This is a genomic window from Desulfobotulus sapovorans DSM 2055, assembly GCF_059569355.1.
Window position 1 is genome coordinate 1 of record NZ_JCANVJ010000016.1, and the last position, 57,671, is coordinate 57,671.

49 protein-coding genes (1 of these 49 running past the window's edge) are annotated in these 57,671 nt (G+C 56.9%); 15 read left to right on the forward strand and 34 right to left on the reverse strand.

The genetic code is table 11. The features are described from left to right. Window positions 1-189: 189 nt before the first annotated feature. From BR04_RS11330 to BR04_RS11350, 5 genes are all read left to right on the forward strand, one after another. Window positions 190-729 (forward strand): putative Se/S carrier protein, encoded by a 540-nt coding sequence (locus tag BR04_RS11330; RefSeq protein ID WP_496356127.1) that lies wholly within the window; start codon window positions 190-192, stop codon window positions 727-729. After that, window positions 720-1,571, forward strand: a complete 852-nt coding sequence (locus BR04_RS11335; RefSeq protein WP_496356128.1) for an NAD(P)H-hydrate dehydratase — start codon at window positions 720-722, stop codon at window positions 1,569-1,571. The genes BR04_RS11330 and BR04_RS11335 overlap by 10 nt, the downstream gene beginning before the upstream one ends. Before the next feature lie 249 nt (window positions 1,572-1,820). Beyond that, a complete protein-coding gene (locus BR04_RS11340) occupies window positions 1,821-2,138 on the forward strand; it encodes a cupin domain-containing protein (RefSeq protein ID WP_496356129.1) in 318 nt (105 codons plus the stop codon). An 83-nt stretch (window positions 2,139-2,221) separates the two neighbouring features. Continuing rightward, on the forward strand, window positions 2,222-5,131 hold the full coding sequence (gene glnE / locus BR04_RS11345) for a bifunctional [glutamate--ammonia ligase]-adenylyl-L-tyrosine phosphorylase/[glutamate--ammonia-ligase] adenylyltransferase (RefSeq protein WP_496356130.1): 2,910 nt from the start codon (window positions 2,222-2,224) through the stop codon (window positions 5,129-5,131). A gap of 39 nt (window positions 5,132-5,170) precedes the next feature. After that, the gene (locus BR04_RS11350; protein WP_496356131.1) at window positions 5,171-6,721 is read left to right on the forward strand and encodes an NAD(P)/FAD-dependent oxidoreductase; all 1,551 of its coding nucleotides are present in this window, start codon (window positions 5,171-5,173) and stop codon (window positions 6,719-6,721) included. Window positions 6,722-6,743: 22 nt separating this feature from the next. Here the strand turns inward: BR04_RS11350 and BR04_RS11355 are convergent, their stop codons facing one another. The 6 genes from BR04_RS11355 to BR04_RS11380 form a co-directional block, all read right to left on the reverse strand. Continuing rightward, window positions 6,744-7,373: an SGNH/GDSL hydrolase family protein gene (locus BR04_RS11355; RefSeq protein WP_496356132.1), complete on the reverse strand. Its 630-nt coding sequence runs from the start codon at window positions 7,371-7,373 to the stop codon at window positions 6,744-6,746. A 100-nt stretch (window positions 7,374-7,473) separates the two neighbouring features. After that, the gene (locus tag BR04_RS11360; protein ID WP_496356133.1) at window positions 7,474-8,715 is read right to left on the reverse strand and encodes a hypothetical protein; all 1,242 of its coding nucleotides are present in this window, start codon (window positions 8,713-8,715) and stop codon (window positions 7,474-7,476) included. A gap of 241 nt (window positions 8,716-8,956) precedes the next feature. After that, window positions 8,957-9,292 (reverse strand): ferredoxin-thioredoxin reductase catalytic domain-containing protein, encoded by a 336-nt coding sequence (locus tag BR04_RS11365; protein ID WP_496356134.1) that lies wholly within the window; start codon window positions 9,290-9,292, stop codon window positions 8,957-8,959. Continuing rightward, entirely contained in the window at window positions 9,289-9,561 is a 273-nt protein-coding gene (locus BR04_RS11370) for a glutaredoxin family protein (protein ID WP_496356135.1), read from the reverse strand. The genes BR04_RS11365 and BR04_RS11370 overlap by 4 nt, the downstream gene beginning before the upstream one ends. Window positions 9,562-9,778: 217 nt before the next feature. After that, window positions 9,779-11,143, reverse strand: a complete 1,365-nt coding sequence (locus BR04_RS11375; protein ID WP_496356136.1) for a sigma-54 interaction domain-containing protein — start codon at window positions 11,141-11,143, stop codon at window positions 9,779-9,781. A gap of 111 nt (window positions 11,144-11,254) precedes the next feature. After that, window positions 11,255-12,874: a glutamate mutase L gene (locus BR04_RS11380; protein WP_496356137.1), complete on the reverse strand. Its 1,620-nt coding sequence runs from the start codon at window positions 12,872-12,874 to the stop codon at window positions 11,255-11,257. 222 nt (window positions 12,875-13,096) lie between these two features. Here BR04_RS11380 and BR04_RS11385 point away from each other — a divergent pair, with 222 nt between their 5' ends. The 5 genes from BR04_RS11385 to BR04_RS11405 all read left to right on the forward strand — a co-directional run bounded on the left by BR04_RS11385 (window position 13,097) and on the right by BR04_RS11405 (window position 22,869). After that, window positions 13,097-13,690 carry a hypothetical protein gene (locus tag BR04_RS11385; RefSeq protein WP_496356138.1) on the forward strand — a complete coding sequence of 198 codons (594 nt, stop codon included), beginning with the start codon at window positions 13,097-13,099 and terminating at the stop codon, window positions 13,688-13,690. A gap of 18 nt (window positions 13,691-13,708) precedes the next feature. Further along, the gene (locus BR04_RS11390; protein WP_496356139.1) at window positions 13,709-17,821 is read left to right on the forward strand and encodes a hypothetical protein; all 4,113 of its coding nucleotides are present in this window, start codon (window positions 13,709-13,711) and stop codon (window positions 17,819-17,821) included. 144 nt (window positions 17,822-17,965) lie between these two features. After that, window positions 17,966-19,483, forward strand: a complete 1,518-nt coding sequence (locus BR04_RS11395; protein WP_496356140.1) for a methyl-accepting chemotaxis protein — start codon at window positions 17,966-17,968, stop codon at window positions 19,481-19,483. A 220-nt stretch (window positions 19,484-19,703) separates the two neighbouring features. Then, entirely contained in the window at window positions 19,704-21,527 is a 1,824-nt protein-coding gene (locus tag BR04_RS11400; RefSeq protein WP_496356141.1) for an ATP-binding protein, read from the forward strand. Beyond that, the gene (locus BR04_RS11405) at window positions 21,499-22,869 is read left to right on the forward strand and encodes a sigma-54-dependent transcriptional regulator (protein ID WP_496356142.1); all 1,371 of its coding nucleotides are present in this window, start codon (window positions 21,499-21,501) and stop codon (window positions 22,867-22,869) included. Before BR04_RS11400 ends, BR04_RS11405 begins: the two co-directional genes overlap by 29 nt. On the opposite strand, the gene BR04_RS11410 is transcribed toward BR04_RS11405, so the two are convergent. The 9 genes from BR04_RS11410 to BR04_RS11450 all read right to left on the reverse strand — a co-directional run bounded on the left by BR04_RS11410 (window position 22,866) and on the right by BR04_RS11450 (window position 31,735). Then, window positions 22,866-23,444, reverse strand: coding sequence for a manganese efflux pump MntP (locus BR04_RS11410; protein WP_496356143.1), 579 nt, complete (start codon window positions 23,442-23,444; stop codon window positions 22,866-22,868). The genes BR04_RS11405 and BR04_RS11410 overlap by 4 nt on opposite strands. Window positions 23,445-23,453: 9 nt before the next feature. Then, window positions 23,454-24,017 (reverse strand): manganese efflux pump MntP, encoded by a 564-nt coding sequence (locus BR04_RS11415; RefSeq protein WP_496356144.1) that lies wholly within the window; start codon window positions 24,015-24,017, stop codon window positions 23,454-23,456. Between the two features lie 138 nt (window positions 24,018-24,155). After that, on the reverse strand, window positions 24,156-25,235 hold the full coding sequence (locus tag BR04_RS11420; RefSeq protein WP_496356145.1) for an ABC transporter ATP-binding protein: 1,080 nt from the start codon (window positions 25,233-25,235) through the stop codon (window positions 24,156-24,158). Beyond that, window positions 25,232-26,893: an ABC transporter permease gene (locus BR04_RS11425; protein WP_496356146.1), complete on the reverse strand. Its 1,662-nt coding sequence runs from the start codon at window positions 26,891-26,893 to the stop codon at window positions 25,232-25,234. Before BR04_RS11425 ends, BR04_RS11420 begins: the two co-directional genes overlap by 4 nt. After that, on the reverse strand, window positions 26,890-27,936 hold the full coding sequence (locus BR04_RS11430) for a thiamine ABC transporter substrate-binding protein (RefSeq protein ID WP_496356147.1): 1,047 nt from the start codon (window positions 27,934-27,936) through the stop codon (window positions 26,890-26,892). Before BR04_RS11430 ends, BR04_RS11425 begins: the two co-directional genes overlap by 4 nt. 14 nt (window positions 27,937-27,950) lie before the next feature. Beyond that, window positions 27,951-29,138: a pyridoxal phosphate-dependent aminotransferase gene (locus BR04_RS11435; protein WP_496356148.1), complete on the reverse strand. Its 1,188-nt coding sequence runs from the start codon at window positions 29,136-29,138 to the stop codon at window positions 27,951-27,953. 78 nt (window positions 29,139-29,216) lie between these two features. After that, the gene (tgt, locus tag BR04_RS11440; protein WP_496356186.1) at window positions 29,217-30,341 is read right to left on the reverse strand and encodes a tRNA guanosine(34) transglycosylase Tgt; all 1,125 of its coding nucleotides are present in this window, start codon (window positions 30,339-30,341) and stop codon (window positions 29,217-29,219) included. Window positions 30,342-30,488: 147 nt separating this feature from the next. Continuing rightward, window positions 30,489-31,547 carry a tRNA preQ1(34) S-adenosylmethionine ribosyltransferase-isomerase QueA gene (gene queA, locus BR04_RS11445; protein WP_496356149.1) on the reverse strand — a complete coding sequence of 353 codons (1,059 nt, stop codon included), beginning with the start codon at window positions 31,545-31,547 and terminating at the stop codon, window positions 30,489-30,491. Beyond that, window positions 31,547-31,735, reverse strand: a complete 189-nt coding sequence (locus BR04_RS11450; RefSeq protein WP_496356150.1) for a DUF2065 domain-containing protein — start codon at window positions 31,733-31,735, stop codon at window positions 31,547-31,549. The genes queA and BR04_RS11450 overlap by 1 nt, the downstream gene beginning before the upstream one ends. A 229-nt stretch (window positions 31,736-31,964) precedes the next feature. On the opposite strand from BR04_RS11450, the gene gatB reads away from it, so the two are divergent. Continuing rightward, entirely contained in the window at window positions 31,965-33,401 is a 1,437-nt protein-coding gene (gatB, locus tag BR04_RS11455; protein ID WP_496356151.1) for an Asp-tRNA(Asn)/Glu-tRNA(Gln) amidotransferase subunit GatB, read from the forward strand. A 236-nt stretch (window positions 33,402-33,637) separates the two neighbouring features. Here gatB and BR04_RS11460 read toward each other — a convergent pair whose 3' ends face one another. Beyond that, the gene (locus BR04_RS11460; RefSeq protein ID WP_496356152.1) at window positions 33,638-34,867 is read right to left on the reverse strand and encodes an alginate export family protein; all 1,230 of its coding nucleotides are present in this window, start codon (window positions 34,865-34,867) and stop codon (window positions 33,638-33,640) included. A 313-nt stretch (window positions 34,868-35,180) separates the two neighbouring features. Between BR04_RS11460 and BR04_RS11465 the strand changes: the two genes are divergently transcribed. From BR04_RS11465 to BR04_RS11475, 3 genes are all read left to right on the forward strand, one after another. After that, window positions 35,181-36,614, forward strand: a complete 1,434-nt coding sequence (locus tag BR04_RS11465; RefSeq protein WP_496356153.1) for a hypothetical protein — start codon at window positions 35,181-35,183, stop codon at window positions 36,612-36,614. 307 nt (window positions 36,615-36,921) lie between these two features. After that, window positions 36,922-38,289 (forward strand): OmpP1/FadL family transporter, encoded by a 1,368-nt coding sequence (locus BR04_RS11470; RefSeq protein WP_496356154.1) that lies wholly within the window; start codon window positions 36,922-36,924, stop codon window positions 38,287-38,289. Window positions 38,290-38,806: 517 nt separating this feature from the next. Continuing rightward, complete coding sequence (locus BR04_RS11475) at window positions 38,807-39,400, forward strand: hypothetical protein (RefSeq protein WP_496356155.1); 594 nt, start codon at window positions 38,807-38,809, stop codon at window positions 39,398-39,400. Window positions 39,401-39,521: 121 nt separating this feature from the next. Here the strand turns inward: BR04_RS11475 and BR04_RS11480 are convergent, their stop codons facing one another. The 4 genes from BR04_RS11480 to hisI form a co-directional block, all read right to left on the reverse strand. Further along, window positions 39,522-39,815 (reverse strand): HNH endonuclease, encoded by a 294-nt coding sequence (locus BR04_RS11480; protein WP_496356156.1) that lies wholly within the window; start codon window positions 39,813-39,815, stop codon window positions 39,522-39,524. Between the two features lie 19 nt (window positions 39,816-39,834). Beyond that, complete coding sequence (gene era / locus BR04_RS11485; RefSeq protein ID WP_496356157.1) at window positions 39,835-40,734, reverse strand: GTPase Era; 900 nt, start codon at window positions 40,732-40,734, stop codon at window positions 39,835-39,837. Window positions 40,735-40,788: 54 nt separating this feature from the next. Then, entirely contained in the window at window positions 40,789-41,442 is a 654-nt protein-coding gene (gene yihA, locus BR04_RS11490) for a ribosome biogenesis GTP-binding protein YihA/YsxC (RefSeq protein WP_496356158.1), read from the reverse strand. 72 nt (window positions 41,443-41,514) lie between these two features. Further along, a complete protein-coding gene (gene hisI, locus BR04_RS11495; protein ID WP_496356159.1) occupies window positions 41,515-41,889 on the reverse strand; it encodes a phosphoribosyl-AMP cyclohydrolase in 375 nt (124 codons plus the stop codon). Window positions 41,890-42,150: 261 nt separating this feature from the next. Here hisI and BR04_RS11500 point away from each other — a divergent pair, with 261 nt between their 5' ends. Further along, window positions 42,151-44,547 (forward strand): penicillin-binding protein 1A, encoded by a 2,397-nt coding sequence (locus tag BR04_RS11500; protein ID WP_496356160.1) that lies wholly within the window; start codon window positions 42,151-42,153, stop codon window positions 44,545-44,547. On the opposite strand, the gene BR04_RS11505 is transcribed toward BR04_RS11500, so the two are convergent. The 14 genes from BR04_RS11505 to BR04_RS11570 all read right to left on the reverse strand — a co-directional run. Further along, a complete protein-coding gene (locus BR04_RS11505; protein ID WP_496356161.1) occupies window positions 44,542-45,576 on the reverse strand; it encodes a radical SAM protein in 1,035 nt (344 codons plus the stop codon). The two genes, BR04_RS11500 and BR04_RS11505, sit on opposite strands and share 6 nt — an antisense overlap. Continuing rightward, entirely contained in the window at window positions 45,573-46,292 is a 720-nt protein-coding gene (gene rnc / locus BR04_RS11510) for a ribonuclease III (RefSeq protein ID WP_496356162.1), read from the reverse strand. The genes BR04_RS11505 and rnc overlap by 4 nt, the downstream gene beginning before the upstream one ends. A gap of 162 nt (window positions 46,293-46,454) precedes the next feature. Next, on the reverse strand, window positions 46,455-47,339 hold the full coding sequence (locus BR04_RS11515; protein ID WP_496356163.1) for a PHP domain-containing protein: 885 nt from the start codon (window positions 47,337-47,339) through the stop codon (window positions 46,455-46,457). Beyond that, window positions 47,329-47,691 (reverse strand): RNA polymerase-binding protein DksA, encoded by a 363-nt coding sequence (dksA, locus tag BR04_RS11520; RefSeq protein ID WP_496356164.1) that lies wholly within the window; start codon window positions 47,689-47,691, stop codon window positions 47,329-47,331. Before dksA ends, BR04_RS11515 begins: the two co-directional genes overlap by 11 nt. 287 nt (window positions 47,692-47,978) lie before the next feature. Then, window positions 47,979-49,403, reverse strand: coding sequence for a glutamyl-tRNA reductase (hemA, locus tag BR04_RS11525; RefSeq protein WP_496356165.1), 1,425 nt, complete (start codon window positions 49,401-49,403; stop codon window positions 47,979-47,981). 54 nt (window positions 49,404-49,457) lie between these two features. After that, window positions 49,458-50,273, reverse strand: coding sequence for a cytochrome c biogenesis protein CcsA (ccsA, locus tag BR04_RS11530; protein ID WP_496356166.1), 816 nt, complete (start codon window positions 50,271-50,273; stop codon window positions 49,458-49,460). Continuing rightward, window positions 50,264-50,983 (reverse strand): precorrin-2 dehydrogenase/sirohydrochlorin ferrochelatase family protein, encoded by a 720-nt coding sequence (locus BR04_RS11535; protein WP_496356167.1) that lies wholly within the window; start codon window positions 50,981-50,983, stop codon window positions 50,264-50,266. Before BR04_RS11535 ends, ccsA begins: the two co-directional genes overlap by 10 nt. Before the next feature lie 10 nt (window positions 50,984-50,993). Then, window positions 50,994-51,752 (reverse strand): MBL fold metallo-hydrolase, encoded by a 759-nt coding sequence (locus BR04_RS11540; RefSeq protein WP_496356168.1) that lies wholly within the window; start codon window positions 51,750-51,752, stop codon window positions 50,994-50,996. Further along, the gene (locus BR04_RS11545; protein WP_496356169.1) at window positions 51,743-52,762 is read right to left on the reverse strand and encodes a DHH family phosphoesterase; all 1,020 of its coding nucleotides are present in this window, start codon (window positions 52,760-52,762) and stop codon (window positions 51,743-51,745) included. The genes BR04_RS11540 and BR04_RS11545 overlap by 10 nt, the downstream gene beginning before the upstream one ends. Window positions 52,763-52,976: 214 nt before the next feature. Next, entirely contained in the window at window positions 52,977-54,683 is a 1,707-nt protein-coding gene (locus BR04_RS11550) for an acyl-CoA dehydrogenase family protein (protein WP_496356170.1), read from the reverse strand. A 247-nt stretch (window positions 54,684-54,930) separates the two neighbouring features. Then, on the reverse strand, window positions 54,931-55,359 hold the full coding sequence (locus BR04_RS11555; protein WP_496356171.1) for a MarR family winged helix-turn-helix transcriptional regulator: 429 nt from the start codon (window positions 55,357-55,359) through the stop codon (window positions 54,931-54,933). Between the two features lie 97 nt (window positions 55,360-55,456). Beyond that, on the reverse strand, window positions 55,457-56,221 hold the full coding sequence (locus tag BR04_RS11560) for an enoyl-CoA hydratase/isomerase family protein (protein WP_496356172.1): 765 nt from the start codon (window positions 56,219-56,221) through the stop codon (window positions 55,457-55,459). A gap of 143 nt (window positions 56,222-56,364) precedes the next feature. Then, window positions 56,365-57,582: a DUF3322 domain-containing protein gene (locus tag BR04_RS11565; RefSeq protein WP_496356173.1), complete on the reverse strand. Its 1,218-nt coding sequence runs from the start codon at window positions 57,580-57,582 to the stop codon at window positions 56,365-56,367. Between the two features lie 25 nt (window positions 57,583-57,607). Next, window positions 57,608-57,671 carry the end of an ATP-binding protein gene (locus tag BR04_RS11570; protein ID WP_496356174.1) on the reverse strand. The gene runs 3,305 nt beyond the window's last position, so only the last 64 of its 3,369 coding nucleotides appear in the window; its start codon lies off the right edge, out of view; its stop codon occupies window positions 57,608-57,610.

The following is a 57,671-nucleotide window of genomic DNA, read 5'->3' on the forward strand; positions in this document are numbered from 1 at the left end:
CAGAGAAAAATCACTCATATAAAATAAGTAGTGACCATGATTTGTGCTAAACCCTTGCCAGGCGGGTGTTTTTCAAAAAAAATGACAAAGTTGGGCTAAAGATGCAGGCATCTTCATGACAGCACCTCCCCATCGGAGATTTCCCCAGACCTGTCCCTGAACCGGATTTCTTTTCCCCGGAGTTGCACGATGTTTTTTAAAAAATTATTTACCCGAAAAAAAACAAAGCCCCGGCGGGTGGATCGGGGGATGCTTCTCTTTGACCACACCTCCGACGTGATCCGTGCGGAGACCCTTCTCAAAGCCGGAGGCTGGGCCATCAGGGTCATGGGGCCGCCGCCGGAAATCCAGAGGGGCTGCGATCTTGTGGTGGAATTTCCCCTCATGGAGCAGATGCGCATCCTCGAAACCCTGAAAGCGGACAAGGTCTTCCCTCTGGAAGTGGTACCTGTGGCAGGCCCCCTTCTCTCCCCTGTGGATCTTTTCCACACCAAGGATTTCGGGGACTATCTCATGGTGCGGGCTGCCAATATGAAAATCACCATTGAAAAAAAAACCCGCACCATCGTGAACATCTCCGGAGGCGGCTGTCCGGATGTGCCCTTTCTTGCGGATCAGCTTACGGGAAAAACCCTGGAAGAAGCCCCGAAGCCGAGGGAGATCGGCCACACCCTCTGCGGGTACGCCCTCCAGCTTGCCTATGAGGAGGTAGAACGCCAATGCTCCTGATCGCAGGAACCGTACCGGATCTGACCTTTCCCCTGGTCTGCGGCCCGGCCCTTCTGGAAGGCGGGAGCCTGAAGGTGGGGAGCCACCGCATTCCCGTGCTCCGGGGAACCCCGGCCCTTGTGGCTGCGGCCATTCAGGCATCCCGCTTTACAGGGAGCGAAACGCCCCATGCCCTGCTGGCCGGGGACACGGGACGGGGCGGTGGCAGCCGTCTTGTGTACCAGTATCTTGTGGAAAATGCGGAGCGTCTTGGGGCGGACACCCTCACCTTCCACTATCTTCAGCCCGATGTGGACTGGCACAACCGCATCCTCATGGCCCTGGACGGCCTTTCCCGGCCCCCCGTCCGCATTGCGGATGCAGGTTTCATGTATGCGGCCAAGATGAGCGGCTATGCCAGCGCCTATGATCTCTTCACCCCGGATGTGGGAGAGCTGGCCTTTCTTGCCGATGAAAAGGCTCCCCACCCCTTTTACACCCGGGGCTTCATCCTGCATCAGGACGAAAATGCACCGGAGCTGATCGAAAGGGCCTATCTCCACGACAACGCCGCACAGCATCTGCTGGTAAAGGGGGCTTCCGATCTCTTCGCCTCAAGGGAAAAAATTCACTGGCGGGTGGATGCCCCCTCCTGTGAGGCCATGGAAGCCATGGGCGGCACGGGCGATACCCTCACGGGCATGGCCTCGGCCCTCATTGCGGGTGGCATGGATATGGAAAGGGCCTGCCATCTGGCGGCACGGGCCAACCGCCAGGCAGGGGTACTGGCAAAGCCCACGCCCGCAAGCCAGGTGGCGGCCATTGTGGCGGTGCTCCCCGAGGCCCTGGGCAGGTTCGGATAAAGAAAAGGCTCCTCAAGGCATGGGGAAAAAGGCCGGAGCCAAAAGACGGCCTCCCCATGCGCCGTGCCAGACCATCAGGAGCCTCCCCAGGGGCTTCGGAAAAAACGTCGCCCTTCTTTCCATGAAAAAAATAGCGCATCCCCCCTCCATCTGATAAAAACCCTCCCAGGTGCTGTTCCTCATGCCAGCCCTGTTCGGAAGCCTTTTACCTGCGCCCCGGTAACCATCCTTTCTGAAAGAGACCTACCCATGAAAGCCTCCCTCTTCCGGAACATTCCCGCCAACCCGGAACACGAAATTTTTGAAACCCTTCTTGAAGAAAAGGGCGTGACCATTGAGCGCATCATCTCCCGCGCCCATTCCTCCCCCGAAGGTTTCTGGTACGATCAGGAAAGAAACGAATTTGTCCTGCTGGTGCAGGGACGTGCCGGCATACGGTTCAAAGATCCGGAAAGCATTGTGATTCTTGATCCCGGAGACTATCTTCACATTCCCGCCCATGCAAAACACCGGGTAGACTGGACCGATCCGGATACGGAAACCCTCTGGCTGGCAGTGCATTACTGAGACATGAATCCGGTGGGAAGCACAGAATCCAGGCCCCGGAACGGGGGATCGGGAGGATCCTGCCACAAGAAACGGAAAACCCCATGCCTGAAAAGACCCTAACCCCACAGCCCCTGGTGCCGGAAGATCTGCTGGCCCTTCTGGCAGACCGGCATCCGGAAACCCTCGCCTGTCTGGAAGCATCCCGGCCCCTTGTATCCGACACCCTGTTTACGGATCTGCGCAAAGTCGCCGCCATGAGCGACTTTTTCGCCTCAGGTCTGAAGCGGGAAGCGGATCTGCTGGACCGGCTCAGGAATGACAACCTCCTCATTTCACCACCGTCCTCCGTCCGGGAGGCCATCGCACAGGCCCTGGAAAATGTGGATTCCGAAAGCAGCCTGTCCCTGGTTTTACGGAAAATCCGCCACCTCCGCATGATGGCCATCTGTTTCCGGGATCTCTCGGGCAGAGCCTCCCTTGCTGAAACCCTGACATCCCTTTCGGATCTTGCCGAGGCTGTGGTGGATGCCGCAGCCTGCTGGCTGCACGGAAAAATGACGGCCCTCCACGGAGAGCCCATGGGGGAGGAGTCCGGCAGACCCCAGCGCCTGGTCGTCCTGGCCATGGGCAAGCTGGGAGCCGGGGAGCTGAACTTTTCTTCGGACATCGACCTCATCTACACCTACCCCGAACCCGGAGAAACCGCAGGCCCGGATGTGATCGCAAACGAGACCTTCTTCACCCGCCTTGCCCGCAGGCTCACCGCCGTGTTCAGCGGCAACACGGGCGGCCCCCTGTTCCGGGTGGATCTCAGGCTGAGACCCTTCGGGGATAACGGGCCCATGGTCATCCACTTTGACGCCATGGAATTTTACTACCAGACCCAGGGACGGGAATGGGAACGTTACGCCCTCATCAAATGCCGCCCCATCTCCGGCGATGCTGAGGATGGCAGAGAACTGCTTCAGCGCCTGAAACCCTTTGTTTTCCGAAGGTATCTGGATTTCGGTGTCTTTGACAGTCTGCGGGAAATGAAGCAGTCCATCATGGTGGAGATCCGGAAAAAAGGCATGGCGGACAACATCAAGACCGGTTCCGGCGGCATCCGGGAAATCGAGTTCTTCGGTCAGGCCTTTCAGCTGCTCCGGGGCGGGGTGATACCGGGACTTCAGGAACGGGAACTCCTGAAAATTCTCGATACCCTGACCCGCTTCCGCCTCATTCCTGCCCAGGTTCGGGAGGAACTCCGAACCGCCTATTTTTTCCTTCGCCACACGGAACACCGCATTCAGGCCTGGGAAGACCGGCAGACCCACCTGCTGCCCCAGGAAGAAAGGCCCCGAAAGGCCCTTGCCGCAGCCATGGGCTTTGAAAACTGGGCCTGTTTCCTTAACGCTCTGGAAGCCCATCGCATCCGGGTGCATACCCATTTTCAGGGTCTTCTTTCCGTGGAGGAAGAAGGCAGGGAAGCCGTACGGCCCATGGCAGCGCTCTGGAAAAACCGGCACATGGACAGGGACAGCGTTGCAGGGCTTCTCGCCCAGGCCGGATACAGGGAACCGGAAACCGCTTTCCGGATGCTGGACTATTTCCGGGAAAGCCTTCTCAATCAGGCCATGAGCAGTGAAGGAAAAAAACGGCTGGACACCCTCATGCCCCTTCTCCTCGAATCCTGCGCAAAGGGAGAAAATCCGGAACAGGCCCTGGACCGTATTCTGAACCTGCTGCGTGCCGTCCAGCGCCGCAGCACCTATTTCTCCCTTTTTCTGGAACACCCTTCCGCCCTGAACCATCTGGTCCGCCTTGCCAATGCCAGCCCCTGGATCATGGACTTTCTCTCCCGTCATCCCGTGCTGCTGGATGAACTGCTCGACCCCAGAACCCTGTATCAGCCCCCGGATCGTGAGGAACTCCAGGAAGCTCTCCGCCGTCGTCTGGAAGGGCTTGACCTCCAGGATCTGGAAACCTGGCTGGAAACCCTGTGCGTGTTCAAACAGTCCGGCCTGTTACGGGTGGCCGCCGCCGATGTCACCGGTGAATTTCCCCTGATGAAGGTCAGTGACCGGCTTACGGAAATTGCGGAGAGCGTGGTGAGTGAGATTGTGGATTTTTCCCACAAAGAACTGGTAGGCCGTCATGGCAGACCCCTGGATACCCGGGGAGAACCCATCGAAGGCTGGGGCTTTGCCGTTATTGCCTATGGCAAGCTGGGAGGGCTGGAGCTGGGGTATGGTTCGGATCTGGATCTCGTCTTTCTCCATGAGGATACGGAAGGCTTCACGGAAGGGGAGGAAAAACCCCTTTCTTCGGGCCAGTTTTTTTCCCGGCTGGGACAGCGGGTCATTCACTGCCTGAAAACCCACACCCGGGCAGGCAGCCTTTACGAAACGGATCTGAGGCTGAGACCGGACGGCAATTCCGGCATTCTCGTGGTACCCGTTTCCGCCTTTGGGGAATACCAGCGCCGTCAGGCCTGGACCTGGGAACACCAGGCCATGGTGCGGGCCAGGGCCATCTGCGGAAACCATCGCCTGGCCGAACGCTTTGAATCCATCCGCCATGAAATTCTCTGCCTGAAACGGGAACCGCAGACACTGCGGGCTGAAATCCGGGAAATGCGGGAAAAACTGAAAAAGGCCCACACCCGGCCCGACCCCGGTTTCTTTGATCTCAAACAGGATACGGGGGGAATCGTGGATATCGAATTTCTGGTGCAGTACATGGTGCTGGCCCATGCCCACAGCACACCGGCCCTGACCCGCTGGACGGACAATATCCGCATTCTGGAAACCCTGTCTGAAACCGGTGTCATGCGCCCCGAAGAAGCCACCTTTCTGCGCAGTGCCTATCTTCTGTTCCGGGTCGCCGTACACCGGAAAAATCTTCAGAACGAAGCCTCTCAGGTTCCGGAAAAGCACTTTAAAAAACTGCGGGAAGGCGTACGGGAAATCTGGCGGCGCTACATGGAAGACACTGAAACAGGGGAAAAAACCGGAGCGGAAACCTTATGACGGCAGGCTGCAAGGGGCTTGAAGAAAGAGAAACGATGCATGAAATCCTTTGAACTCCGGATCTCTCCGGAAGAGATGGCGGATACGGAAAAGCTCCGCCACAGAATCCTCGGTGAAGCCAGACCCTCAGATCCTCACCACTTTGACTGGCGCATCCGGAAAAAATCCCTGGATGCCAGGGGCAGAAAGCCCCGCTTTGTCCTTCTGATCGAATGCTGGGAAGGCGAAGGCCCTCCCCCTGACCGCATCCGCGGCTTTGAGCCACGGCCCCTTTCCGGCAAAAGAGCTGTGGTTGTGGGCGCAGGGCCTGCGGGGTATTTTGCGGCCTTAGGGCTGCTGGAACAGGGAATCCGGCCCATTGTGCTGGAACGGGGAAAGGATGTGCGCTCCCGCCGGTTTGACATCAAGGCCCTGTACAAAGGGCAGGTGCATCCCCATTCCAACTACTGTTTTGGCGAAGGCGGGGCGGGCACCTATTCCGACGGAAAGCTCCATACCCGTTCCACCAAAAGGGGAGATATCCGCAGGGTGCTGGATCTTTTCTGCAGCTTCGGAGCCGGGGAGGCTATCCGGACAGAAGCCCATCCCCACATCGGTTCCAACCGGCTTCCCGGCATTGTCAGGGCCATGCGGGAGGCCATCTGCGCCGCAGGCGGGGAAGTGCATTTCAACCGCTTTGTGCAGGATCTCATCCTGGAAGACGGTGCCTTCAGCGCCGTGGTGCTGGAGGGCGGAGAACGGGTGGACGGCCATGGGCTGATCCTCGCCACAGGCCACTCCGCACGGGAGGTGTATGCCCTGCTCCATGAAAAAGGTATCCGGGTGGAAGCCAAACCCTTTGCCATGGGCGTACGCATCGAGCATCCCCAGGAAGCGGTGGATGCCATTTTTTACGGTGCGTCCCCACGGCACAACGCCCTTCCCCCTGCGGAGTACCGTCTCACCTGTCAGGCTGGGGGAAGGGGGGTCTTTTCCTTCTGCATGTGTCCGGGAGGCTACATTGTACCCGCATCCACGGCCCCCGGAGAGCTGGTGCTGAATGGCATGAGCTTTGCTGAACGCGGAGGCGCCTTTGCCAATGCGGGGCTGGTCACGGAAATCCGGCTTTCGGATCTGGGGCAGGATCCCATGGAAAATCCCTTCTGCGCCCTGGATTTCCAGCGAAAGGTGGAACAGACCCTCTTCCTTGGCGGCAACGGCAGCCTGGAAGCTCCGGCCCAGCGGGCGACCGACTTTGTTTCCGGGAAAACGTCAGCAACCCTCCCCAGAAGCAGCTACCTTCCGGGAATCCATGCAGCTCCCCTCCATGCATGGCTGCCCCCCCTGGTTGCCACAGCCCTTGCGGAAGGTCTGAAGATTCTGGGAAAACGGCATCAGGGCTTTCTTACGGAAGAAGCCCTGCTTCTGGCCGTGGAATCCCGTACCAGCGCCCCTCTCCGCATTCCAAGACAGGCGGATACCCGTATGCATCCCCAGGTGCAGGGACTTTTTCCCTGTGGGGAAGGGGCCGGCTATGCGGGGGGCATTGCCTCCGCCGCCATGGACGGTCTGGCCTCGGCGGAGGCCTGTGCCGCCTTTCTTGCAGGATGAAAAGAATCCGACCCCAAAAAGCTCACAGCATCTGACCCCCCGTTTCCCGCAGCCAGGCCACACAGCTTTTTGCAATACAGGCCTGACCTGCGGCATTGGGATGCAGATCCATGGCCAGATTGTCGTAAAAACGACCGCCCATGGCATCCCAGGAGGGGTCTCCGAGCATGTCCTCCAGAAAAAAACGGGAGCCCTGAAGCAGCTCTCCGCAAAGATTTCCCACCCTCCGGGAAAGGGCAAGGGGTCTTTCCTGATGCCTGCCGCAGGCTTCAAGGGCGGGAAATCCCAGCCATACGGAGACAGCGCCTTCCTTTTTCAGCAGGGAAAAAAGCTGAAAAAAAAGCTCCAGAAAATCCTCCTCCGTCATGCCATAGGGCCAGGCCAGCCTGCCGTCTCCGTCAAAATGATTGGCACCTGCGGAAACAAAAACCAGATCCGGCCGGTACCGCTCTATCAGTCCCGGTGTCCGTGCCAGCAGATCCCCCAGGGTGGCTCCCGGCTGGGCCATGGGGTTGGTTCCCCCCTGCTGAATGACGGCAAGCCCCGTCTCTTTCTGAAACACCCGCCAGCATGCGGCCTCCGGTGCAACCCCCCATCCATGGAGAATGGAATCTCCCACAAAAGCCACTTTACCCGTCTTTCTTTTCTCCATCCGGACTCCTGACAACATTCCCTGGATTTCCACAAAAAAGGGGCAGGCTCCACAAGAAACCTGCCCGCCGCTTCTCGCTGTATCCTCCCCGGACATCAGGCTACCAGGTGAGGGTAAAGTCCACCACATAGGACTGATCCGTCACATCCTCCAGCTCAAAGGATTCTTTGTATCCCAGGGAAAAACTGAACCAGGAAAGGGGCCGGATGGTGGCCATACCAAAGACCACGGTCTGGTTCTCGTATCCTGAAGGCACATCGTCCTGCACCTGATGAACCCGGAAAACCTCTCCCCTCAAGGTCAGAAAACCGTCCATGAAATTCATGATCCCCCCAACGGAAGGAATAATGCTGTGCTCCCAGGGAAGGGCATTGAGGGCATTGGAAATCCAGCGGACTTCCTCAGGCACAAGATCGTTGGGAATTTCTTTTTTCAGGGCCTGGTACATCAGTCCCGCATTGACAATGGCATTGGAGGAAAGTGCATGGGAATAGCGGATGCCTGTTCCGCCCCCATACTCCATATAACCGCCACCATCGGTAAAAACCTTGGATTTCAGATACGTTACACCCAGAGTGCCGTTGACCATCCACTCCACCACACCGTTGGGCTGATACCAGCGTTTTTTGAAAAAGGGCATAAAGGCGGCATGTTTGTATTCCGTATCCAGATTGTCTTCCAGATCCAGCTGACGGTAAGGAATGGAAATTCCCGCAGAATGGGTGCGCGATGCTCCAAAACGCCACTCATAGGCCATAATGCCGCTGGAACCCGTGGCCTTGTCCGCCCCGATCTTCATGCTGTCATGCTGACCGGAAATCACAATGTCCTTATTGGAAACCGGAACAAAGGAAAAGGTTTCCGCCTCGCTGACACCCGTTGTCCCCGGCCCCGCCGTACCCGTTGTACCGGGCAGGGCATTGGGAGCCATGTACACGGAAGAGATGAAAGCGGACTGGGCCAGAGACTGGGTTGTGGTCATACCACTGGCGCTCCGCTCCGGAGAATCCCCGAAAATTGCCCGGAACAGCTGGGTTTTATTGGCCTCCGCCCAGTCCACCAGTTCCTGCTTGGTTTTTCTGTCACTGGCAGATCCAAAGGACAGCGACACCCCGTTTCCCTGGATATCAAGAAAAATCAGGTCATTGTCCCCAAAGTCTCCCAGCTTGCCATTGCCGTCCCGGATGGTGAAAGTCGCATTGGCACCATAGAGTTTTCCCTCCTGGGCCGTTTCCTCCACGATCCTGCTGTCCTTGGGGATGTTCTGAAAAATACTCTGCCAGACCTCATCGTCCCCTGCTGCTGCGGGCAGCACCAGGGTCAGCCCCAACAGCGTCCCCATACACAAACCCCGCCATAGATTCCGCATACCCACCTCCCGCATCAGAATGTCCGGTTCCTGAAAAAAAGGCCTTTCTGCCTGTGCAGCACTGCAACATTTTCCAATAAAACCACCTTAAGCATCTTCCCTTCCTGCTGCAAGGCAAAAAAAACCACTCCTTCCCACAGGTGAAAAGGGCGGCTTTCTTAGGAGCTGACCTGCCGGGCCTGACAGCACGGCAGGGAATGAACGGAAAAAATACTCAGAACATCTTTTCCACAGGTCTGCGCTCCGGAACATAGACCTCCGGGATCTTTCCTTCGTTCCAGTCCTGCGAGACGTAAAGATTGCAGTAACAGCTTCCGAATTCCGCCACATCCGGCTCCCGGTACACACAGGGGCAGAGGATGTCCTTATCCTTTTCGCGGTCTCCGGAGGCCAGACGGCAGGGACAGGCCATGTACCCGTAGCGTTCCCTGTTCTCCAGCAGGGCTGCCAGAAGCTCCCTCACCCGCTCCTGATCTCTGGAAAAAAAATAGCCCCTGGCTTCCTGGCTCTTGCGCAACATCGCGTGCAGTTTTTCGATTTCCATGCTCATAAGCCCAGAGCCTCCCTGATCTGATCTTCCCGATACCCCACAATGACCCGTTCATTGATGACAATGGTGGGAAAGGAGCAGCGGGGATTCAGGGCACGCAGCTCTTCCAGAATCAGCCTGCGCTCTTCCTGATCCAGCAGATCCACGTCCGTGAAGGCATAGGCCACACTGCATGCTCCCAGAAGTTTTTTGGTGGATTTGCAATGACTGCACGTACTCAAGGAATACAAGGTCACCTGGGGTGCCTTGCCTGCCTCCCCTTGACTCATACCAGGGCCTCCTGCGGATTGGGGTTCCGGAAAGGAAAATGAGGACTCAGAGGGCATCCTCTTGTCCCTTTCCACAACGGACACAGGGACACCCCCCTGTCCTTTTCGGGAAAAACATGCTTTCCAACGCGAAAAAATTCCCATAACCACACCTCTGATCCGGATATCTGCCCCATGGGGACACCCGGTAAAAAAAGTCTGATCCGAAATGCTTGCCTTATGTTCCTGTATAAAGTTCCGGATAGTCCTTTAAAAAACGGTACAGAGTCGCCCGGCCCACGCCCAGAAGTTTGGCCGCCTTGGCCTTGTTGCCGTCCGTGCGCAGCAGTACCTGGGCCACGGTATCCGCATCCAGCTTGCGGGAAGGCCCCCTTCTGGATTTCAGATCCACCTCCCCCCGGATCTCCAGGGGAAAATCCGAAGGCTTCATTTCGCCCCCACCGGATTTGACAATGGCAAACCGTACCGCATTCTGAAGCTCCCGCACATTCCCCGGCCAGGAATAGTCCAGCAGGAGTCCCAGAGCTTCACGGGAAATCCGCGGAGAGGTATGGGGATACTGCCGGGCCGCCTCTTCCATAAAATGGTGTACCAGATGGGGAATGTCATTCCGCCGCTCCCTCAGGGCCGGAAGCCGGATGGGTACCACGTTGAGGCGGTAGTAAAGATCATCCCGAAACTCCCCCTTCTGCACCTCTTTTTTCAGATCCTTGTTCGTGGCAGACACGATGCGGACATCCACCTTGACGGTCTGTTCTCCCCCCACCCGCTCAAAGGTGCCTTCCTGAAGAAAGCGCAGAAGCTTCACCTGCATGTACTTGGAAAGTTCGGCCACCTCATCGAGAAAAACCGTGCCGCCGTGGGCCAGCTCAAAACGGCCCTTCTTGTCCCGGATGGCACCGGAAAAGGAACCCTTCACATGACCGAAGAGTTCGGATTCCACAAGACCTTCGGGCAGGGCACCGCAGTTGATGGGCACAAAGGGCTTTTCCACCCGCGGACTTTCACTGTGGATGGCAGCAGCCACCAGTTCCTTGCCCGTCCCCGTATCCCCTGTGATGTGCACGGGAAAATCATACTGGGAAACATCCCGGATCTGCTGAAAAATCTGGAGCATCTGGGGATCATTGCCGATAATGCCGGAAAACCGGCCCATGTCCGCAGCCTTGAGGCGCAGATCAAAGAGATCCGTCACATCCCGCATGGACGCCAGCACTCCCCAGAGGGAGCCGTCGGGATGTTTCATGGCCGTTACCTGCATTTCCACCTGACGCACTTCGCCGGAACGGGAAACCAGATTGAGGGGATAACGGCACTGTTCTCCCGTAAAGGTCATGCCTTCGCAGAAGGAACAGCGGCTGCCGCAGAGGGGGGATCCAAAGATCTCATGGCAGTCCCGGCCGATGACCTCCTCCCTGGAAAAGCCCGTGATCCGCTCCGCCTCCCGGTTGAACACAAAAATTCTGCGGGAGGTGTCATGGGCCACAATGCCCGTGTCGAGATTGTCCAGTACCCGGAAAAGGTTTTCCCTGGAAAAAAGGATGTCATCCACAGATGCGACGCCCATATCAGGAGGATTCATGAAAGTCCTGTCTTATTGCAGATCCGTATAATAGCTGTCCCCCGGCCCGCAACAATCCCGCTCCGGGGTGTGCGAACCAATCCGGCCAACATCCGGAAAGCCCTGAACCCATCAGGCTTCCCGGGCCATGCGCAGGGCACCGATGGCATTGCCCACCCCATGGTGTTCGGGAAGAATCAGCTCCGTTCCCAACGCTCTGGCCACCTCAGGCAGCAGATAGCCCGCAGCCGCACCAATGCCCACAAGGGGGCCCTTCAGGGCAAAATGCACATCGAGAATTTCATGGGTTCTGCGCTCCGGCCAGAAGGCGGAAAAGGCTTTTCCCGTCTGAAGGCGCACAAGAAAATCCACAATGGCATCCTCAATGCGGCAGGCCACATCGGCCAGCACCGCCCGGCAGAAGCTTTCCGCGTCCATGTCCAGGGCCGCCCCCAGAATCCGCGCCCCGGCCAGGGAGGCGTCCCGGTTGCCGAAATCGAGCAGCCCCAGGCCATGCAGAGCATCCGTTGGCGTAAAGGCAATGCGCTGAATCCGCCCCTTGCGCAGGCCGGGAGCCATCCTGTCTTTCAGTACCATTTCCGGCAGGCCCAGGGCATCCCCGAGCTGGCCCAGGGCCATGGGGCCATAATCCATGAGCACGGCCCAGAGGGGATCTGCGGCCTCTCCTTCGGGAACGGCCCGCAGGCAGGCGGCGTTGGCGCCCCCATCCATCCAGAGTTCGGGGGCTGGCAGCCCCTGGGCCATGCAGAGGGGAACGGCCCGTTCCGGGCCGATGACCCTTTTCTTTTTCTCCACACGCACAAAGGAATCCCCGCCGATGCCCACCGTGTGCATGGATACCGCAGGCACATGGGTTTCCCAGGCACCGATGCGGCTGCCGTCCCTGTCCACCAGGGGCCTTCCCTGACGGATGCGGGTGATATCCGTTGTGGTGCCGCCCACATCCACCACCAGAGCCTCCCCTTCCGCCACCACAGAAGCACCGAACCAGGCTGTGGCCGCTGGCCCGCTGGCCACCGTGCTGGCCGCCTGCTGCACGGCCCCTTCCACGTCCATGCAGCCTCCGTCCCCCCGCACCACCCGCAGCTCCTTCTCCAGACCATAACCCTGAAGGGTGAGAAGAACACCTTCCAGAAATTCCTGCATTCTGGGCATGAGACGGGCATTGAGCACGGTGGTGGCGGCACGGGCCTCCAGTCCCGGACGGTCGCTCACCACATGGGAGCAGAAAACGGGTCTGGGATCCACCATGGAAATGGCCTTGGCCGCCACCTGTTCATGGGCGGGGTTGGCAAAACTCATGGCGGAAATCACGGCATAGGCATCCACCCTGCCCCGAAAAAAGAGGGCGCCGTCCAGAAGACCTTCCACGTCCAGAGGGCTTTCCTCCTCGCCCAGCACCGTATGCCCCCCTGCCACCTGCTTGATGCCCGCCACGGGAAGCTCCAGGTGCTTGTCAAGGCCGATCACGAAAAGCCCCACATCCGCCCCCTGCCCTTCCACAATGCTGTTGGTGGCCAGGGTGGAGGAAACGGCAACCCGGCTCACCCTCCGGGAAGAAAAATCCACCTTTTCCTTCAGGGCTTCCACCGCCCGTCCCAGACAGATCTGCAAATCCTGATGGGTGGTGGGCGTTTTGGCCGTTGCCAGTACCTCACCACTTTCAAGATCCATGAGAACGGCATCCGTATAGGTACCGCCCGTATCCATGCCAATGCCGTAGTGTGTCATTGCCTTATCCCATCTTCAGAAAAAAAATCTATCAAAAAAACGGAGCGCTCCGCCCCGCCCTGCACGCTGTGTCTCCTGGCTGTTCAACCCCTTCCCCGCATACCACAACCAGAGCCTCTTGACGAGAGCGTCTGTTGTTTTGACCGGGACAATGGGTCAAAAGTCCCTTGGGCAAGCCCTGCGGAACATGCTATGCTACCCGGACTCTGAAAGGAAGCCCCCATGGCCTACTGCCTGCGTATTCTCACACCCCAGGAGACGCCGCCCTCCCTGCCCCGTCTGATGGGAGATCTTCAGCTTTCCTGGCCAGGTCTTCGGCTCATCCCCGAAGGTTCCGAAACCCGGCCCTGGGAACAGATCCTCGTCCAGCTTGCCGACGGGACGGATCTGGCCCTTCTCTGCTGCATCCTCCTGGACAAGCATCCTGTGGCCCTTGCCAGAAAAAAACATCTTCTGGAAGAGGTGGCCCAGGGCCGTCCGGTCTCCGCCGCCCGCTGGCTGAAGGGCTATATCGGAAAAGTCCGCATGCTCTACGAAATCCATCCCATGGAAGAAGTACACCTTTCCCATGGATGGGACATTCTGCTTTCCCTGCGCCTTGCCCTCTGGGAACAGGTTCGGGGCATACGTCACACCCGGGATGAGGGCTTCACCAACCCCGAAGGGGATCTCATTCTCTGGCAATACCCGCCTTCGGCCACGGGCCTTGTTCCCGCAGCCGTGTACCGTTTTGGCCGTTTCCGCTCCTTTTCCCTCAACCTGGCCAGCCCCAGGCACAGACAGGCCTTTTTTCAAGGAAAACAACCCAAACCCTGAAAAACAAGGAAAACCGCCATGATTCCACGCTCCCTGTTCTCCTGCCTTGTCCTGCTTCTTGTCCTGTTCACCCCCCATCCCTTCCTGTATGCCAGTCCCGCTGAAGACATCCCCGAAAGCCTGAAGCCCTGGATCCCCTGGGTGGAGCATCAGGACAAAACCCGCTTCTGCCCCAGCCGTACAGGCTCTCCCCTGCCCGCCCTCTGCATCTGGCCCCACACCCTGAAACTGGATCTCCATGAAAAAGGCGGAACCTTTTCCATGGACTGGGAACTGTTTGCAGCAAGCCCCATCCCCCTTCCGGGAGAGGGCACCCAGATGCCCCGCGATGTGCGGGTCAACGGCAAAGCCCATCCCCTGCTCATGGAAAAGGGCCTTCCCGTTCTGTACCTCACCCCTGGAAAACAGCGCATTGAGGGCCGTTTCCTCTGGCCCAGAATACCGGATACCCTGAAACTTCCTCCGGAAATCGCCCAGATCGAAGTCCGTAAAAACCAGTCCCCCCTCACGGGCCTGCTGCGGGATGAGGAAGGCCGCCTCTGGTTCAGAGCCCCCCCCTCCCGGAACCCCAGACCTGCGGAACCCGAACATACAAGCCTCCGCATTTACCGGAAAATCCAGGACGGTCACCCTCTGGAAATGGAAACCCGCATTGAGCTTTCCGTTTCCGGGGAACCGCGTCAGGAGATCCTGCCCGTTCCCCTGCCGGAAAAGGCTGTGCTGGTGCAGGTGGACAGTCCCCTGCCCTTAAAGCCCTCCATGGCCGATGGCCTGGTACTGGATGTCCGGCCCGGTAACTTCACCCTGCGCCTTGTGCATCTGCTTTCCGGCTCCGAAAACAACCTCTCCGTACCTGGCCGGAAGCTGGAAGAACTCTGGGTTTTTGTGCCCCGGCCAGAGCTGCGGGCTGCGGAACTTCAGGGGGGCAAAGCCCTGGATCCCCGCCAGACCAGCCTGCCTCCCGAATGGAAATCCTGGGCCGCCTATGCCATGAACCCGGAAGCCAGCCCCTCCATCCATATCCGGGAAAGCCGGACAGAACCCGCAGAGGAAAGACTACACCTGAAACGGGATATCTGGCTGGATTTCAACGGCAAGGGTGCCACGGTGCGGGATCAGCTTTCCGGAACCCTCCAGACCCGAAGCTATCTCGGCATGAGGGCAGAAGGGCCGCTCCTGCCCGGACGCATCACCTGGCAGGAACAGGATCGGCTCATCACCCTTCAGGACGGGCTTCAGGGCATTGAACTTCCTCCCGGCTCCCTTGCCCTCACCAGCCTCAGCCGCATGGACACCCCCCTTTCCGGCAAGGCTCTGCCTCTGGGCTGGCAGACCGCCATGGAAGATCAGGACATCACCCTGCATCTTCCCCCCGGCTGGCATCTGGCCACCCTGAAGGGAGGCCAGACAGCGGAACGACACAGTCTCTTTTCCCGCTGGACCCTTCTCGACTTTTTCTTCCTTGTCCTGCTTTCCGGAGCCGCCCTGAAGATCTGGGGGCTGACGTGGGGCCTTGCCTTTGCCCTGTCCATTGCCTTCTTTCACCACAGTTTTCCCCTGCCCCTGCCCTTCTGGTTTTCCCTGGCCGCCACAGCCGCCCTCGGCAGGTATTTCCGGAACAGGCATCCCCGTCCTCTGGCCCTGACCCTCCTGTCCGGAATCCACATCCTCCTTCTCCTTGGAGCAGGTCTTGTGGCCCTGCCCTATGCGGCAGATCAGATCCGCACAGCCCTCTATCCCCAGCTTGAAAACCCGGCAAAATTTCTGCGCCATACCGCTGCCCCCAGGGCCGTACAGCAGGCAAGCCTTTTTTCCGAAGCTGCGAATGAAATGGAGCAGATCGCGGAAAAGGGCCTGCGGTATTCAGACAGCATGGACATGGCCGGAGCCCCCCCCATGGTCATGAAAGCCCGGAAAGCCGAGGCTCCCAGGATCCCCCCCGTCACCCAGACCGGCCCGGGCGAACCCTCCTGGAAATGGCGGAGCATTCCTGTTCAGACAGGCTTTGCCGGGCCGGAACACAGCCTCACCTTCTTTCTCATTCCTCCCCTGGCCGCATCCCTGGCCGCCTTTTTACGGGTAGGTCTGATGGTACTGGTACTGGGGCGACTGGCTGCGGGCTTTCCCTATGCCCTTCCCGGTCTGGGAAAAACCACAGGACTGGCCCTGGCTCTGGTTCTTCTGTCCCTCAGCCCCCTCACCAGGGCCCAGGCGGATTTTCCGCCGGAGTCCCTCCTCAGGGAACTTAAGGAAAGACTCCGGACCCGGGAAGCCTGCTTTCCCGACTGTGGCCGGAGCGGGCCTTCCACCCTCACCCTGGACAGACCGGACAGCCCCCATCCTGCCCTCAGCCTGGAAATGGAAATCCATGCAGGAAGCCTGCTGGCCTTCCCCCTGCCGGTAACGGATCTGCCCCTGCCCGGCCCCGCCTTTCTTCTCAATGGCGAAAAGCCCCCCGTTCTCCGCTGGGAAGGCAAGGACTTTGTGGCTCTCCCCCCCGGCATCCACACCCTGCGCATGACGGCGTCCCTGCCCGGAAGCCCTTTCCGCCTGGATTTTCCCCTGAATCCGGACACTCTCAGGCTCCATGCGCCGGGATGGAGGGTGGAGGGCCTGGGTCATGAGGGCCGTATCCGGGAAATGCTGCTCTTCAGGCCTGAAGGAGAAAAAAAGCCTGAAATTCTTGCCGAAGAGCCGGAAGTGCTGCCCTTTGTCCGGGTACACCGCAGCATCCGCCGTGACCGGGAATGGGAAGTCCGCACCACCCTCACACGAAGCTATCCCGGTACCAGACCGGGACGCATCCGTATTCCCGTGCTGGCCGGAGAAACCATCCTCAGGGAAGGCCTTACCGTACGGGACGGCCATGTGGAACTGGCCATCCCCGCCTACGGGCAGCGCTTTACCTGGACAAGCCGGCTGCCGGAGCAGGATAGCCTTCAGCTCCGCATGGCCGAGACCCTGGACTTTACGGAATTCTGGGAGATCCAGGGAGGTACGGATCGCCATTTACAGTTTTCCGGTACCACAGCCCCCCCCAGGGCCACAGGAGAAGGGCTTCTCTGGCACCCCCTTCCGGGAGAGGTTCTGAACCTCTCCTTTGCCGTCATGCCTCCGGCTCCGGGTTCCCTGCTCACAGGTGAAAAACTCTCCCTGAAACTGGAGGCGGGCAAGGAACGCAGGCGGCTCCACCTTGAGGCCACCATCCGTTCCGGCAAGGCCCTGCACCATCCCATGCAGGGCCCTGAAAAGGGGATTCTCCAGGAAATCCGCATCAACGGCAGGGAGCATCCCCTCCCCAGGGAAGGAGAAGCCCTGCTTCTGGATCTGAGACCGGGCAGCCACACGCTTGAAATGCGCTGGGAACTCCCCGCAGAAAAGCCCCTTTTCTTCCTGCCCCGGTTCATACGGATGCCAGCCCTGGATCTGGGGATGCCCACGGTTAATATTCTTCAGGAAATCCAGCTGGATAAAAAGCAGTGGCTGCTCTGGACCTACGGTCCCCTTCTGGGGCCTGGGGTACGCATCTGGGGCTGGATCGTGCTTGTACTCACCGGCTGTCTTCTTCTTGCCCTGAAGGGCAACCGCTCCCCCCTGCGCACAAGGGACTGGCTGCTGCTCGGACTGGGGCTGGTTCCCCTCTCTCCCCTGGCCATTCTCCTCATGGTGGCAGGCTTTTTTATTGTCCAGTGGCGCAGTACCCGGGTTCAGCCCATGGGTAGCCTGCACAACCTCTGGCAGTGCGGATTCGGACTTCTGCTGTTTACCATGGCCCTCATCCTGCTGGCAGCCGTCCGAAACGGACTCCTCGGGGTACCGGACATGCAGATCGCAGGCAACGGCTCCACGTCCCAGCTCCTGCGCTGGACCGCAGACCGCAGCAGGGGCATCCCTCCGGGTACCGGTGTCCTGCTTCTGCCCCTTTTCATCTGGCGGCTTCTCATGTTCGCCTGGGCCCTCTGGCTGGCGGCACGGATTCTCTCCTGGGCCCCCTGGGCCTGGAAAGCCCTGACCACAGGCCCTGCCTGGCAGGGGAAACCCAAAAAAGATCCCCAGGATACGGGGCTGAGGCTGGATCTTCCCCAGGAAGGGGTAAAAAAAGAACAGACACCGGATACCGGCCCATCCTGAACAGAACAAAACAGAACGAAGCCAAGAGCTTCTGTTCAGGGGCCTTCTCTTCAGCAGCTGTTGCATAAAAGCCTTGCCCGGTCATGCGGATTTTGCCATAAGGCAGCGTTCACCAACTGAATACCGCATCAGGAGGCCAAGATCATGACACAGGCAAGGGAAACCCAATCCACCCACAAAGAATTTATGGACGCGCATCGGAAGGAAGCGGATCTTGAGCTGGCGGCAAGATCCCGCTCCTCCATTGCCGCCTATCCCATGGGACTGCTGCTCTTTTACTTTCTCACCCCCATCAGCAGGGACATGCCCCTTTTCTTCTGGAGTCTCTGTGCAGGCGTGATGCTGCTCACCCCCCTGCGCTTTCTTGTGGCCCGCCATACGGCGGAACGCTATGACGGTGCGCCCCAGCTCTGGCACAGACTGTTTCTTTTCGGAAACTATGCCATCGCCGCCCTCTGGGGACTCACGGCCTTTCTTTCCCTCCAGCACTATGGCCTGGACTGGGTCTCCCTTCTCGTGGTGCTTTCCGTATCCGGTCTGGGAGCCGGAGCCAGCTCCTCCATGTCCCCAAGGCTGTCCGTAGCCTTCATCTTCATCCTCCTTGTCATCGGTCCCAATATTGCCTGGGGACTGCATCAGGGGGATTCCGTCTCCCTGGCCTTTGCCGCCTTTCTCGCCTTTTTTTCCGCCATGCTCGCCATGGTGACCCGCTCCAACCATGTCTGGTATTGGACAGGACTCAAGGACAAGGCCCACATCGAAGAACAGGGCCAGAAACTGGCTGTCCTCTTCAGGGCCATGGAAGAAAAATCCGGCCATCTGGGACGATCCGCCACAGAGCTGAAGACCATTTCAGGGGATACGGCAAGGGATACCGAAGCCCTCTTCACCAAGTCCGAGGGCGTCACCACAGCCACGGAATCCATGCGGCGCAACATCCAGAATGTGGCCGCAGCCATGGATCAGGCCACGGGAAACCTCAACTCCATTGCCTCTGCTGTGGAAGAAATGACGGCCACCATCCAGGAAATCGCCCAGAGTACCCAGAACGCCAGCCAGGTCACCGATGACGCCGTGCAGAAAGCCCATCTGTCCACGGAAAAAATCCGGGTTCTGGGAAAAAGTGCCGAAGCCATTGGCCGCATCACGGAGGTGATTACGGAAATTTCTGAACAGACCAACCTGCTGGCCCTGAACGCCACCATTGAGGCCGCAAGAGCCGGAGAGGCCGGCAAGGGCTTTGGCGTTGTGGCCAATGAAATCAAGACGCTCGCCCGTCAGACTGCGGAAGCCACCCTGGATATCCGTCAGCAGATCACCGCCATCCAGGAAGCCACCGCCACCTCCATCGCCGACATCACAGCCATCTCCCTTGTGGTGAACGAGGCCAATGAAGGGGTTTCCTCCATTGCCTCTGCGGTGGAGGAACAGTCCGTCACCATGCAGGAAATTGCCCGGCACATCGGTCAGGCCACCTCCGGCATCCAGGAAGTCACAACCCGGGTGGGCGAAAACGCCCACAATGCCGCAGAGATTGCGGAAAATATCCGGAACATCCGGGAAACCAGCAGACAGCTTGCGGACAATGGCAGCCAGGTGGATCTCCGGGCAACAGAGCTGGACGGTATCTCAAGGGATCTTGCCACTCTCATGAAAGCCTGATCTCCCCCTCTTCCGGTGAAGCTCGTCACCGGAAGAGGACTTCAGCGTACTGGATACAAAGGAAACAGACCACTCCCACCCCCTGCTTTCCATGGATACTTTGGAAGCACATCGGCCCCAAAACCCCCTGCTTTTCCCCAAAATTTGCGGCCTGGTTCTTGCTTTCATCCCTACTGGCTTCTCGCCAGACCGCAAACCTGAAAACGGGATTTTTTTTCATATGAAAGCTGCGGAAATCTTTTCCAACCGGTTCTGGATCTCCTTTCCTCCCTGGGTGGTGGCAGGGGCATCCCTGGTTCTCTTTCCTCTGGTGGGATTCGCCACCTTCAATACCATCCAGAGCCAGAAAGAAAATGCCTACCGTCTCCTGCTGGAAAAAGGCGCGGCCCTGATCCGGTCCTTTGAAGCCGGAACCCGGACAGGGGTGGCCACCGCCCAGTGGCAGGGATTCCGGCTCCAGCATCTCCTTCAGGAAACCGCCAAACAACCGGATATCCGTTACCTCTTTGTCATCCGGGAAAACGGCAGCATTATCGCCCACAGCCAGCCCGAACGGGTGGGCATGCAGATCCAGCAGGGCCTGCTTCCTCCCCCTGCCCAGATCCAGGAAGATCCGGATCCCGGAATCACCCGCAACATCCTCTACTGGCGGATTCTCCAGAACGGTGACCACCCCCATGTCTTTGAAGTCTACCGCCCCTTCATTCTGGATCCCGATCAGGACAGCCTCATCCAGCAGAGACTCCGGCTTCTCGCCGGTCTGGATCCGGCTCTGGCTTCCATGTCCCGCATCCCGGAAGAACGCCTCATGATCTTCATTGGTCTGGACATGCACAATGTGGAAAGGGCCAGGGTATCGGACATGTGGCACTCCCTGCTCATGAGCGGCATGATGCTGCTGGTGGGCTTTGCGGGGATTGTCTTCATCCTTCTCTTCCAGAGTTTTCAGCTCACCCGCAGCACCCTTTCCCGGGTACGGGCCTTTTCCAACCATCTGGTGGAAAACATGCCCATGGGTCTCATGGCCTTTGACGACAGGCTGATGCTGAAAACCCTCAATCCCTTTGCGGAAAAACTCCTGCGCATCCCCCCTCCCCTTCCGGGAACCCCGGCCCGTCTGGTTCTGCCCCCGCCCCTTTTCGATTTTCTCCTTTCCACAGACATCAGCTCGCCTGCCCTCTCCGGGGAAGGGCTGTACCGGGAAATCCCCTGCCCCACGGAAGAGGGTTCCATGCGTCTGGAAGCCGCCCTTTCGCGCATTGAACCCGCTGCGGAGGATGAAACCGGCGGCATCATGCTGCTCATCCGGGATCTTTCGGAAATTGATGCCCTGAGAAAGGAAATCCTCCGCAACCAGCGCCTCGTCACCGTGGGGAAACTGGCCGCAGGGGTGGCCCATGAGATCCGAAACCCCTTGAGTTCCATCAAGGGCTTTGCCACCCTGTTCCGCCAGCGTTACGGAGACCATCCGGATGAATGCAAAATTGCCGATATCATGATTCAGGAGGTGGACAGACTGAACCGGGTGGTCAGCCAGCTTCTCGATTTTTCAAAACCGGTGGTGCTCTCCCGCCGCTGCTGCCGCATACGGGATCTGGCGGAAGCCACCCTGCACCTGGTAAGCTCCCTTGCGACCAGCGCTGGCGTTCACCTGGAAAACCGGATCTCCCCGGATCTGCATCTCTACCTTGACGAAGACCGCATCCGGCAGGTACTGTTGAATCTTTTTCTCAATGCCATTGACGCCATGAAAGAAGGCGGCATTCTTACCCTCTCCAGCGTGCTGCTGGATACGGAGGTGCGCATTGAGGTAAGGGATACGGGCAGAGGTGTGGACGACAGTGCCCTGCCGCACATCTTTGATCCCTACTTCACCACCAAATCTTCAGGCACGGGGCTTGGCCTTGCCATTGCCCACAACATCATGGAAGCCCACAGCGGAAAAATCGTGGTGGCCTCCGCAGCCCATCAAGGCAGTACTTTTACCCTTATTTTTCCTGGAAAGGATATTCAGGATGCGCCCTGCCATCCTCATCGTGGATGATGATCACGCCCACCGGACTATGCTGGAAACCATCATCAGAACCTGGGCCTATGAGGCCCATACGGCGGATGACGGCGATACGGCCATCACAGCCGTTGAAAAACGGGCCTTTGACCTGATTCTCATGGATATCCGCATGGTACGCATCTCCGGCATTGAAGCCCTGGATGCCATACGCCGCATCAATCCCGCCATTCCCATTGTGCTCATGACGGCCTATGCCTCCGTGGATACGGCGGTGGAAGCCTTAAAAAAAGGGGCTTACGACTATCTCACCAAGCCTCTGGATTTTGAAAAACTGAAAATCACCCTGCTCCGGGCCATGGAGCATGTCCGCCTCAGGGATGAAAACTACAGGCTGAAAGCCCAGGCTGCGGAACATTTTGACCGCAGGAACATCGTGGGCAACAGTCCGGCCATGCGCCAGCTCCTCGAAACCCTGACCCAGGCGGCCCCTGCGGAAGCCACCGTACTCATCACAGGGGAATCCGGAACGGGAAAGGAGCTGGTGGCAGGCGCCATCCACTACAACAGCCCCAGAAGAAACGGCCCCTTTGTCAAAATCAACTGTGCGGCCATCACGGAAACCCTGCTGGAATCCGAGCTTTTCGGCCACGAAAGGGGATCCTTCACCGGCGCGGACAGGAGAAAAGAGGGCCGTTTTGTCCAGGCCAACGGAGGTACCCTTTTTCTCGATGAAATCAGCTCCATGCCCATGAGCATGCAGGCCAAGCTCTTACGCGTCCTGCAGGAAAGGGAGCTGACCCGGGTGGGGGGGGAAGAGGTGATCCGTCTGGATGTACGGGTGGTAGCTGCCACCAATGTGCCTCTGGAGGACATGGTGAAGGAAGGGGCCTTTCGGGAGGATCTCTATTACCGCCTCAATGTGGTCACCCTGAGGCTTCCCGCCTTACGGGAAAGACGGGAGGATATCCCTTTGCTGGCGGATCGTTTCCTGAAGGATTTTACGGAAAAAAACCGCAAGGACATCAAAGGATTTTCCCCCCAGGCCATGGATCGTATGCTCCGCCACAACTGGCCGGGCAATGTGCGGGAACTGATGAACGCCATTGAAAGGGCCGTGGTGCTGTCCACCGGCAGCTATCTGGATGCGGCCATCCTGCTGCCGGATTTTTCGGGTACGGACAACCCGCCCGTTGTCCTCCCCCAGGAGCCGGAAACCATCATCCCTCTGGAGGAAGTGGAAAGGGCCACCATCATCCGCACCCTGAACGCCCTGGACGGCAACAAAAGCGAAACCGCAAGGCAACTGGGAATCACCCGCAAAACCCTGCACAAAAAGCTCAAAAGCTATGGCATGATGCCGGACAGTGCCTCCTAGAAAAAAGCAGGGCGGGTATGCTCCAGAAGAATCCGGATACCGATTCCCATGAGCACAAGCCCGCCCAGCACCTCCGCCCAGGAACCGATCCCCAGGCTCTTTGCCATGCGGTGCCCCCAGAACATTCCCAGAGCCGTCATGCAGAAGGCCACGCCTCCGATCATGAGAAGGGGCAGGGTGGGACGAATCTCCATGACAGAAAGGGAAAAACCAACGGCCAGAGCATCAATACTCGTGGCCACGGACAAAAGCACCAGGGTCATGCCCTTTGTGGGGTTTTCCGCCGTTTCCTCCCCGCCTTCTCCCCCAAGCCCTGCCCGGATCATATTGATCCCCACCAGCCAGAGCAGTCCAAAGGCCAGCCAGTGATCCCAGGGCTGAAGAAAATCCTTCAGCCCCAGCCCAAAGCTCCAGCCCAGCCCCGCCATGCCTGCCTGAAAAAAACCAAAGTGCCAGGCAAGACGCAGAATATCCCTGGAACCGATCCGTTTCATGCGGATACCTGCGGCAAGGGCCACGGCAAAGGCGTCCACGGCGAGGGCCAGGGATATGGCAAAAAGATGCAGAAAGGTCATGGCAGCAATCTAAAAGAAAGGGTAAGCAGAAAGGGGCAGGGCCCGGAAGGCCAGCACCAGGATGAAGACCCCGCCAGCACATTCTGAACAGTTCCGCATCCAGGGAAAATCTCCCATGAAAAGCCCGAGAAGGATACCACCAAGGGCCATGACCATGCCCACCAGAACAGCCAGGAAGGCCAGCCCCACCATGGCATGGGGCAGCAGGGAAAAGCCAAGCCCGACGGAAAAAGCATCCAGGCTCAGGATCAGGGCCAGGGGAACAAGGGAAACCTGACAGTAACGGGTCGTACAGCGTGTGCGACGCAGGCCGCAGCGTATCCTGTTTCCCCCGATAAGCAGAAGCAGGACAAACACCAGCCAGGGATACCAGCCGGACAGCCAGAGTCCCGCAACCTGCCCCAAAGCCCAGCCTGAAAACAGCATCCCGCCCTGAGACATTCCCAGAATTCCGGAAAACCGGAATGCCCGCCCCCATACGAGGCCTTCCATGCGCAGTCCCTGTCCCAGGGACAGTACGAAGGTATCCGTTGCAAGAATCATGGAAATGAAAAGCATCTGGATGGGACACATGGGGAACCTCCCCTCTGTTGACGGATCCGGCCCTCTGATGAGCCAGTTCTGTACCTTCCTTTCGGCTTTCAGGAGAAAAAGCTTGAAAAAACAGCGGGCTTTACCATGCCGTTTGCAAAGGTACATCCTGTGCCTGTCTCATTGCAATAAACATACCTGATTCATAACAAGGCACACCCGCGCACCCACAGGAGGCGGAGATACAGAAAGGGGCAGGCGGGCCGTGAGGGCAAAGCCTGCGTCAAGATCCAGCTCCACACGGAAAAAGGTGCCAAAAAAGCGACGCTCCCCCACCCTGGCCGAAAAAGAAGGGGCAGTTTTTTCCCCTTCCCTGTCCCCCCGGCCCGAAACGAACCGCTCCGAAAGCCCCCCCCTTTTTTCCGGATTTTCAGAATCCATCCCCAGAACGATCCCTTCAGGCCGGACAAGCAGACCGGCTCCCTCAGGCAGATCCGGAAAAAAGGCTTTCAATCCTTGAGGGATCTCTTCCGGGGCAAAGACATTGGGTTCTCCCAGAAAGCGGGCCACGGCAAGACTTCCCGGATGAGCGGAAAGCCCTTCGGGCGTATCCACACGTACGAGACGACCCGCCAGCAGTACAGCGATGCGGTCTCCCAGAAAAAAGGCCTCTTCCTGATCATGGGTGACAAAAATTGCCGCAAGCTTCCTTTTTTTGAGAATACGCCGCAGATCCCGGGCCAGACGTTCCCGAAGATTGCGATCCAGGGCCCCCAGAGGCTCGTCGAGCAGCAGCAGCTCCGGTGAAGGGGCGAGACTCCGCGCCAGGGCCACCCGCTGACGCTCCCCGCCGGAAAGCCCGTGCACCCGCCGCCTTTCCATGCCTGAAAGTTCCACCAGATCCAGCATTTCCTGAACCCGGAGTTCCCGTTCTTTCCGGTTCATCCCCGCCATACGCAGGCCAAAGGCCACATTGGCCCCCACACTGAGATGGGGAAAGAGGGCCGCATCCTGAAACACAAACCCCACCCCCCTTTTATGGGCAGGCGCAGCACCCAGATCCCGCCCCGAAAGCCGCACCCGCCCCGCATCCGGAGCCTCAAGCCCTGCGAGAATGCGAAGAAGGGTGGTTTTTCCGCCTCCGGACGGCCCCAGAAGGGTAAGAATCTCCCCTTCCTCCAGCCCAAAGGACACCCCATCCAGGGTTTTCAGGCCCCCATGTCTTTTTTCAAGGTTTTCCACTTCAAGGAAAAAACTCATCTTTCATCCTGTACACTGCCCGTCCGCACAAGACCCATGAGGCGGGAAAGCAGCCAGAAAGAGCCTGCGGTCATGAGCATAAGCCAGACGCCCATGGCCATGGCCTTGGCGTAATTCAGAGGGCCGGGATGGGACAGATAACGGTAAATACTCACCGGCAGGGTGGCCAGCTCCGGCCTTACGGCAAAAAGACTGGCTCCGAATTCCCCAAGACTCACCGTAAAGGCAAAAAGGGCCGCAGCCCCCACTGCGGGCAACAGAAGGGGCAACTCCACCCGCCACCATGTGGTCCAGGGCGACGCCCCCAGGGTGGTGGCCGCTTCCCTGAAGCGGGCAGGCAGACTCCGAAAAGCGGGCAGAAGCACCCGCATCACAAAGGGAAACCCCACAAGACTGTGGGCCAGGATGATCAGCAGGGGGGTTCCCCGCAGATCCACCGGCCAGTGCAGGGCCAGAATAAACCCCAGCCCCAGAGGCACAGCGGAAGTGGCCAGGGGCAGCATGAAAAGGGATTCCACCCAGGAGCGGAAAGGGGAGGACGGGCCTGAAAGAAAAAGGGTCGCACACAGCCCCATGCCTATGGCCAGAACCAGGGCCGCAGAAGCAAAGAGAAGGGAATGTCCCATGGCCGCCGCAGGGGATACCAGAAAAAGTCCGTCTCCTGCTTCCCGGAAAAGCTGGGTATAGGCCCCGAAGGACCAAAGCTCCCCCACCCGCAGGGAGGCCGTCACCATGGCGAGAAGAGGCAGGGCCATGACAAGCCCCGAAATCAGGGCGAGTCCCGCACCCAAGCGGCGGTTTGCCCTTTCAGGCCGTTCTCCGGGGCTTTCCGAAAAGCTCATACTTGTCCGGAACCGCCTTTCCAGACGGCCCTGCACGGCAATAACGGCAAAATTCAGACAAAGCTGCACGCAGGCGAGAAGGGCCGCCACAGGAAGCTGAAAAAGGTGGAGGGCCCTGCGGTAGATTTCCGTTTCCAGGGTGGTCATGGCAGGCCCGCCCAGCATGAGAATCACCCCAAAACTTGAAAAACAGAAAAGAAAAACCAGAAGGGATGCGGAAAAAAGGGCCGGAGCCAGAAGGGGCAGGGCCACATGAAAAAAACAGCTCACCCCGCCCGCACCCAGCATACGCGCCGCCTCCCACACGGATTCAGGAATCCTTGCCCAGAATCCCCCCACAATGCGAAAAACGACGGCATAGTTGAAAAAGCCATGGGCCAGAATCACCAGCACCAGAGAATCTTCAAAAAAAAAGGCTTTTCCCCATACAAAACGGGAAAAATCCGCCAGAAGTCCCGAGGGGCCGAGAAGGGAGAGAAAGGCTGCAGCCACCACCACCGCAGGCAGTACAAAGGGCAGGCTGACGATGAGCGCAAAAAAATTTCTTCCCGGAAAGGAACAGCGAGCCCAGGCCCAGGCACCGGGCAGGGCCACAAGCAGGGTGAAGAGGGTGGAAAGCAGGGCCTGCCAGAAGGTAAAGCCCAGAATCCGGAAAAGATCTCCGCTGCCCAGAAAACGCAGAAGCCTTGGATCTCCGGAGCCAAGGCCCGAAAATCCAAGACTTCCCATGCGTATCAGGGGATAGAAATAGACATAGCCAAGAAAAAGTGCCGGGATGAGAAACAGAAGACCCTTCAGAAAAAAGGCCCTCCTCACCGGAGCACCACCCGTGTCCACTCATCCATGAGGCTTTCCCGAAGGAAGTCGATGCGTTCCGCCGAAGGCCCGCTCCCCCCTTCCAGTTTCCGGGCATAGCGGGTGAAGACCTCCGGAAGGGCGGCCCTTTCATTGGCAGGAAACATGAACATGGCAAGGGGAATACTCTCCTGCACGGGCAGATCCAGCATCCAGTCCATCCAGAGGGCGGCCAGATCCGGTACCGGCGTTCCCTTGAGAATACCGGCAAATTCCACCTGCCGGAATCCCGTTCCCGGAGCCGTCAGGGCAGCTGTGGGGCTTTCCTCAGGCTTTTTCTCGGCATAATACACCTCCGCAGCAGGGCTTGTGGCATAACTCACCACAAGGGGTCTGTCCCCCTTGGAAGCCGCCGTGAAATGCCCCCAGTAGGCTTCCTTCCAGGAAGAAACCACCTTGACCCCGTTGGCCCGCAAGCCCTTCCAGAACTCCAGATAACCCTCTTCCCCGAAGGCTGCCACCGTGGCCAGAGCAAACCCCAGCCCCGGCGAGGAGGTTGCCGGATGCTGCACCACAAGAAGGTTTGCGTATTCGGGCTTTAAGAGGTCTTTAAGACTTCCCGGCGGGGCAAGCTTTTTTGCGGCAAACCAGGCCTTGTCATAGTTAAGGCAGACATCCCCATGGGCCACGGGCAGAAGCCTTGAGGAAGGATCCAGCTTAAGATGGGCGGGAACGGCTTCCAGAAGGGGAGAGGCATAGGGCAGAAAAATATCCGCCTCCAAAGCCCGGCCCATGAAGGTGTTGTCCACCCCGTAAAAGACATCGGCCATGGGCTTGCCCCGGCTTAAAATCGCCTGGTTCAGGGCCGCACCCGTGCCTCCGGCTTTGAGAAAACGCACCGTCACGCCGTGGGTTTCCTCAAAGCGTCTCACGAGGGCGGCATCCAGGGTGAAACTGTCGTGGGTCATGACCCGCAGAACCCGCCCCTCCGAAGCCTGAAGGGGAAGGCCAAGCAGACAGAAAAGCACAAGAAGCCAGCCTGTTGTTCTGTTCCGTCCCATCATGGATCTCCCCCGCCTCACAGGCCCTTTGCCTTTTCCATGGCCCGTCGGAATCCGGGCATGGAGCCTGTGATGGTGGCATCGGAAACACAGAAGCTGAGACGGAAGTGACCGGGGCCGCCAAAGCCGGAACCGGGAACGGCCAGCACCTTTTCCTCCTGAAGCAGACGCACAAAGGCCACGTCATCGGCAATGGGGCTTCTGGGGAAAAGGTAGAAGGCACCTGCGGGCAGGGTGAAGTCATAGCCCGCCTCCCGGAGTCCGTCGCAGAGCAGGCTGCGCTTGCGGGCATACTCTCCGATATCCACGGTAACCCCCTGAAGCTCCCCCACCACCCGCTGCATGAGGGCAGGGGCATTCACAAAGCCAAGGATACGGTTGGCAAGGGCCATACCCGCCATAAGGCGTTCACGGGCATCCGCAGCCGGGCAGATGGCCACGTAACCGATACGCTCACCGGCAAGGGAAAGATCCTTGGAATAGGAGGTGGTCACCAGAGTATTGCGGTAACAGGGGAAAACACCGGGGATGTCGATGCCATCATAGATAATCTTCCGGTAAGGTTCGTCGGAAATAAGGTAGAGGGTACGCCCCAGAGCCGTGCTTTTCTGCTCCAGAAGATGTCCCAGTGCCTCCAGATTTTCTCTCGAATACACCTGGCCTGTGGGGTTATTGGGCGTGTTGATGAGAACGGCCCGTGTCTTGTCCGTGATCGCAGCGCCAATGGCCTCGATATCCAGACTGAAATCGGGCTTTGTTTTCACCACCCGGATGCTGCCACCATGGTTGTCCGCATAGAAATTGTACTCCACAAAATACGGCGCAGGGGCAATCACCTCATCCCCCGGCTCCAGGATGCTTTTCAGGATCACATTGAGTCCGCCCGCAGCCCCACAGGTCATGAGGATCTCATCCCCTGTCACGGTCATGCCCTGCTCCAGGCTCACCTGGGCTGCGACCTTCGCCCGAACGGCAGGATAACCGGGATTGGGCATATAGCCATGGATCATTTCCGGATTGTCTGCGGCCACAGCCTCCAGGGTTGTCTGAAAGGCCGCAGGCGGCGGCACATTGGGGTTGCCCAGACTGAAGTCAAAGACATTTTCCGCACCATAAAGCCCCTTCAGCCGGGCACCTTCCTCAAACATCTTGCGGATCCAGGAGGATTTTTCAATGAAGCCTTCCATTTTCTTGGTGATGCTCATCTCTCTTCCTTTCATGGTCAAAGAATCATGGTCAATGCATCGTGCTTAGGGGGGTAAGGCATCTCTATTTTTTTTATATCACTCAGGCCCGGCGGATCGTTCTTCCAGAAAACGGCTGCGGAAGGCCGCAAACCGGTCTTCCAGAATGGCAGCCCGCATGTTCCCCATAAGATCCAGATAATAATGGATGTTGTGCAGGGTATTCAGACGGTAGGCCAGAAGCTCCTTTGCCTTGAAAAGATGGCGCAGATAGGCCCTGGAGTAATGGGTGCAGGTATAGCAGGTGCAGCCTTCATCCAGGGGTTTTTCGTCCATCCGATAACGGCTGTTGGCGATGTTGATGTCTCCGAAACGGGTAAAAAGCTTGCCGTTTCTCGCATTGCGGCTGGGCATGACGCAATCGAACATGTCCGCGCCCATAGAAACCAGTTCCACAAGATTTTCCGGCGTTCCCACCCCCATCACATAGCGGGGTTTGTTTTCCGGAAGAAGAGGCAGGGTGAAAGCCCCCATCTCATACATCAGTTCCGTGGGTTCCCCCACACTGAGCCCGCCGACGGCATATCCGGGAAAATCGAAATCCAGCAGGGCCTCTGCCGAGCGTTTCCTCAGATCCGCATACATACCTCCCTGCACAATGCCGAAAAGACTGTTGCGGCACTGCGTCTCCCGAACCCAGGCTTCCTTACAGCGCAAAGCCCAGAGGGTGGTACGCTCCAGAGCCTCCTCCGCCAGCCTGCGCTCCGCAGGATAGGGAATGCACTGATCCAGACACATGAGAATGTCCGAGCCAATGACATCCTGCATGGTCACCACGGATTCCGGGGTGAAAAGGTGGGCGGAGCCGTCGATGTGGGACTGGAAACGATACCCTTCATCGCTGATTTTGGAAAGACCGGCCAGGGAAAAAACCTGAAACCCCCCGGAATCCGTGAGAAGGGGCCTGTCCCAGTGCATAAAGGAATGCAGCCCCCCAAAGTGGGAAAGAACCTCCGCCCCCGGCCTTAAATACAGATGATAGGTATTGCCCAGAATGATCTGGGCCCCGCAGGCCGAAAGATCTTCCGGACTTAAGGCCTTCACCGTTCCCAGGGTGCCCACGGGCATGAAGACGGGAGTCTCAATCCTGCCGTGACGGGTATGGATACAGGCCGCACGGGCGGCGGTTTCAGAGGATCGGGCCTGAAGATCAAAGGTCAGCATGGTATATCCCGAAGGGTTGGGGCATGACATCATGAAATCTGTCCTTACGGATTGGAGCGAAGGACACCTTCATGACATCGGCATGTTCTAAACAAGAAAAACGATAAATATTTCCCGTAAACGACAACAAAAACTCAGGACAAGACTTTATCCGATCAGCATGGCATCGCCGTAACTGAAAAAACGGTAGCCTTGGGAAATCGCCTCACCATAGGCCGCCATAATGTTCTCATAGCCCCCAAAAGCGGAAACCAGCATCATGAGTGTGGTTTCCGGCAGATGAAAATTGGTGAGCATGGCATCCACCACCCTGAACTCAAAGCCCGGATAGATAAAAAGATCGCAGGAACCCGACCCGGCCACAAGCCCCCTGCCCCCACGGGCCGCATATTCCAGGGTACGCACGCAGGTGGTGCCCACGGCCAGCACACGCCGTCCCTCGGCCTTGGCAAGGCGGATGGCCGCAGCTGTTTCTTCGGGAATCCCATAGCGCTCGCTGTGCATCCTGTGGCCACGAATATCCTCCACCCGTACCGGCGCAAAGGTACCGTAGCCCACATGCAGGGTCAGCCGCCGGATCTCCACCCCCTTTGCCTCCAGGGCAGCCAGAAGACTTTCCGTGAAATGCAGACCCGCCGTAGGAGCCGCCACCGCACCCGCATGGCGCGCATAGACGGTCTGGTAATGCTCCGCATCCTCCATGACCTCCCCATCCCTGTGAATATAGGGGGGGAGGGGCAGGGTTCCCTGATCCAGAAGGGCATCGGGCATGGGCGCATCGCAATGAAAGGAAAGCAGGGCCGAACCGTCGGACTCAAGGCCTTCCACCCGAACCCGGATGCGGTCTCCGATAAACAGCATACTGCCAGGGGCAGGACGTTTGGAGGCCCGAACGAGACAGGAACAGCGGAAAACCCCTTCTTTTTCCAGGGTTTCACATCCGCCCACATAGTCGAGGAGCAGCACCTCCACCCGGCCGCCCGTTTCCTTCACACCCTGAAATCTTGCAGGTATCACACGGGTGTCATTGAGAACCAGCACATCCCCAGCCCGCAGAAAATCCTTCACATCCTGAAACACCCCATGACGCAGGGAGCCTGAAAAACGATCCAGCATCAGAAGACGGGAAGTATCCCGCTCCGGTACAGGATGGCTGGCAATCAGTTCCTGGGGCAGGGTATAGGCATAATCGGAAAGCTGAAACATCAGGCCCTCCGGCCCAGATAGACGAGAGCCAGCCCGAGAAACATCAGTACGGCACCGAAACGGCGCAGTCTGGCATCGGGCAACCGCAGCATCTGAAGCAGCACGGCCTTCATTTTTTCAGGAAAGGCAAAATAGGGAATGCCTTCCACAATCATCACCATACCGATCACACAGAGAAAAAAACCCATGAAAAACTCCTTAACGAATAACCCCTCCCCCAAACCCATGACGGACGGGTATCCAGAAACCGCCACGGTATGCAGCCGTCCTTTTCCAATTTTTTCCCGGCCTTGTAAAGGATAAAAGGAAGGTAAAGACTTCCGGAACCTTGCAAGAAGATTGACACAATGGCGCCATCATACTAATTTTTCTTCCCTGGCTGGAGATGAAAAGCTCACCCCTAACAAGGACAGGTTCATGGATTTCGAAACGGTCATCGGTCTTGAGGTGCATGTACAGCTCAAAACCGCAAGCAAGATATTCTGCAGTTGTTCCACGGCTTTTGGTGCCGATCCCAACACCCACACCTGCCCCGTCTGCCTGGCCCTGCCCGGCAGTCTGCCCGTGCTCAACAAAAAGGCCGTCACCCTGGCCATGAAGGCCGTTATGGCCACCAACTGTACCCTGAACCGGGAAAGCCGCTTTGACCGGAAAAACTATTTTTATCCGGATCTCCCCAAGGCCTACCAGATTTCCCAGTTCGCCATGCCCATCGGAGAACACGGCTGGCTGGACATTGAAGTGGAGGGCAGCCCGGAAAAAAAACGCATCGGCATCACCCGCATCCACATGGAAGAAGATGCCGGAAAATCCAGCCACGATCCGTACAGGCCCGCAAGCCTTGTGGATCTGAACCGGGCCGGAACCCCCCTTGTGGAGATCGTCAGTGAGCCGGAGCTTTCCTCTCCCGCAGAAGCCGTGGCTTATCTGCGTCAGCTCCATGCCATTGTCCGCTATCTGGATGTCTGTGACGGTAACATGGAAGAAGGCAGTTTCCGCTGTGACGCCAACGTCTCCCTGAGACCCAAGGGAGAAACGAAGCTCGGCACCCGGACAGAGCTGAAAAACCTCAACTCCTTCCGCTTCATTGAAAAGGCCATTGCCTATGAAATCAAACGTCAGGAAAGCCTCCTGCGCAGCGGCGCCAAAATTATTCAGGAAACCAGACTCTGGGACAGCGTGAAAAACCAGACCTTCACCATGCGCAGCAAGGAAGAGGCCCACGACTACCGCTATTTCCCCGATCCCGACCTTGTCCCTCTGGTGCTGGATGACGCCTGGGTACAGTCGGTGCAGGACTCCCTTCCTGAGCTGCCCGAAGCCCGCAGGGCACGTTTTGTGGAAAGCCTTGCGCTCAAACCCGAAGATGCCGCCACCCTCACCGCCAGCAGGGAGCTGGCCGATTATTTTGAAACCTGCCTGAAAACGGGCGGCAGTGTGCGTCGCTGCACAAGCTGGGTGGCGGTACACCTTCTGGGACTTCTCAACGCCAAAGGCTGTGGCATTGAGGCAAGCCCCGTCTCCGCCCAGGCCCTGGGGGAGCTCGTCGCCCTGCTCGAAAAGGGAGACATCAACGACAAGATCGCCAGGGAAGTTTTTGAGGCCATGGCCGAGAGCGGAAAATCGGCCCGTGAACTGATTGCGGAAAAGGGGCTTTCCCAGGTCTCCGACAGCTCGGAGCTGGAGGGGGCTGTGCGGAAAGTCCTGAATGAAAATCCCGAAGAAGTGGCGGCCTACAAGGGGGGTAAAACCAAGCTCATGGCTTTTTTCATGGGCAAGGTGATGAAGGCCACAAGGGGCCAGGCCAATCCCAAAGTGGTGACAGAGCTTCTGGAACAGATGCTGGCCTCATAAGAGAAGCGGATTACGACCCTGACTCAGCCATGCAGTCGCAGATTTTCCCCATACAGCATTGAATCCACCGTTCCCACGCTCCAGCGTGGGAACGGTAGCTGAAGTAAGGCAAAGGATCTGTGAGAAGACACCGTGACTGAACCAGAACAATCCTCCAAAGAACAAAACCCCGGAAAGAGAGCCTCTCTTTCCGGGGTTTTCTTATTCATGCATCACTTATAAAGAAAAAACCTGATTTAGAACTTCAGAGAAATCTGGGCACCCATTTCATAGGGATCGTCCTTGCCCGTTGCATCACCGGCAAAGAGATAAGCCATAACCACATCCAGATTCAGGTTGTCCATCAGCTTGTAGGACGCCATGAGATCCAGTTCCGTACCCAGATCATCTTTTGCACCTTTGGGCACGTCATTCAGCTTGGCATACCAGAGATCGCCGGTTACCGTCAGCTTGGGCATGGGAGACATGGAGGCACCCACATTGAAAGCCATGATATTGGAAATGTAGTCACCAAAGGTACCGCCATTGCTGTAAGCACTCTGGTCATCGAACATACCGGCACCCATGATCTCGGCCCAGTAGTAGGAAGCCCCTTTGGGAGCCGTGAAGGATTTGCTGGCATCCTTGTCACCACCGGCATAGAACATCTGACCATGAACGGAGAAAGGATCCACCTTCACATCACCACCAACGGCAAAAAGGAAGTTGGAAACATCCACATCCTTATCCGTTGCAGTTCTTTTTTCATAAGTACCATACTGATAAATGGCCGTGAACCAGGCATTGCCCATGCCCAGCTCCATATCGCCATCCACACCCAGATAGAACATATCCATCTGCTTGGTTGTCGCAGGCAGATTCAAACCATACTGGTCGGAATATCTTTTGCTATCTGCTGAATTGGCATAGAAAAGGTAAGGATTCAGATTGAAGGTATCGGAAAGCTTCACTTTGGGTGCAACAACAAAATAGTCTGTATCTTTCTCATTGTTGCTTTTCTTACCAGATTCCGTGGGCTTGATCCACATCAGGGGAACGGAGAACTGACCGCCATCGTAGGTGGCCACAAGACCGGAAAAATCATCGGAGAACAGGAAGCCGCGACCAATCTCGCCGCCCTGGGTACCGACCTTGAAATTCCATTTTTCATAATTGATATCCGCATGAAGACGCTTGATCTCTACCACTTTTCCATCTGCGCCGATATCGCCGTATTCTTTATCACCCCAGACCGCATCCATCTCAAAGCCAGTAACAAGTTTCACATTTTCGGAAAGCGTTGCCGTGTAGAACAGGCGGGTACGGGTGTCTACGATGGAGGTTTCATCTGCTCCATCAGCAAAGTCAGCCTGTGTAAACATACGGGTTCTCCAGGTGCCGCTCAATTTATGCTCAAGAGCGGATGCCGGAAGCGCAAGACCCATCAGGGCCACTGCTGCAACGGCGGAAACAAACAGCTTTTTCATGTGTTTTCTCCTTTTACAATGAAGTTGTGGTGTACACAGCTGTGCCCTCCAGAGGCCTGACCCTTCTCCTTCCGGAGGAAAAAACTTAGGCTGAATAGTTAGCAGGGGGGGTTTTCGATGTCAAGAAAGAAACCTGCGGAATGCGAGCAGACCCTTTCACGACCTTCACCCCTCCAGACGCCTATCCTTGCAGGCGTCTCCCTGAAAGATCTTTGCAGAACAAAAAAAATCGCCTATAAAAATTTCTGACGGTTCCGCTCTCCGTCGATGTGCCATCAGAATCCCTTCCCAAAACAGCATAAGGAGCCTTTTCATGCAACGGCCCGTTCTCTTATTTTTCGGTCTTTTCCTTCTCCTGGTCGTGTCCTCCCCCTTATACGCCAGGGAAGGGGTTCACATCACGCCCCCCGTTCTGCATACTCCGGAAGACCTGCATTTTTTACGGGAAGGTATCCATACCCTCCTGCAAAGCCAGATGGAAAACAACGGCAGGCTCGCCGCCTCTCCCGAGGACGCCGCCTTTGAGCTTCGCAGTACCCTCACGGCCTTTGGAGGAAGCATGGTGACCGATCTCGTCCTGATCCGGCTTCCGGACAACGATGTCGCCCTCAGCCAGCGCCACAGCACAAAGGACGCCGGGGAAGTGCTTCCGTCAATCACCACCTTTGGCAGCTCCGTTCTCACCTTCTTAAAGAAACCAGACGGGGACTTCGAAAAAAACTCCAGCCCGGCCCCCCCCCGATCCATGCGGGTCACCCGGATCAGCCCCCCCCGAAAGGGCGCTCTCGTCAGCATGGACAGCGGGGATCTCACCGGCAGCGGGGGACTGGAAATTGTTCTGGGGGATCGCAGGGAAATCCGTGTTCAGGACATGGCACTGGAAAAGGATCTTGCCCTCTTCTCCCTGCCCCATGAAGAACAGCTTCTCCGTCTCGACGTCCTGGACACCAATGCCGACGGCAGAGCGGAAATCTGGATAACGGCAACCAACACCCGCACCCAGCGGATGTGTTCGCGGGTACTAATACTGGACAATACGGAACTCCGTGTGGTCGCAGGCCCGGAAAACCGCTTTTTCGCCAAGGGACGTACACGGGAGGGCCTTCCGGTTCTGCTCACCCGCATGCGGGGGTTCCGGGAAACCTTCTTTTCCGGAGACACAGCAGAAGCCCGTATCACAGAAAAAGGGATCGTTTTTCAGGCATCCGACCCTCCCCAGGAGACTCTTTTTGAGAGGCTCCCTGTCCGGACGCGCACCTCCGACATGCAGGAGACTCTGTTCCTGAAAGAAAACGGCACCCTCTCCCTTGTATCTCCGACAGAAGGGGTTCTCTGGGAAAGCCGGGAAGCCTATGCAGGCCTTCCCACCTTCCTGGAATATGTTCCGGATCAGAACCGGGTCGAAAATCCGGCCATCCGCTACTATTTTCCAGGCCGTATCCGGATACTGCCCCGTAAAGGAGGGACGGAAAGTCTCCTCATCGCCCGCAATATTGAAAGCTCAGGCGGACTTTTCCAGAGAATACGCATGTTCAGAACAGCCAGTCTCCACCTCCTTGGCTGGAACGACTTTGGCCTGGAATCCCTTGCCGCATCCATGGAACTGGACGGCTATATTGCCGACTTCATTGTTCTTCCAGAGCAGGGAGAACCCTCTTTAAAAATCCTCATAGGCCTTGTCAAAGGGGGAGGCAACCTTTCCCTTAGTCCGGAAACCCGCTTCGTAACCTGTACCCTTTCCCCCTAGCCTTCCTCTGGGAAGAAGGGAAATCCCCCCTTCCCTTCTTCCTGAACCCCGCCTTTTTTCTTGACTTAGCCCTTGGTCTTGGTTAAATCATGAAACACCGTTCGCTTTTCACAATTTATATTTTGGCAGAAAACCCAATGAATGGAGCACAACGCGGGTCTGGAAAACAACTTTCTGTGCCAGTAATCAACCCTCGTATCGGGACGCGGACAAAAATTTCTTGAGACGCAGATCCCGGTTATCCTGGCAGTATAGAATCAGGTAAAACACTTACGAATGCTCATAAACCACCACCAAGGAGGCCTACGTGAAAAAGCAGATTTTATGTTTGGTTACGGCTTTAGCTTTGGGCGCAGGATCGGCGTACGCCGGCTGTGTCGATACCTTTGGCGTTGGCGCCAAAGCGTCCGCCATGGGCGGCGCCTACAGTGCCTATGCCGATGATCCCTTTGCCGTGTATTACAACCCGGCAGGCCTGACCCAGATCGACCGCACCACCCTCGCTGGTGGGGTACATATGGTGGATCCCTCCATTAAACTGAAGGGCGTTTATGTAGAAGGTATTACCCAGCCCCCGGAGTACATTCCCACCACCAAGGAAAAAGCCGTCAATTTTTCTGATACCTCAGAAAACCTGTATGCCCCGGCCCTGGGTTTTGCCATGCCCCTTTCGGAAAGACTGGTTCTGGGCTTTGCCGCCTATGCGCCCTTCGGCCTTGAGGTGGAATTCCCCAATGATCCCAAGGTCAACCCCTCGGCCTACAGTTCCTTCCACTCCTACTATTTCCGGGAAGTCATCTCCCCCACCATCGCCTACAAGATCAGCGACCAGCTTTCCTTCGGCTTTGGCGTTTCCATCGGTAAAACCAAATCCGGAGCAGAAAAATACTATTATCTGGGTAAAGCCCAGAATATCAGTACCGGGGGTCTGGGTGCCCTGCACAATGCCCATCTGAAAATTGAACTTGAAGATGAACTCAACTATTCCTACAACATCGGTGCCATGTACAAACCCACCGACACCCTGAGCATTGGCCTCACCTACCGCAGTGAGACGGATGTGGATTTTGAGGGCGACGCCTATCTCAATGGTATCAAAGTCGCCAAAGCCACCCTGGACTACAACCACCCCCAGCAGGTTCAGGCCGGTGTACGCTATGCGCCCCACAGCCGCTTTTCCATCGAGATGGATGTGGTATGGACCAACTGGGCCATCAACGAAAATCAGATTGAACCCCTCACCGCCATCCCAACAGCTCCCATTCAGCTGCCTGTCAATGTGGTCAAGTCCGAACGCCGCTGGGAAAACACCCGTCAGCTCCGCTTCGGGGGAGAATATGCGGTCACCGATATCGTGACCCTGCGGGCCGGCTACTTCTATGATCCCACCCCCATCCCCGATGACACCCTGGACACCATGTGGCCGGATGCGGACAAAAAGACCTATTCCATCGGTGCAGGCCTGAACTTCACGAAAGTTGTCGTGGATCTGGTATTCCAATATACGGACATTGAACAGACCCGCATGATCGGTGGCGAATCCGTCAACCTGAACAAGGCCTTTGAAGGTGCCGGCTCGGCCGCTCTGGGCCTGACATCAGATCCCACACGGGTTCACGCCAAGGCTGAAGGCAATATTCTGGGTGCCGGTATCACCGTAAGTTACAAGTTCTAAAAATTTCATACAGAAATTTCAACACTCCCTCAGCATAAAGAAAGCGGCCTTAAAGGCCGCTTTCTTTCTTTTTTCGGAGTACATCGCTGTTTCAGCAAGGATTCCCATCCAGCGTGGAAACACCGTCCGGACACTCTTGCGCCTGCTCTCACCGCTCTGTGAAATGGTACAGAATCAAGGACAAAACCTGGGAACTACAAGGCTGGGGCAGGGGAGGAATCGGATGATTTTTTAAAAACTTCGCCCTCTGTACAAAAAACACAACGCAATGCAGAACGTCTCCTTCTTTCATGGACAAGAGAAAAACGAAAAAAGATTTCCATCGCCCTGTCAGAAAAACCCCAACAAAAACCACAGATTGACAAGCCTTTTCATCTGATATATCAATATTCAAGTTTGTTTTACACGCAGAATGTGATTTTTTGACTTTTTTGCTTTTGACATACCCCATACCCCACAAGAGCAGGAATTTTTTTTACCTTTTTATCGCCAGAGAGCGCGCTTTACAGGAAACCCCATGAACGATTTTCTCCAGAATCTCCGGAATCAAAATGCGGCCAAAGAACGCCGCTTCAACAAACCCTCCAAGGGTAATTACGAAGGCAATACCCCGAATTCCGAAAGAAGGAGCGGTCAGGATCGCCGTACCCAGCGCCCCCCTCACACCTCGTCTCCCATCCGCGACGAAAGTCTCCTGGTACTGCAAGCCTCTCTGGAAGCTCTCGTGGAAACCCAGCGGGATCGTGTCTTCCTGGAAGACCGCAGAGCAGAGGCGGAAGAACGGAAAGCGGACGCCCTGGAACGGCTCGCAGACGGACTGGAGCGGCTTCTGGACAATCTCGCAACAGCCCCCACCGCTCCTCACGCCACAGAATCCGCTGAAATTTCAGAACCGAAGCCCAGGGAAGCTGAAGCACCTGAACTTCTTGATACATCCGAAGAGGATATCCGAAAAAGCAGCCGTAAATATATCCTGAAACTCATTGAAAAACTGAGAAAAGAAAACATGACCTATGAGGAGGTTGCGGCCTACCTTACGGACAACAACTTCCCTACCTTTTCCGGCCGGGGCCGCTGGCATGCCCAGACCATCCACAGACTCTGTCAGTAAAAAGCACTCTGATGACCATCCTTCTTCAGCTATGGATCCATAACTGAAAAAAGGCCGTTTTTTCATAGGAAAAGAATTCCTTTTTGAAAAAACGGCCTTTCTACACGCTCAATTCGCCCTCTTACCCGTCCCCTCTCTGCAACAGCCAGGCCTCCCACTCCATGGGCAGCATCTGTTTTTTTTTCGTATTGCAGGACTTGCAGGCCGTCACCACATTGCCCTTTGTCGTCTGGCCACCACGGGCCAAAGGAATAATGTGATCCATGGTCAGATCTGCGGGCTGGACAGGACTTGCGCAGTAATGACACAGCCCCTTGGCACACTGGCGCTTCCACCACTGGGTCTGACGCAGCTCACGCGCCTTCTGCCTCTCCTTTTTGACCCGGACATCATCCTCAAACCACAGATATTCCACACCCTGCCTCCCGACCTTTTCAATACCCAAAACGCTCCATGGCTTTGGCATCCCGGGTCCAGTTCTTCTGTACGCGCACAAAAAGCTTCAAAAAAACCTTCTCCCCCAAAAGGACTTCGATATCCTTGCGGGCATCCGTACCGATCTGTTTCAGACGCTCACCGCCCTTACCAATAAGAATCCCCTTCTGGGAATCCCTGTCCACATGGATGGCGGCATGGATCTGCGTTTTTTCACCGGCAGTGGCCTCCACAAAGGACTCAATGGTAACGGCAACGGAGTAGGGGATTTCCTCCCCTGTTCTACGCAACACCTTTTCCCGGATCAGTTCCGCCACAATAAAACGCACGGGCATATCGGTGAGGCTGTCTTCGGGAAAAAGCGCCGGGCCTTCAGGAAGGTATTTTTCCATGGATGCCAGAAGAATATCGAGCTGCTCCCCCGAAAGCGCAGACACGGGGACAATCTCCCGGAAAGCAAAGCGGTTCTGCCAGCGCTGTATCCATTGCAGCAATTCGGGCTTTGCCACAAGATCAATCTTGTTCAGGGCCAGAATCACGGGTTTCCGGAAACTCTGGAGCTGATCCAGAATCATACCGTTTTCCTCCCCTGCCGCCCGGCTGACATCCATCACCCAGAGCACCACATCCGCATCGGGTATGGCGGAAAGGGCCGCCTCCACAATGCGGCGGTTAAGGATTTTTGCAGCCTTATGCACTCCCGGCGTGTCCACAAAGGCCATCTGACTGTGCGGTCGGTGCACAAGCCCCAGAATCCGGTTCCGGGTAGTCTGGGGTTTTTTGGATGTAATAGCGATTTTCTCCCCGATAAGCTGATTGAGGAGGGTGGATTTTCCCGCATTGGGCGCACCGATAATGGCCACAAAACCGGATCGAAAGGGAATGTTCTCTGCTTCCATGACTATTTCTATCCTTCACATGTTAGGGCGGTTCCATCATGCAAAACAATGGACTTACCGTTTTCCAGGAACAACCGGAGGCGCCTCTGGAGAAGCGGGCTGTTCCGAAGGAGGAGAGGAATCAGCCACCCCCGTCATGGCAGAAACCCACGACCAGATTTCCTGTCGGCCCTGGCGGGTTTTGGCGGAAAAAAGGATCAGCCTGTCCGCATCCAGCCCCGTCTGGGCCATCAGCTCTTTCTGACGGCCAAGGGCCGCAGACCGGCTGAACTTGTCCGTTTTCGTCAACACGAGGCGTACGGGAAGCCCCCGGTTCTCCAGCCATTGCAGAAGACGCCCCTCTTCCTCCCGTACATCCCTGCGGATATCAAGAAGCAGAAACAGACCGCAGAGATTGGGTCTGTTTTCAATATAGGTTTCAATCATGGGTCCCCACTCCTTCTGCACGGCCTGGGGAACCTTCGCATACCCGAAACCCGGCAGATCCACAAAGCGCAGGGTTCCGTTCACCACAAAAAAATTCACAAGCTGGGTTTTTCCCGGCTGCTGACTGGTTTTCACCAGATTTTTACGCTGCACAAGGCAGTTAATCATGGACGATTTTCCGACATTGGAGCGGCCCACAAAGGCCACTTCCGGAAGATCGGCCGGAGGATACTGGGCCGGTTTCACCGCACTGGTGATAAATTCCGCAGAGCAGATACGCATGGTTTCCCCTTCTTTTTCAACAACGTCCGTCCGAAACCCGGCTTCCTGCACAGGGGTACGGTATCCAGCTTCTTAAGCGCCATAAACTTTTTCAGGATCAAAAACCGGCTGCCCCAGAACCTCCAGGCTGCCATCTTGCAGAAGACGCCGGTGAAAACAGGACACATGCCCCGTATGGCAGGCCGCCCCACCCTTCTGAATCACACGAAGCAACAGGGTATCCCCATCGCAATCGAGACGCAGCTCCCGCACTTCCTGCTCATGTCCGGAAGATTCCCCTTTGACCCAGAGACGGTTTCTGGAACGGCTGAAATAGGTTGCCTTTCCCGTTTCCAGGGTCTGTCGCAGGGCCTCTTCATTCATATACGCCAGCATGAGCACCTCCCCCGTATCCGCATCCTGGGCAATTACGGGAAGAAGCCCACCGCATTTATCAAAATCAATCATGATTCTTCACTCCTCCAAAACACATCCCTACGGTTAAAATCCACCGGAATCCCTCTGGATTTCAACGCTTCACATGATATTTCATACAGAATCCCGGGGTCAAGCCTTGCTCCCTGACTGCGGATCTGGTACGAAAACCCTCAGGCATCACCTCATTTTACGAAGGATACCCCACATGCACTCCTGAAAACATCCATCCCCTTGCCCTTCAGAGTGCCCGCCTGCATCTATACACCCATACGTCAAAACGGAAAAGAAAACATGGATTTTTCTGAAGAAAAAAGGGAGGTCAAGCCCCCTGCAAAGAAGGGCCGCTCTTTCCTGAAGTGGCTGTGCATCACCTTTCTGCTGCTCCTTATCGGCGCGTCCCTGACCGCAGGTGCCGCCTATGTCTATTTCTCGAGGGATCTGCCTTCCGTCTCCGCGCTGAAAGCCTATCGCCCTCCCACCGTTTCCACGGTCTATGCGGCAGACGGTACCATCGTTGCCGAATTTTTCCGGGAACGGCGCATTGTGATTCCGCTGGAAACCATGCCCCCCATGCTCATTGAGGCCTTCCTTGCCGCAGAAGATGCCCGTTTTTTTCAGCACAAAGGAATCGATCCCCTGGGCATCCTGCGGGCTTTCATGAAAAACATCCAGGCCAGCGGCATTGTTCAGGGCGGCAGCACCATCACCCAGCAGGTGGCCAAATCCTTCTTTCTCAGCCCGGAACGCAGCTATCTCCGTAAAATCCGGGAAGCCATTCTGGCGTACAGAATTGAGCGCTATCTGGGAAAAGAGGAAATTCTCCATCTTTATCTCAACCAGATTTTCCTTGGCCACGGTGCCTATGGCGTGGAAGCCGCCGCCCAGAACTACTTCGGTCTTTCTTCCGCCGACCTGTCCCTGGCCCAGTGCGCCATGCTGGCGGGTCTTCCCCAGGCCCCCAGCCGTTATTCCCCCTTCCGCCATCCTGAACGGGCCAGGGAACGTCAGCTTTATGTTCTCTCCCGCATGGTTGCCAATGGCGTCCTTTCGGAAGAAGACGCGGAAAAAGCCCGGCAGGAAAAACTGGAAATCTATCCCCGCCAGAACATCTACATGGAAATGGCCCCTTATTTTACGGAACATATCCGCCAGCACATCCTGAACCGCTACGGTGAAAAGGCTCTGTACGAAGAAGGGCTGCAAATTCGGACAACCCTGGATATTAACGCACAGAGGGCCGCAGAAAACGCTCTTCAGAAAGGTCTTCTGGATCTGGACAAACGTCAGGGATTCCGGGGAGCCAGGCGCAATGTGGGACTTTCCGGCGTGGAAACCGCCCTTAGCGATATGGAAAAAGAAAACGGCTTTCCCGAACCGGTTCCGGAAATGCTGAGCCGGGGCATTGTGGTGCATGTTGACAATACGGGTAAAAAAACCCGGGTGCGTTTTGGAAAAAATACCGGGGAAATCCCCATGGAAACCATGCGCTGGGCCAGAAAACCCGACCCGGACATCCCCCATTACAACGCCCGCATCCAGACTCCCGGTCAGGCCCTGCGGGTCGGCGATGACATTCTGGTTCGCCTTGTCAAAAAACAGGAAAACGGCCTCTGGGAACTCCGCCTGGAACAGACCCCCACAATTCAGGGTGCCTTGCTCTGCATGGAAGTCTCTACGGGGATGGTGAGGGCCATCATGGGAGGATATGATTTTCGGGCCAGCCAGTTCAACCGGGCCTTACAGTCCAGGCGACAGGCGGGTTCCTCCTTCAAGCCCTTCATCTATGCCGCAGCCCTGGACAAGGGCTATACCCCTGCTTCCGTAATTGTGGACAATGCCTTTGTCTTCCGGGACAGGGAAAGGGATTTCACCTGGAAACCCAAAAACTACCAGGATACTTTTTATGGGCCGACCCTTCTTCGGGAAGCCCTGGCCAAGTCCAGAAATGTCATCACCATCAAGATCATGGAAGACATCGGCCTGGAGTACACCCTGGAATATGTCCGCAAACTGGGGATCACCTCACCCATCAACAGAGATCTGTCCATTGCCCTGGGATCCTCCGGACACTCCCTCCTCGAACTGGTCAACGGCTACGAAGTCTTTGCCAATCAGGGCCAGCTCACCGAACCCCTTTTTGTCACGGAAATCCGGGATCGGGATGGCAGGCTGATCGAAAAAAATGCCCCCTTCCATGAAAGGGTGATTCCCGAAGAAACGGCTTTTCTCATGACCAGTCTGCTGGAAAGTGTGGTGTCCAACGGTACGGGCTGGCGGGCCAAAGCCCTCACCCGAAAAGGCTGGCCTGTGGCGGCAAAAACCGGTACCACCAACAACCTCAACGATGCCTGGTTTCTGGGCTATACCCCGGCCTATGTTGCCGGGGTCTGGGTGGGATTTGATGAAGAAGGCCAGCTGGGAGACGGGGAAACGGGCTCCAGGGCAGCCGCCCCCATCTGGGTGGATTTCATGGAGACCCTCCATGCCTCCCGGAAACCCATGGCCTTTCCGCCACCGCCTCCGGGCATCGTATCCGTAAGAATTGATACCAAAACAGGGCTGCTCCCCACCCCCGAGTCCGAAGCCACGGCCTTTGAGTATTTCCAGAAGGGTAATGAGCCCACGGAATATTCCCCCAGATCCGGGGAAATTGAAAATGAAAAGGACTTTTTCAAAGAAGGCCTATAGCGTCTTTTTCAGAAACTCCCTTTCAACCGCCCAGAAATCCGCCGCCCTGTTCCGCTCCGTATGAATCCGGAACGGGGCGGGAAAAAGGGCTTGGAAAAAACGGGGCAGATTGCTGCCTTCCATCCCCTGCAAACGTCCCCGAAGCCGGGGAGAGACCCGAATCACAATCCCCTCCCCCGGTTCCGGAGCACCCAGAGCGTTCAGAGCTGTCAGAACCTGCTCTCCAAGAAGGTATCCCCGAACCCACTCCCCAAAGGCCGGATGGTGCGGCCCTGCCACAAGACCGGATCGCAGTGCATCATCCTCCTGAAGCCCCATACGCACCACTGGAATGCCACAGGATTCCAGAATATGGCTGAAGACCGCCGTGCGCTGCACGGCCCCGGCAAAGTCCAGGGGAAGATAACGCCCCCTGCGGTACAGAGTCTCCAGCCCGCTTCCTGAAAGTACCAGTGTAGGCGCGACACGGACAAAATCCACCCCCAGTGCCGCCAGCTTCTGTGCAGAGACCCGGTCTGAAGCCTCCGTAGCGCCGGGCAAGCCCAGCATCATCTGGGCTCCCACACGGACAGGATAGTGCCGCAGCATGTGAACCGCCCTTTCCACGGATGCCGCATCATGGCCCCGGGCAGATCTGCGCAGTACCCGGTCATCCAGGGACTGTACCCCCAGCTCCACGGTAATTCCTGCCCCCCCTGTCGCCAGAAGGGATAAAACCCTATCCTGAAGACTGTCCGGCCGGGTGGAAACCCGTATCCCCGCTCCCTCTGTCTCCGAAACAAGGGCCACACAGCCAAGGATATCCTCCTCTGGCAGTCCCAGAAAATTTCCCCCGAAAAAAGCCAGCTCCACAGGCCGTTCCCCATCTCTGGGAAAGGCCAGCCAACGATCCCTCTCCCGTCGCAGGGCCGCAAGATCCACCGCAGGATTTTCAGGATGCAGGGTTTTCTGATTGCAGAAAAGGCAATGATGGGGACAGGCGGCATGGGGCAGGAACAGGGGAATGATGAAAGGCTTCTTTCTTTTCACCCCTGAAGCGATCCCTGGTTTCCGGAGGTCAGAAGCAGCAGGGCTTTGGCCGCCGCATCCTGTTCCGCCAGCTTCTTGCTTTTTCCCGTTCCCCTGGTACAGAGATTCCGCACCCGCACCTCCACATGAAAGACCTTGTCATGATCCGGGCCTTCCTCAGCCACAGTGCGATAAACAGGCGTCAGCTTGTAGCGCATCTGCACTTCTTCCTGAAAACGGCTTTTGGCGTCATGGATGCTTTCCGCCACATTGAGACCTGCAAGGATGTCCGCAAAGCAGCGTCGGACAAAGGCAAAGGCCGCGTCAAAGCCCCCATCCCGATAAACCGCAGCCACCAGAGCCTCATAGGCATCGGCCAGAATGGAATCCTTGTCCCGTCCACGGGTCTGCTCCTCCCCCCGGCCCAGACGCAGGTGGGCGCCAAGATCCAGCACCCTGGCCACAGAGGCCAGCTGCCGTTCATTCACAAGACTGGCCCGGATGCGGGACAGATCCCCTTCCCGTACCCTGGGAAAACGCTCCATAAGCAGGTGGCCAATCACAAGGTTCAGCACAGCGTCCCCCAGGAATTCCAGCCTTTCATTGTCCTTCAGAACCAGGGCATGCTCATTGACAAAGGAAGAATGACAGAGGGCCGTTTCCAGAAGTTCAGCTTTTTTAAAACAATGACCCATGGCCTTTTGAAGGTCTGCCATGGGCAAAGAGGTCGGTTTCATAAAAGATATTCCGGTTGAAAGTCCGTAAAAAAGGGCTGTAGCCCGAAAAACGGGAAAGCCCCCGCCTTTTCAAAAAAAACAGGGAACACAACAGAACACTTTGAGGGATACGCTTACCAGATCCGACAATTTTTGTCCGAGCTGGTAAACCCATCCCAAAAACTATATACGCCCCAGAGCCTCCCGAAGATCCGCATATACCGCATAGGGCACAAAAAGAGTCCCATGGCCCGAGCCCAGGGAAATTCCGTCCCGCAGTTCACCATGGAAATCGGATCCGCCGGTGGGGAGAAGTCCCAGCCGTGTACAGAACCCCTTCAGATCCGCCGTCAAATTCGGGCCATGGGCCGGATAATACACCTCAAGCCCGCCAAGACCACCGTCCATGAGGATTTTCAGGAGCGCAAACAACCGGGAACGATCCAGCTCCCGGATCAGTCCGGGATGGGCCAGAACGGCGATACCTCCCGCTTCCCGGATTGCTGCCATGGCATCTTCCCAGCCCGCCAGCCCCTTTTCCACATAGGCAGGTCGTCCCCTGCCAAGAAAACGGGAAAAGGCCGTCTCCATATCCTTTACATAGCCCTTTTCCACCATCACCCGCGCCATGTGGGGCCGCCCCACAAGCCCCCCATCGGATCGGGCCAGCACCTCGTCAAAGGAAAGGTCAAACCCCAAAGTCCGCAGCCTGTCAATCATCCGGGGGTTGCGCTCTTCCCGTGCCCGCTGAAGGTTTTCCAGCAAAAGGGAAAGGCCAGACGCATGGGGATCCACCCCATAGCCCAGAATATGCAGACTTTCGGCAATGCCAAAGCCCTCCGGGGGACGGACACTGATCTCCACACCGGGAAGAAAATCCAGATCCAAAGAAAAACCGGCATCCAGGACTTCCTGAACACCGGCCAGGGTATCGTGATCTGTAATGGCAAGGGCAGCAAGACCCAGGGATACCGCTTCCACCACAAGAGCCAGGGGAGACATGGCCCCGTCCGAAGCCGTACTGTGGGTATGCAGATCCACAGGCCGGGAAGAGCGGTCAGAGACCAAGGGCTTTTTCCATTTTTTCGGATTTGGTTTTGCAGTCAATGCACTGGGTGGTCACAGCCCTCGCCTTAAGGCGCTCAACGCCGATGTCCTCACCGCAGGTTTCACAGACTCCGAAGGTGGCATTCTCAATGCGTTCCAGAGCCTGCTTGATTTTTTTAATGAGCTTGTGCTCCCGATCCCGGATACGCAGTTCAAAATTCCGGTTGGACTCATGGGAAGCCCTGTCTGTGGGGTCAGGAAAGTTCTCCTTGGGCTCCGTCATGCCGCTTACGGTGTCATCGGCCTGATGGAGCAGTTCATCCAGTTGCGTCACAAGATAGGTTCTGAAGTACTCCAGCTGTTCTTTATCCATGGGAAATCCTCCTCACGTATCGCATCAGCGCCGAACCAAACCGCATCTCCCTTACAAAACACAGATCACATCGCTGACAGACACCGGCATGGAAAAACCCACAGGCGGTATGCCTGTCAAAAAGTACGCCTGCATACCATAAGGGCTTTTTCAATGTAAAGGGCTTTTACACCATGACCCCTCTTCCCCTCCCGACGCCATCCCCTTCGGCAACCTGCTTCCAGAGGATTATCTTGCATACAAACTGCTTCCGGCTCCCACGCTCTCCGTCATAAAAAATGTTGGCATCAGGCCGAATCCTTCCGCCGGGAACCGCAACAGAGCACCCAGTTCGCCTGACGGTCATTTCCCCCGTCCTCACAGCTCATTCCCATCTCTTCTGCCCTCTGTGCAGCCCCTCCCTTCGGCATCCTCCCTGGTGCTCCTCCCTGAACCGGTTCATCCAGCGCAAAGAGAAGACGCACCCAGCCGAGATAGCGATCCTGATTCCCATGCATGCCCCCGCTTTTCAGAAGACAGATGGGATCATGGAGAACCTTGGTCACCATGGCCTCCACCATGCGCTCCAGGGCTTCAGCACCTTCCTTCTGTCCGGAAGCATTTGTTCCCAGGGTTCGGCGCAGCTCCTCTTCCAGAATTCCCCCCACCTTTTCCCGCAAGGCCTTGATGGTGGGCACCAGGGCAAGGCCCTCCACCCATTCCGTGAAGCGCAGCACCGCCTCTTCCACGATCCCCTCGGCACGGCCCGCCTCCTGACGCCTTTCCTCCAGATTGTCATCCACCACGCCCTGAAGGTCATCAATATCGTATACATAGGCATTGTCCAGGGTGTTGATGGCCGGATCCACATCCCGGGGAACGGCGATGTCGATAAAAAAGAGGGAACGGTTCTGCCGTTTACGCATGAGGGGTTTGATGTCCTGTTTGCGGATCACATAATCCGGAGCCCCTGTGGAGCTGATCACAATGTCCACATCGCCAAGGGAGGCAAAGGCATCTTCAAAGCGTATGGCCTCCCCCCCAAAACGCCGGGCCAGGGCCAGCCCCCGGTCAAAGGTACGGTTGGCGACAAGGATACCACTGATCCTGTGCCGCAGCAGATGCTCCACGGCCAGCTCCGCCATCTCTCCTGCTCCGAGAAGCAAAGCCCTGCGGCCTTCCAGGGAACCAAAAATCTTTCTGGCCAGTTCAATGGCCGCGTAACTGATGGAAACGGCATGGTCGCCGATACCCGTTTCCGTTCGGATACGTTTGGCCACCTGAAAAGCCCGGTGCAGCATACGGTTTAAAATAGGCCCGGAGGCTCCCACCCCCGTTGCACGCTGGTAGGCCTGCTTCACCTGCCCCAGAATCTGGGGTTCTCCCAGCACCATGGAATCCAGGCTCGCCGACACCCGGAAAAGATGCCGCACCGCAGCCATGCCCTCATGCACATAGAAGGAGGGCAGAAAAAAATCCGCTGGCAGACCTTTTTTGGCAGACAATTCCCGGATCACCGTTTCCCTGGCCCTTGATGTATGGTCGGTAGCCAGAAGAATTTCCACCCGGTTGCAGGTGGAAAGCACCAGAACCTCGGAAAGATCTCCGGACTGTTTCAAGGTGAGGAGGAGGGTATCCACCTCCTCCGCGTTCAGCGAAAGCTTTTCCCGCACCTCCAGGGCTGCGGTTTTATGGTTCATCCCCAAAAGAAGAATACCCGGAAGTCTTGCCATACCATCCCATCCCGACGCACCTGCACAGGGCGTCTTCCTCAACCCGCAAGGGCTTTAATTCCCGATGCGTGTAAAATCCCCATGATGTCCCATAAAGAGGAAGTTCACCCCAAGAAAGGTAAAAAGAACCAGAAGAAAACCGAAAACCGCCATGCGGGCCGCCTTACGGCCCCGCCATTCCGAAGAAAGCCGCCCATGGAGCAGGGCTGCATACACCAGCCAGACCACCAGAGACCAGACCTCCTTGGGATCCCAGCTCCAGAAGTGCCCCCATACGGCCCGGGCATAGAGAATCCCCGTGGCCATGCCCAGGGTCATGAGGGAAAATCCCACAATGACACAGGCATGCCCTGTGGCATCCAGAAGCTCAAGGGAAGGCAGACGCCGGAAAAAAATATCTTTCCGCTTCTCTTTGATACGCCGCTCCAGAAGGAGGTAGAGCAGCCCCACGGCAAAGGCCAGGGTAAAGGCGGCATTGCCCCCGAAACTGGCCGCCACATGGATGACCACCCAGAGGCTGCCATAAGCCGGATCCGGCGTCACGGGAACAGAGGGCAGAAGCCAGGAGGCAAGAACCAGGCAGGCCGTGACACAGGCCGCAAAAATTCCCAGAATCTTCACATGGTAGCGGTGCTTCAGGGCAATGAAGGTACCCGCAAAAATGAAGGCACAGAAGGAAAGATTGCCCGCCAGATCAAAAAGGGGCAGATGCCCCGCATCCACCCAGCTTTTCCCCAGAAGAATCCCGTGTCCGAGAAAGCCTGCGCAAAGCAGAAAAAACCCCGCCCGCTGACAGACTTCCTTTTTAAAAAGAAGAAACACGAGATATGCGAGGGTGCTCAGGGCATAAAGGCTGAAAATTATCGGCATGACTCCTCTTTCTTCCGGAAAAGACCCGGACTCCCTGAAGGGGACGGGACATCACTCTGCATCACAGATAAAACCAGGGTTTCTGCCATCTCTTTCCCCACCAAGGGCACCAGGGCACGGATCACTGCCGACCGGTCTCCCCTTCGCAGATCCTCCAGCAGGGAACCCTCCACGAGGGCCCGGAATATCTCCCTGTGGCTGTCCGGAGCATGTTCCCTTTGCAGCAGGATTTCCCGCACCCTTCCCATAAGATCCAGAAAGGGCAGGTAGGCATCATCAAGGGAGGCTTCCAGATCCATGCGCAGTCTTCGGGCAAAGGCCGGACTGCGGCCTCCCGTGGAGATGGCCAGCACAAGATCCCCCCGCTTCACCAGAGCCGGCAGAAAAAAATCCGACGCGGAAGGATCATCGGCCACATTGCAGAAGATCCCCCGCAGCCTCGCCCCTTCCGCCACCGCTGCATTCACATCCTTGCTGTGGGTAGCGGCAAAGACAAGGCGCATCCCCTCCAGGTCTGCGGTGCAAAATTCCCGCCGCTTCAGGGTCAGTCCTTCTCCAGGAACCGTCAGGGCTTCCAGGGGTTCCGGATCCACCACCGTTACCAAGGCTCCGGCTTCCAGAAGACCCCTTGCCTTGCGAAACCCCACACGCCCCCCGCCCACAACCAGACAGGGCAGATCCCGGACATTGAGAAAAAGCGGATAGGACATGAAAATTCCTTCATACCTCAAAGGTCATGAGATCCTGGGCTTTGAAGACAGAACCGTGAAACACGGCTCCGGCCTGGGCCAGTACATCCGCAGAATCACATTCCGGATAAAAATGGGTCAGTACCAGTCGTCCCACACCGGCCTCTTCCGCCAGAGCTCCGGCAAGGGAAGGGGTCAGGTGACCGGGAACCTTCAGGCCATCGGGCATGGCCGCTTCACAGATAAAAAGATCCGCACCCGCAGCAAAGCCCGCCAGCTCCGGACAGTCATCCGTATCTCCCGAGATCACCACCCGCTTTCCGTCCCTTTCCACGGAAAAGGCCAGACTTTCGGGCCTGTGGTTCACGGGGATGCCCCCCAGTCTTACACCTTGAAACTCCCAGAAAAATGGCTCCTCCAGGGGAAGCTCCCGTAAAAAAAGCCCGCCGTTCAGATCCACCCACTCCCCGTAGACACGGCAAAGCCCCCCATAGAAATCACCAAGCCCCCGGCCTGCCACAAGGGTGAGGGGCTTTTTACGCCCATATTTTCCCGCATACTTCCCGGAAAAAAGCAGGGAAACCAGCTCACCCGTATGATCCGGATGAAAGTGGCTCAGAAAAAGCAGATCCACGTCAGCAGGATCTTTTCCCGCTGCAAGAAGGCGGTGCAGGGTTCCCAGACCACAATCCACCAGAATGCTCAGGGAACCTGCCTCCACCAGAAGACTGCTGGAGGCCCTTTCCAAGCGGGGAACACAGGTTCCGGAGCCCAGCAGGGTCACGCGCATGCGGTTTCCTTTTCTTTGGCCTTTTTTTTCTGGGTACGGATCTCCACATGATCCCGAATCCAGGTACCCACCTCTTTGACGCTTCTCAGGTTCACCATTTTTTCGAGAGACCCAAGGGGAATTTCCGCCCGGGCAGCGCCCTTGTGCCCGCCCGCAGAGCCTATCTTACCGAAACTCGCCGAAGCCACAAGACCCGCCGATCGGCGGATACCATCATTGCGGAAGATGATCACCAGTTTTTTTTCATAGATACCGGAAACAATAGTCCAGTTCACCGCATCCACGCGCATAAAAAAATCGGCAATCTGTACACAGATATCCGGGTTGCTCACCTCTCCCAGATGGGCGTACAGGCGATTCCCCCGGAGCACCCGGGACTTGAGCGCCTTTTCAAACGTCCCCAGGCTCTCAAGAAGAATTTCCGTGTTTTCAATTCTGCGTTCCACCTGGGGGTTGATGTAACGAAAGAGATACTGAAAGGCCTTGATATCCTCCATGATGGTCTTGCGCTGGAAATCCGCCGTATCCGTCTTGATGGCATAATAAAGCGCCGTGGCCAGCTTGGACGACGGGGTAATACGGGCAGCCCGCAGGTATTCCGTCAGCATACTCGCTGTGGCACCGTACTTTGGCCGGACATCACAGAAACGCCCCACCACGCAGGATTCGGGATGATGATCAATGAGGACATCGGGACGGAAAAGGGCAAAACAGTCATGGTGATCCGGCTGGGAATCCACCAGCACAATGCGACGGTAGCGCCAGTGGGGCAGATCCCGGAAATGTATCATTTTGATACCGAGAAGCCTCACCATGGTCAGATTGTCCGGACGCTGGATATCATTGACGTGGGCGATGGTCACGCCTGCCACACGCCGCCACAAAAGCCGCTTCACGGCCATGGCACTGGCCATGGCATCGGGGTCTGCGTTAATCAGGACAAGTACCTGATCCTCCCCTGCAAAACAGGCATAGAAACGACGCAGTCTTTCAGCACTGGAAAGGGGCATGGTGTCCTTTCACGGATGGCTGCACGGTTGAAAAATTTTTGAAAAAAGAACCCGACGGCTTTCTTTTCCCTTTCTCCTCTAACATCCGGAAGGACGCATGGCAACCTGTCCCTGCCGGAATAAAAATGCGCCGGGATCTCCCTTTAAAGGAAATACCGGCGCATCCGGATCACCGGGCCTGAAAACCTTCAGGCCCGCAGATTTTTAAAACACCTTATTCCTGATCCCGCATCTTATACTGACCCTTCAGGCTGTACACCTGCTCCGTCCAGATTTTATTGAAACGCTCCGGATTGGCCGCGGGAGCCTTGATCATGGCCAGCGCCATTTCCCTCTGCTTGTCCGTATTGGAGGGCTTGCTGAAGAGGGTGGTGGCGTGCTTGCTGAAATCCCGGATCATGAAATCAAAGATTTCCTCAATCAGATTGTCATCCAGCTCGGGCCAGAATTCCCGTGCTTCGAGAATGAGCTGACCATAGGGAACAAGGCAGAAAATCTCGCCAAGAACCAGAAGATAATCGATGTCTTTGGCCTGATTTTTGTCCGGTGTGGCTTCCACCAGGTATTTCTTGAAGCTTTTGATCTGCTCCTTGAAGACGTTCACATTGGGCAGATCCACATTTTTGTACGCAAGATTATAATCGTGGAACTGCACCTTGCTGAGACCCGCAGTAGGGCCCTGGTCAAAGAGGAAATCATCGTTGGCCACATCATCCCGCTTGGGTACCTTGGGAAATTCCGCAGGATTGAAGAGGAAGTTGTTCATGAACTTGACGATGAGAGCCATGTTCACATGCACCGTCCCCTCCAGCTTGGGCAGCATGCGCACCTCGTGGGCCGCGATCTCAAAGAAGGGTTCCGCCTCAAAGCCCTTGGCCGCGATGATATCCCAGAGCATGTTGATCACCTCTTCGCCCTGGCAGGTGACCTTCATTTTCACCATGGGGTTGTAGAGGAGGTAACGGCGGTCATCGGCCCTGGCGGAGCGCATATAGTCAATGGCCCGCTCGGAAAAGACCTTCATGGCCACAAGGCGGGTGTAGGCATCGGTGAAAAGACGCTTCACATGGGGGAAATCCGTCACGTACTTGCCGTAGACGTTGCGGTTGCCCGCATGATCAATGGCTTCATAGAAGGCGTGGGTGGCAAGGCCGATGGCGCCCCAGCCCAGGTTGAACTTGCACACGTTGATGGTGTTGAGCATGTTGTCCCAGGCCTTGGGACCGCGCTCCATGATGTCCGCATCGGTGATGGGATAATCGTGCAGCACGTATTCTGCCACATAGTTCTGCTCATTTACGGTGTTTTTCACGCACTCATACTGGGGATGCTTGGAATTGGCGGCAAAGAAGACATAATCGTCCGTACCCGCAACCTTGCCGAAGGTGGAGGCAATGGCACACTCGTTGCCGTTTCCGATATAGTATTTATCCCCATTGGCCTTGTAGCTGCCGTCTTCCTGGGAGTAGAGCATCATGTCCGAGGAGTAGATGTCCGCGCCATGTTCCTTTTCGGAAAGACCGAAGGCAAACACCTCGCCGTCCTGAAGAAATTTGGCGGTCTTGTGCTTGATTTCCTCGTTGGAACCCATCCAGATGGGACCAAGGCCCAGCATGGATACCTGGAAGGTGTACCAGTAGGTGATGCCATAGAAGCCGGATATTTCGGCAAAAACGGAGTTTCTGTAGGTGTCCCAGCGGGAATCTTCCGCGCCGTAGCCTGCGGGGGTCATGAGGGTGGCCAGCACCTGCTCTTCCTTCATGAATTTCACAAATTCATGGTTCCAGGTCTTTTCGTGCCAGTCCTTCTTGATGCTTTTCAGGCCCTTGGCCTCAAAATGATCGATGATGGCCTGCATCATCTTCCGGGTTTTTTCGTCGGCATACTTGCGGTTGTGCAGTCTGGGGTTGAAGAGGATCATGTGCCAGCTCCCTTTTTCAAGAGGTATCCGTGGTGAAAGGCCGTCAGCCATGGAAAGCTTGTGCGCTAACCATATCCGTGCCAAAGCCCTCTGGTGAAAATCTTTGCCCATCCTAAGACAAAAAATACCTTGTGCGCAAGGGATAAAAGAAAGAAAAGAGATAAGTGTCCGGTTTACATGACGTTCAGCGATAAAAAGGTTTCACGGACAGAGGGATGGAAGGAAAAAACCGGTACACCGGTGGGGCTTAGCGCATCCCCCCGTGGGTCTCCTGCAACCTTTTCAGAAAACTCCGAAAAAGCATCTGTTCTTCCATCGTGAAATCAGAAAGAAAGGCCTGATGGGCTTCCTCGAAACGACGATCCAGATCCAGGGCCTTTTCCCGGCCCGCTTCCGTAAGATGAATCAGTACGGCACGCCGGTCTTCGGGGCTGCGCCTGCGGGTGATGAGCTGCATCCCCTCCAGACGGTCGATAATGCCCGAGACCGTGGCACTGTCCAGCTGGGTCTGTTCCCCAAGCTGTCTTGAGGTCTGGCCCTCTTCGCGGCCCAGCAGAATGAGCAGCATGGCCTGTACGGTGGTCACACCGAGATCCGCAATGCAGTTTCCCCAGTAGCGGTATCCCGCCTGACTGTTTTTGGCCAGAAGAAAAACCAAGCAATCTTTGAGTTCCATCATCAACCTTCTTTCATAGGAAAAAGGCTCGCCATGAAACTTGACGTTCCATGACAAGCCATTTTCACACATTGCCCCCAGGGGACGGCAAAAAAAATCAGCCTTCCATGGTGGCCTGGACAAACTCCAGGGTGGCCTTCACATTGGGATCAAAGAAACCGTTCAGGCCGGAGCGCCAGTCCAGCTCCGCAAGCTTGGTGCGGATGCGCTGGGCGGCATCGTATTTCAGGGTATCCTTCATGGTGATGAAGGCCCGGCCGGGGTTGTCGATCCAGGTGCGGATCACGTCCTTGGCCCTGGGAATGAGCTGGTCGGCTTCCAGCACCTCGTCCACCAGCCCCTGGGCCAGGGCCTTTTCCGGGTTGATCATGTTGCCGAAATACATGACATCCCGGAACTTCTTGTCCGTATCCAGACCAAAGCGCATCACTTCCAGCTCGGCAACGGTAAGGGCCAGCCCCAGCTTGATCTCGCTCATACCCAGCTTGACCTTGGGATGATTGGTCACCAGACGGTAATCCGAGGCCATGGCCAGAATCATACCCATGGCTGCGGTGTGACCGTTCATGGCGCAGACCACGGGCTTTTTGCAGGTGAAGAAATTCAGCAGGAATTCTTCCTCAAACTCAAAGAACTCCACGGCTGCGGCGTGATCCTTAAAGTTGATGAAGGTGGGCAGGTGGAATCCACTGGAAAAGAACTTGCCTTCTCCGGTGAGGATGAGTCCCTTGATGGCGTCATCCGTGTTCACCTTTTCCAGCACCACGGCCATCTTTTCCATGGTTTCGCGGGTAATGGAGTTGGTTTTTCCGTGGCTTAAGCTCACAATGACAATGCCGTCTTCCAGGCTTTCCTTGAACATGACTGCCTCCTTGAAGGGGGGTATCGGATGAGGGTGTGCGACAATCCGCTTAAAAAGGCTTGCATACTAATCAAAGGCCGGAGGGCTGTCAATATTGGGAAAACCCGGAAGAGGGATAAAGCAGCAAAAGGGGATTCTCTTTTTTATTGCTTTTCAGGAAAAAGCCTTTCAAGGGCCATCTTCACCCATGAAAAGGAAATCCTTTCCTGCTCCAGCCTCAGGGCCTTTCCCATTCTGTCCTGGGAAAGATCCCCATACAGGGCCGCTTCTTCGGGTGAAAGCCGCAGAAGGGGTCTTTTTTCCGGTGCGGCTTCCGTTCCCCAGAAGGTTTCATGGGCCAGAAAGGTATCCCTGTCCATGAGGAAGGAGACCGCATGGGGAAAATGGGCCCGGAGCTGATCCAGAATGGCAAAGCCGTGGGTGTCCAGATCGCCCCAGTAATAAAGGTCTGTGTGCTGAAGCCAGGAAACCGCCTCCAGGGCGGCAAAGCCGTAGCCTGCACCAAAAAGCACAAGGCTGTCCTTTACGGGGGGAAAGCTTAAAAAATTGATCTCGTTTTCCGTGATAAACACCCGCTTCACCGGAAGGCGGAGCTGGCTGAAATCCTTTGCCGTGAGGGTGATATCCAGATCCGGGCCTTCCCCCAGGGTCTCCATGCAGGAAAAGACAGCAAAAGAGGCATCCAGTATGCGGAAGCGAATCCGCAAAGGTTTTTCAAGAAATCCGTAGCGCCTGCAAAACCCCCCTGCCCCCCTTGCTCCGGCATCCACCGGGGAGGCGGGAAGGCTGAGTTCGAGAAGCTCGGAAAGGGTCAGCCTGTGGGCTTCCACAAACTTGCTGTGCACCCCCCGGACATCCATCTGCCGCAGATAAAGCCCCGGATTCGGGTGGAGAGCCATCCAGTCCAGAACCCCCATGAGGCCCGGCCAGTCCGGAAGAAGCTCCAGGGCCTTGAGCGGCCTTTTCCGCAGCCAGTCGAGAAGTTCCGGCCTTGCCCTGCGGGTTTCGTCCAGAAGGGCCCTGAAAAGTGCCACCTCCCTTTCTTTTCCGATCAGACTTACGGCCGCTTCCAGGGAGTCCACCCAGATTTCCTCAGGCATGTCATTGGCTCCCAGGAGCCTGTGCTGCACCCTTCGCCACACGATGCGGTAATGACGGGCATTCTGACGCAGACGGGCCACCCAGTCCCGCAGCTCGGCAAAATGCGGAGCCATCTCGGAAGCCGAAGGCCCCTTCAGGGGAATGCGCAGGGGAAAAAGGGGCTCCTCCGCCACAAGGCCTGCCAGAATCCGGCCCTGATCCCAGAGCTTCTGAACCCTCTGACGCACATCCCCAAGATCCGTCCACGCCCTGTTCTTCATGCCCTGTCCTTTATCGTTTGATCCTTCATGCCCGATGCCGCTTCATTTCTTCCCGGTAGGTCTCGATGGAAAGGTTCCGGAGCTGGGAT

Coding starts and splice junctions, on each gene's coding strand:
- BR04_RS11330 (WP_496356127.1), top strand. CDS start 190: ATGTTTTTTAAAAAATTATTTACCCGAAAAAAAACAAAGCCCCGGCGG.
- BR04_RS11335 (WP_496356128.1), top strand. CDS start 720: ATGCTCCTGATCGCAGGAACCGTACCGGATCTGACCTTTCCCCTGGTC.
- BR04_RS11340 (WP_496356129.1), top strand. CDS start 1,821: ATGAAAGCCTCCCTCTTCCGGAACATTCCCGCCAACCCGGAACACGAA.
- glnE (WP_496356130.1), top strand. CDS start 2,222: ATGCCTGAAAAGACCCTAACCCCACAGCCCCTGGTGCCGGAAGATCTG.
- BR04_RS11350 (WP_496356131.1), top strand. CDS start 5,171: ATGAAATCCTTTGAACTCCGGATCTCTCCGGAAGAGATGGCGGATACG.
- BR04_RS11355 (WP_496356132.1), bottom strand. CDS start 7,373: ATGGAGAAAAGAAAGACGGGTAAAGTGGCTTTTGTGGGAGATTCCATT.
- BR04_RS11360 (WP_496356133.1), bottom strand. CDS start 8,715: ATGGGGACGCTGTTGGGGCTGACCCTGGTGCTGCCCGCAGCAGCAGGG.
- BR04_RS11365 (WP_496356134.1), bottom strand. CDS start 9,292: ATGAGCATGGAAATCGAAAAACTGCACGCGATGTTGCGCAAGAGCCAG.
- BR04_RS11370 (WP_496356135.1), bottom strand. CDS start 9,561: ATGAGTCAAGGGGAGGCAGGCAAGGCACCCCAGGTGACCTTGTATTCC.
- BR04_RS11375 (WP_496356136.1), bottom strand. CDS start 11,143: ATGAATCCTCCTGATATGGGCGTCGCATCTGTGGATGACATCCTTTTT.
- BR04_RS11380 (WP_496356137.1), bottom strand. CDS start 12,874: ATGACACACTACGGCATTGGCATGGATACGGGCGGTACCTATACGGAT.
- BR04_RS11385 (WP_496356138.1), top strand. CDS start 13,097: ATGGCCTACTGCCTGCGTATTCTCACACCCCAGGAGACGCCGCCCTCC.
- BR04_RS11390 (WP_496356139.1), top strand. CDS start 13,709: ATGATTCCACGCTCCCTGTTCTCCTGCCTTGTCCTGCTTCTTGTCCTG.
- BR04_RS11395 (WP_496356140.1), top strand. CDS start 17,966: ATGACACAGGCAAGGGAAACCCAATCCACCCACAAAGAATTTATGGAC.
- BR04_RS11400 (WP_496356141.1), top strand. CDS start 19,704: ATGAAAGCTGCGGAAATCTTTTCCAACCGGTTCTGGATCTCCTTTCCT.
- BR04_RS11405 (WP_496356142.1), top strand. CDS start 21,499: ATGCGCCCTGCCATCCTCATCGTGGATGATGATCACGCCCACCGGACT.
- BR04_RS11410 (WP_496356143.1), bottom strand. CDS start 23,444: ATGACCTTTCTGCATCTTTTTGCCATATCCCTGGCCCTCGCCGTGGAC.
- BR04_RS11415 (WP_496356144.1), bottom strand. CDS start 24,017: ATGTGTCCCATCCAGATGCTTTTCATTTCCATGATTCTTGCAACGGAT.
- BR04_RS11420 (WP_496356145.1), bottom strand. CDS start 25,235: ATGAGTTTTTTCCTTGAAGTGGAAAACCTTGAAAAAAGACATGGGGGC.
- BR04_RS11430 (WP_496356147.1), bottom strand. CDS start 27,936: ATGATGGGACGGAACAGAACAACAGGCTGGCTTCTTGTGCTTTTCTGT.
- BR04_RS11435 (WP_496356148.1), bottom strand. CDS start 29,138: ATGAGCATCACCAAGAAAATGGAAGGCTTCATTGAAAAATCCTCCTGG.
- tgt (WP_496356186.1), bottom strand. CDS start 30,341: ATGCTGACCTTTGATCTTCAGGCCCGATCCTCTGAAACCGCCGCCCGT.
- queA (WP_496356149.1), bottom strand. CDS start 31,547: ATGTTTCAGCTTTCCGATTATGCCTATACCCTGCCCCAGGAACTGATT.
- BR04_RS11450 (WP_496356150.1), bottom strand. CDS start 31,735: ATGGGTTTTTTTCTCTGTGTGATCGGTATGGTGATGATTGTGGAAGGC.
- gatB (WP_496356151.1), top strand. CDS start 31,965: ATGGATTTCGAAACGGTCATCGGTCTTGAGGTGCATGTACAGCTCAAA.
- BR04_RS11460 (WP_496356152.1), bottom strand. CDS start 34,867: ATGAAAAAGCTGTTTGTTTCCGCCGTTGCAGCAGTGGCCCTGATGGGT.
- BR04_RS11465 (WP_496356153.1), top strand. CDS start 35,181: ATGCAACGGCCCGTTCTCTTATTTTTCGGTCTTTTCCTTCTCCTGGTC.
- BR04_RS11475 (WP_496356155.1), top strand. CDS start 38,807: ATGAACGATTTTCTCCAGAATCTCCGGAATCAAAATGCGGCCAAAGAA.
- era (WP_496356157.1), bottom strand. CDS start 40,734: ATGGAAGCAGAGAACATTCCCTTTCGATCCGGTTTTGTGGCCATTATC.
- yihA (WP_496356158.1), bottom strand. CDS start 41,442: ATGCGTATCTGCTCTGCGGAATTTATCACCAGTGCGGTGAAACCGGCC.
- hisI (WP_496356159.1), bottom strand. CDS start 41,889: ATGATTGATTTTGATAAATGCGGTGGGCTTCTTCCCGTAATTGCCCAG.
- BR04_RS11500 (WP_496356160.1), top strand. CDS start 42,151: ATGGATTTTTCTGAAGAAAAAAGGGAGGTCAAGCCCCCTGCAAAGAAG.
- rnc (WP_496356162.1), bottom strand. CDS start 46,292: ATGAAACCGACCTCTTTGCCCATGGCAGACCTTCAAAAGGCCATGGGT.
- dksA (WP_496356164.1), bottom strand. CDS start 47,691: ATGGATAAAGAACAGCTGGAGTACTTCAGAACCTATCTTGTGACGCAA.
- hemA (WP_496356165.1), bottom strand. CDS start 49,403: ATGGCAAGACTTCCGGGTATTCTTCTTTTGGGGATGAACCATAAAACC.
- ccsA (WP_496356166.1), bottom strand. CDS start 50,273: ATGCCGATAATTTTCAGCCTTTATGCCCTGAGCACCCTCGCATATCTC.
- BR04_RS11535 (WP_496356167.1), bottom strand. CDS start 50,983: ATGTCCTATCCGCTTTTTCTCAATGTCCGGGATCTGCCCTGTCTGGTT.
- BR04_RS11540 (WP_496356168.1), bottom strand. CDS start 51,752: ATGCGCGTGACCCTGCTGGGCTCCGGAACCTGTGTTCCCCGCTTGGAA.
- BR04_RS11545 (WP_496356169.1), bottom strand. CDS start 52,762: ATGCCCCTTTCCAGTGCTGAAAGACTGCGTCGTTTCTATGCCTGTTTT.
- BR04_RS11550 (WP_496356170.1), bottom strand. CDS start 54,683: ATGATCCTCTTCAACCCCAGACTGCACAACCGCAAGTATGCCGACGAA.
- BR04_RS11555 (WP_496356171.1), bottom strand. CDS start 55,359: ATGGAACTCAAAGATTGCTTGGTTTTTCTTCTGGCCAAAAACAGTCAG.
- BR04_RS11560 (WP_496356172.1), bottom strand. CDS start 56,221: ATGTTCAAGGAAAGCCTGGAAGACGGCATTGTCATTGTGAGCTTAAGC.
- BR04_RS11565 (WP_496356173.1), bottom strand. CDS start 57,582: ATGAAGAACAGGGCGTGGACGGATCTTGGGGATGTGCGTCAGAGGGTT.